Origin of the sequence: Actinoalloteichus sp. GBA129-24 (assembly GCF_001941645.1) — a bacterium.
GTDB classification, from domain to species: domain Bacteria; phylum Actinomycetota; class Actinomycetes; order Mycobacteriales; family Pseudonocardiaceae; genus Actinoalloteichus_A; species Actinoalloteichus_A fjordicus.
Window position 1 is genome coordinate 7,027,038 of the sequence record NZ_CP016077.1, and the last position, 57,671, is coordinate 7,084,708.

43 protein-coding genes and 1 pseudogene (2 of these 44 cut by a window edge) are annotated in these 57,671 nt (G+C 69.6%); 25 read left to right on the forward strand and 19 right to left on the reverse strand.

From position 1 onward, the window contains the following. The 6 genes from UA75_RS30255 to UA75_RS30280 form a co-directional block, all read right to left on the reverse strand. A protein-coding gene (locus UA75_RS30255; RefSeq protein WP_075743126.1) for an Hsp70 family protein crosses the window boundary here: on the reverse strand, positions 1-846 show its start. The gene continues 1,227 nt to the left of window position 1, outside the view; only the first 846 of its 2,073 coding nucleotides appear in the window; the start codon lies at positions 844-846; the stop codon falls past the left edge of the window. A gap of 523 nt (positions 847-1,369) precedes the next feature. Next, complete coding sequence (locus UA75_RS30260; RefSeq protein WP_157434516.1) at positions 1,370-2,062, reverse strand: hypothetical protein; 693 nt, start codon at positions 2,060-2,062, stop codon at positions 1,370-1,372. A 374-nt stretch (positions 2,063-2,436) separates the two neighbouring features. After that, a complete protein-coding gene (locus UA75_RS30265; protein ID WP_075743127.1) occupies positions 2,437-3,204 on the reverse strand; it encodes a hypothetical protein in 768 nt (255 codons plus the stop codon). Further along, positions 3,201-4,175 (reverse strand): ABC transporter ATP-binding protein, encoded by a 975-nt coding sequence (locus tag UA75_RS30270; RefSeq protein ID WP_075743128.1) that lies wholly within the window; start codon positions 4,173-4,175, stop codon positions 3,201-3,203. The genes UA75_RS30265 and UA75_RS30270 overlap by 4 nt, the downstream gene beginning before the upstream one ends. Positions 4,176-4,611: 436 nt before the next feature. Next, entirely contained in the window at positions 4,612-5,589 is a 978-nt protein-coding gene (locus UA75_RS30275) for an ABC transporter ATP-binding protein (protein ID WP_075743129.1), read from the reverse strand. Positions 5,590-5,923: 334 nt separating this feature from the next. Then, on the reverse strand, positions 5,924-7,096 hold the full coding sequence (locus UA75_RS30280; protein ID WP_083683820.1) for an FAD-binding oxidoreductase: 1,173 nt from the start codon (positions 7,094-7,096) through the stop codon (positions 5,924-5,926). Between the two features lie 172 nt (positions 7,097-7,268). On the opposite strand from UA75_RS30280, the gene UA75_RS32315 reads away from it, so the two are divergent. The 3 genes from UA75_RS32315 (at position 7,269) to UA75_RS30295 (ending at position 11,069) form a co-directional block, all read left to right on the forward strand. Then, positions 7,269-8,246, forward strand: a complete 978-nt coding sequence (locus UA75_RS32315) for a pyridoxamine 5'-phosphate oxidase family protein (RefSeq protein ID WP_083683822.1) — start codon at positions 7,269-7,271, stop codon at positions 8,244-8,246. Positions 8,247-8,310: 64 nt separating this feature from the next. Beyond that, positions 8,311-8,805: a MarR family winged helix-turn-helix transcriptional regulator gene (locus UA75_RS30290; protein WP_232237558.1), complete on the forward strand. Its 495-nt coding sequence runs from the start codon at positions 8,311-8,313 to the stop codon at positions 8,803-8,805. 791 nt (positions 8,806-9,596) lie between these two features. Then, positions 9,597-11,069, forward strand: a complete 1,473-nt coding sequence (locus UA75_RS30295; protein WP_083684192.1) for an MFS transporter — start codon at positions 9,597-9,599, stop codon at positions 11,067-11,069. Between the two features lie 287 nt (positions 11,070-11,356). Here the strand turns inward: UA75_RS30295 and UA75_RS30300 are convergent, their stop codons facing one another. Further along, complete coding sequence (locus UA75_RS30300; RefSeq protein WP_083683824.1) at positions 11,357-13,012, reverse strand: alanine/glycine:cation symporter family protein; 1,656 nt, start codon at positions 13,010-13,012, stop codon at positions 11,357-11,359. Positions 13,013-13,396: 384 nt separating this feature from the next. Between UA75_RS30300 and UA75_RS30305 the strand changes: the two genes are divergently transcribed. The 6 genes from UA75_RS30305 to pyrE all read left to right on the forward strand — a co-directional run bounded on the left by UA75_RS30305 (position 13,397) and on the right by pyrE (position 21,999). Then, the gene (locus UA75_RS30305) at positions 13,397-14,839 is read left to right on the forward strand and encodes an SLC13 family permease (protein WP_412459542.1); all 1,443 of its coding nucleotides are present in this window, start codon (positions 13,397-13,399) and stop codon (positions 14,837-14,839) included. An 843-nt stretch (positions 14,840-15,682) separates the two neighbouring features. After that, positions 15,683-18,280 (forward strand): ATP-dependent chaperone ClpB, encoded by a 2,598-nt coding sequence (gene clpB, locus UA75_RS30310; protein ID WP_075743132.1) that lies wholly within the window; start codon positions 15,683-15,685, stop codon positions 18,278-18,280. A gap of 472 nt (positions 18,281-18,752) precedes the next feature. Continuing rightward, positions 18,753-19,490, forward strand: a complete 738-nt coding sequence (locus tag UA75_RS30315) for a hypothetical protein (RefSeq protein ID WP_083683825.1) — start codon at positions 18,753-18,755, stop codon at positions 19,488-19,490. A gap of 233 nt (positions 19,491-19,723) precedes the next feature. Next, positions 19,724-20,497, forward strand: a complete 774-nt coding sequence (locus tag UA75_RS30320) for an SDR family NAD(P)-dependent oxidoreductase (protein WP_075743133.1) — start codon at positions 19,724-19,726, stop codon at positions 20,495-20,497. 31 nt (positions 20,498-20,528) lie between these two features. Then, a complete protein-coding gene (locus UA75_RS30325) occupies positions 20,529-21,212 on the forward strand; it encodes a hypothetical protein (RefSeq protein ID WP_075743134.1) in 684 nt (227 codons plus the stop codon). A gap of 217 nt (positions 21,213-21,429) precedes the next feature. Continuing rightward, complete coding sequence (gene pyrE / locus UA75_RS30330; RefSeq protein ID WP_075743135.1) at positions 21,430-21,999, forward strand: orotate phosphoribosyltransferase; 570 nt, start codon at positions 21,430-21,432, stop codon at positions 21,997-21,999. A gap of 652 nt (positions 22,000-22,651) precedes the next feature. Here pyrE and UA75_RS30335 read toward each other — a convergent pair. The 3 genes from UA75_RS30335 to UA75_RS30345 are packed head-to-tail and all read right to left on the reverse strand — an operon-like array spanning position 22,652 to position 23,450. Next, entirely contained in the window at positions 22,652-22,897 is a 246-nt protein-coding gene (locus tag UA75_RS30335; RefSeq protein ID WP_075743136.1) for a hypothetical protein, read from the reverse strand. Further along, complete coding sequence (locus UA75_RS30340) at positions 22,894-23,280, reverse strand: hypothetical protein (RefSeq protein WP_157434517.1); 387 nt, start codon at positions 23,278-23,280, stop codon at positions 22,894-22,896. Before UA75_RS30340 ends, UA75_RS30335 begins: the two co-directional genes overlap by 4 nt. Continuing rightward, on the reverse strand, positions 23,277-23,450 hold the full coding sequence (locus tag UA75_RS30345) for a hypothetical protein (protein ID WP_157434518.1): 174 nt from the start codon (positions 23,448-23,450) through the stop codon (positions 23,277-23,279). Before UA75_RS30345 ends, UA75_RS30340 begins: the two co-directional genes overlap by 4 nt. Before the next feature lie 344 nt (positions 23,451-23,794). On the opposite strand from UA75_RS30345, the pseudogene UA75_RS35270 reads away from it, so the two are divergent. The 12 genes and pseudogenes from UA75_RS35270 to UA75_RS34835 form a co-directional block, all read left to right on the forward strand. Beyond that, positions 23,795-24,001: pseudogene (locus UA75_RS35270) on the forward strand (helix-turn-helix domain-containing protein); the annotation flags it as partial. Positions 24,002-24,013: 12 nt separating this feature from the next. After that, positions 24,014-24,646 carry a DUF5753 domain-containing protein gene (locus tag UA75_RS30350; protein WP_232237560.1) on the forward strand — a complete coding sequence of 211 codons (633 nt, stop codon included), beginning with the start codon at positions 24,014-24,016 and terminating at the stop codon, positions 24,644-24,646. After that, positions 24,643-24,831, forward strand: coding sequence for a DUF397 domain-containing protein (locus UA75_RS30355; RefSeq protein ID WP_075743140.1), 189 nt, complete (start codon positions 24,643-24,645; stop codon positions 24,829-24,831). The genes UA75_RS30350 and UA75_RS30355 overlap by 4 nt, the downstream gene beginning before the upstream one ends. A gap of 92 nt (positions 24,832-24,923) precedes the next feature. Continuing rightward, on the forward strand, positions 24,924-25,511 hold the full coding sequence (locus UA75_RS33590) for a hypothetical protein (RefSeq protein ID WP_157434519.1): 588 nt from the start codon (positions 24,924-24,926) through the stop codon (positions 25,509-25,511). Positions 25,512-25,685: 174 nt separating this feature from the next. Continuing rightward, positions 25,686-26,027: a hypothetical protein gene (locus tag UA75_RS33595; protein WP_157434520.1), complete on the forward strand. Its 342-nt coding sequence runs from the start codon at positions 25,686-25,688 to the stop codon at positions 26,025-26,027. Positions 26,028-26,319: 292 nt separating this feature from the next. After that, positions 26,320-27,546, forward strand: coding sequence for a methyltransferase, FxLD system (gene fxlM, locus UA75_RS30370; RefSeq protein ID WP_075743142.1), 1,227 nt, complete (start codon positions 26,320-26,322; stop codon positions 27,544-27,546). An 805-nt stretch (positions 27,547-28,351) separates the two neighbouring features. Then, a complete protein-coding gene (locus tag UA75_RS30375; RefSeq protein WP_083690953.1) occupies positions 28,352-29,197 on the forward strand; it encodes a LemA family protein in 846 nt (281 codons plus the stop codon). Between the two features lie 86 nt (positions 29,198-29,283). Next, positions 29,284-29,883, forward strand: a complete 600-nt coding sequence (locus tag UA75_RS30380; protein WP_232237561.1) for a TrmH family RNA methyltransferase — start codon at positions 29,284-29,286, stop codon at positions 29,881-29,883. A gap of 238 nt (positions 29,884-30,121) precedes the next feature. Then, the gene (locus UA75_RS30385; protein WP_083690955.1) at positions 30,122-31,468 is read left to right on the forward strand and encodes a glycoside hydrolase family 76 protein; all 1,347 of its coding nucleotides are present in this window, start codon (positions 30,122-30,124) and stop codon (positions 31,466-31,468) included. A gap of 169 nt (positions 31,469-31,637) precedes the next feature. Then, positions 31,638-33,494 (forward strand): NHL domain-containing thioredoxin family protein, encoded by a 1,857-nt coding sequence (locus tag UA75_RS30390; RefSeq protein ID WP_075744395.1) that lies wholly within the window; start codon positions 31,638-31,640, stop codon positions 33,492-33,494. Between the two features lie 564 nt (positions 33,495-34,058). Further along, positions 34,059-34,352: a GroES family chaperonin gene (locus tag UA75_RS30395; protein ID WP_157434688.1), complete on the forward strand. Its 294-nt coding sequence runs from the start codon at positions 34,059-34,061 to the stop codon at positions 34,350-34,352. A gap of 218 nt (positions 34,353-34,570) precedes the next feature. After that, positions 34,571-37,759, forward strand: coding sequence for a VanW family protein (locus UA75_RS34835; RefSeq protein ID WP_232251138.1), 3,189 nt, complete (start codon positions 34,571-34,573; stop codon positions 37,757-37,759). Between the two features lie 520 nt (positions 37,760-38,279). Here the strand turns inward: UA75_RS34835 and UA75_RS30405 are convergent. From UA75_RS30405 to dnaK, 4 genes are all read right to left on the reverse strand, one after another. Continuing rightward, a complete protein-coding gene (locus UA75_RS30405; protein WP_075743145.1) occupies positions 38,280-38,708 on the reverse strand; it encodes a heat shock protein transcriptional repressor HspR in 429 nt (142 codons plus the stop codon). 448 nt (positions 38,709-39,156) lie between these two features. After that, the gene (gene dnaJ / locus UA75_RS30415; RefSeq protein ID WP_075743147.1) at positions 39,157-40,344 is read right to left on the reverse strand and encodes a molecular chaperone DnaJ; all 1,188 of its coding nucleotides are present in this window, start codon (positions 40,342-40,344) and stop codon (positions 39,157-39,159) included. A 23-nt stretch (positions 40,345-40,367) separates the two neighbouring features. Then, complete coding sequence (locus UA75_RS30420) at positions 40,368-41,243, reverse strand: nucleotide exchange factor GrpE (protein ID WP_075743148.1); 876 nt, start codon at positions 41,241-41,243, stop codon at positions 40,368-40,370. Next, complete coding sequence (gene dnaK, locus UA75_RS30425; RefSeq protein ID WP_075743149.1) at positions 41,240-43,114, reverse strand: molecular chaperone DnaK; 1,875 nt, start codon at positions 43,112-43,114, stop codon at positions 41,240-41,242. Before dnaK ends, UA75_RS30420 begins: the two co-directional genes overlap by 4 nt. 843 nt (positions 43,115-43,957) lie before the next feature. Here dnaK and UA75_RS30430 point away from each other — a divergent pair. Both UA75_RS30430 and UA75_RS30435 read left to right on the forward strand, forming a co-directional pair. Beyond that, positions 43,958-46,003, forward strand: coding sequence for a S1 family peptidase (locus UA75_RS30430; protein WP_157434521.1), 2,046 nt, complete (start codon positions 43,958-43,960; stop codon positions 46,001-46,003). 609 nt (positions 46,004-46,612) lie between these two features. After that, complete coding sequence (locus tag UA75_RS30435; protein ID WP_075744397.1) at positions 46,613-48,898, forward strand: (Fe-S)-binding protein; 2,286 nt, start codon at positions 46,613-46,615, stop codon at positions 48,896-48,898. A gap of 321 nt (positions 48,899-49,219) precedes the next feature. Here UA75_RS30435 and UA75_RS30440 read toward each other — a convergent pair whose 3' ends face one another. The 5 genes from UA75_RS30440 to UA75_RS30460 are packed head-to-tail and all read right to left on the reverse strand — an operon-like array spanning position 49,220 to position 53,837. Further along, the gene (locus tag UA75_RS30440; protein WP_232237563.1) at positions 49,220-50,098 is read right to left on the reverse strand and encodes a heme ABC transporter ATP-binding protein; all 879 of its coding nucleotides are present in this window, start codon (positions 50,096-50,098) and stop codon (positions 49,220-49,222) included. Next, positions 50,053-51,276, reverse strand: coding sequence for a FecCD family ABC transporter permease (locus UA75_RS30445; RefSeq protein ID WP_083683832.1), 1,224 nt, complete (start codon positions 51,274-51,276; stop codon positions 50,053-50,055). Before UA75_RS30445 ends, UA75_RS30440 begins: the two co-directional genes overlap by 46 nt. Continuing rightward, positions 51,273-52,289, reverse strand: coding sequence for a heme/hemin ABC transporter substrate-binding protein (locus UA75_RS30450; RefSeq protein WP_075744400.1), 1,017 nt, complete (start codon positions 52,287-52,289; stop codon positions 51,273-51,275). The genes UA75_RS30445 and UA75_RS30450 overlap by 4 nt, the downstream gene beginning before the upstream one ends. Continuing rightward, on the reverse strand, positions 52,276-53,133 hold the full coding sequence (locus UA75_RS30455; RefSeq protein ID WP_075743151.1) for a hypothetical protein: 858 nt from the start codon (positions 53,131-53,133) through the stop codon (positions 52,276-52,278). The genes UA75_RS30450 and UA75_RS30455 overlap by 14 nt, the downstream gene beginning before the upstream one ends. Beyond that, a complete protein-coding gene (locus tag UA75_RS30460) occupies positions 53,133-53,837 on the reverse strand; it encodes a heme oxygenase (biliverdin-producing) (protein WP_075743152.1) in 705 nt (234 codons plus the stop codon). Before UA75_RS30460 ends, UA75_RS30455 begins: the two co-directional genes overlap by 1 nt. Positions 53,838-54,368: 531 nt before the next feature. Here UA75_RS30460 and UA75_RS30465 point away from each other — a divergent pair. Next, a complete protein-coding gene (locus UA75_RS30465) occupies positions 54,369-56,360 on the forward strand; it encodes a neocarzinostatin apoprotein domain-containing protein (protein ID WP_157434522.1) in 1,992 nt (663 codons plus the stop codon). 624 nt (positions 56,361-56,984) lie between these two features. Next, a protein-coding gene (locus UA75_RS30470; RefSeq protein WP_075744401.1) for an SDR family oxidoreductase crosses the window boundary here: on the forward strand, positions 56,985-57,671 show its 5' portion. The gene runs 147 nt beyond the window's last position; 687 of the gene's 834 nt are visible here — the first part of the coding sequence; its start codon is at positions 56,985-56,987; its stop codon lies off the right edge, out of view.

Below are 57,671 nucleotides of genomic sequence, written 5' to 3' on the forward strand. Positions count from 1 at the left end.
CAGCTCCTCGCGGGTCACATGCGCGTCCGGGAGCGGGGCGGGCAGCGGGATGTCGGTCTGCGCGTAGCGGGACAGCGCCTCCTTGCCCTCTCGCACGTCGTCGATCATCGCGCGCGCCGATCGGCGGCTCGCGGCCGTCGTCGGGCGCAGCAGCTCCGGCCACTCCGGTCTGCCCTCGCCCACCGCCCGACGCACGTGTTCGAGGAGCGCCTGGTCGATGTCGGTGCCGCCGACATCGGACAGGCCCGCCTCCGCGAGGACCTGCCAGTCATCGCCTCCGGTGCGCAGCACGAGCGCGGCGTCCGTGGTGCCGCCGCCCATGTCGAAGACGGCCAGCGCATGTCCGGGCGCAAGCCTGCGCTGTTGATCCTCGAGACCGGCGAAGTGTGCAGCCGCTGCGGCAGGCTCGGCGAGCAGCCGCACCGAATCGGCCCAGCCCGCCGCCCGAGCGGCGGAGCGCAGGGTGTTGCACCGGATGCGATGCCAGTCGGCCGGATGGGTCAGCAGGACGAGGTCCGGGTTCGCGCCGAGCTGGCGGCGAGCCTCCTCCGCCACCCGACGCAGCACGGCCGCGATCAGGTCGACCACCGGAACGACCGTGTCGCCGAGCAGGACCTCGACGTCGTCGATCCGTCGCTTCGGGTTCGGCTCATACCTGCTGGGGTCGAGCCGTGCCTGCCGCTCGGCATCGCGCCCGACGACCAGGGTCCCGTCGGGGGACAGCCAGACAGCGGAGGGCAGTACCGGCCTGCCGTCGATGCCCAACAGCCGGGCCGGGGCTTCTGGGCCGGTACGGACGGCCGCGACGGTGTTCGAGGTGCCGAAGTCCACGGCGAGCTCTCGCACCCGATCTGCCTCCCTGGACTCCGGCCTGGACCACTTCGCCAGGCTCGTCCGGTGAGACGCGGCAGATCGTCGTTCGGCTCCGCCACCTGGCGCGGTGTCCGAGACTGCCCCAGGCCCCGAGGATCAGTCCAGTCGGGACGGTCGTTCGGCCGACGACCTCAGAGTCCGTCTGTGATCCCGCTGGAGTCGTGAACGGGGATCGGCGTGGCTGAGCTGCCAGGCGACAGGAGGGAGCCAGGACGGAGTCATGGGGACCGACGACAACGCCGCGGATCGCCGTGCCTGCCCCGCGCAACTCCGACAGCAGGGATCACAGACAGGCTCTCAGCCGGAACGCGGTCGATGCTCCGGCGGGCGACGACCTTGTCGAGCCGGGACCCGTGCGGCAAGATCAAGACGAGGAGGGGCGAATGCGCTCGCCCCCCGACGCGTTCGCGCCTCCGCCTCGGCAGGCGGGCGCGGCAGGGACCTGCCCACCGCGCCCGCCTGCCGAGACCATCGTCTTCTGCGATCCGGCCATGGCTCAGGCCACCCGCCAGCTTCCGATCTCGGTGAGCCGGTCACGCAGTTCGTCCACGCCCGCCAACCGGACCGGCGGGACCGGGGTGCTGCTCTGTGCGGGGAGCACGAGCACCAGACCAGGGTGATTCTCACTCAGGATGATCGTGGTCGGGTGCAGGGCGCGACCGTCGTCTGACGGCGTGTACTCCCAGTAGCAGCTGCGACCGTTGCCCGCCCAGGGCACGAAGACCCAGCCGGGACGCTCGACGAGGACGGCGTGCAGAGCGTCCTCGACCGCATAGCCTGCCGCGCGAGACGCCAGGACACCGTGGTGCACGGCGCGCAGCCACCATGGCGCGGCCGGGTCGGCGCCTGCGACGAGCGCCTGCCGGTAGAGGTCAAGGACGTCTTGTTCGGCGCCGAAGTGCACCCACGAGCTGCGGGCGTCCGACGGCGAGTCGGCGACGCTGGGTCCGCTGCCCTCCAGCGCCAGGGACCATTCGAGCTCGGGGAGGGGCTGCAACCAGGACAAGGAGTCTCCGGTGGATCTGGCCTGAGTGAGAGTCAGACGAGTCGACCCGTCGGCGGAGGGAAGTGGGATTCGGTCGGCCAGCCCGGTACCGGACAAGGTGCCTGCGGCCGTGGCGCGTTCAGCGGGGTTGAGGTCCGGCCGTTCGGATTCGCTCGGCTCGGGCCTGCTGCGGAGTGCTGGCATCCATGCCTCCTAGGGGTAGGTAGGACTATCAGCATCACCAACGTTAACGTCCGAGCCGGGACCCCTCTTTCCAATTAACAGTATTATTATGTAGTTGTGTTGGAGATCACGAGATTGGTTACGAACAGTGACCGATCCACCCGCACGTGGAGTGAAAAAGGTCCGGGCAGGCTCGCACCGAGCCTGCCCGGACCTCTCCCCCGACCCGATCGGACATGTCCCCGAAACATCTGCCGATCGGTCGTCATCTGGTGGTTCGCGGAATCCGCCTTTGCTCCCTCTGGAGTCGTGAGCGGGGATCGGCGTGGCTGAGCTGCCGCAGATCGCCTCGCCTGCCCCGCGCAACAGGAAGACCGGGATCGAAGACAGGCCCCTCAGGCGTCGCGCCGCTTCGTCACGATCACCGCCAGCACCAGCAGCACGGCCGAGATCGCCGCGAACCAGCCGAGGCCGCCCCACGGCCCGAAAGGCATGTCAGACCTGGTCAGCACCCCGGCCGCGTTCATGCTCACCGCCAAGTCATCCTGTCCGCCGAAGAGGAAGTGGTTGGCCGCGTAGAAGGGGAGCCACGGCTCCACGGCCGGCCCGACCCTCGGGATCAACGGGACCAGGGCCTCCACCGCGAGCGGCCACATGATCACGGCGGTGGTGGCTGCGGCGGGCTGCCGGACCAGCGTGGCGACGGCGAGGGCGAAGACGCCCGCGATCGCGTAGACCAGTCCCGTGCCCGCGACCGTGCGCCACTGCCCGGCCGTGGTGATGGCGAGCTGGGCCTCCGGGGAGAGCAGCACCGCGAGGCCCCACGAGCCGAAGGCTGTGACGAGGCCGGTGATTCCGGCCAGGAAGGCGATCACGACGCCCTTGGCCAACAGGACCGAGCCCCGGTCTGGCACGGCCTGAAAGGTCGCCCGGATCGTACCGAAGCGGTACTCGGTGGTGATGCTGAGGGCGGCCATCGCCATGACGAGGATCAAACCGAACTGGTTCGTCGTCTGAGTGAGCCCGATCGACAGCATCTCGGGGTCGGAGAAGCCCGCGATGAGACCCGCGAGTGCGACCGACACCAGGACACCGGCCGCGATGCACCACCAGGGTGATCGGATGGAGAGCAGCTTGATGCGCTCGACGGCGATCAGGGTCATCGGTTCTCCTCCTGTCGTGCGGCGGAGGCGGTGCCCACGCCGACGAGTTCGCCCTTGCGTTCGCTACGGGCCTGGTATTCGAGCGACTCGTTGGTGAGCGCGAGGAACGCCTCCTCCAGCGAGGCTCGTTGAGCCGTCAGCTCGTGGAGCACCACGCCCGCAGCCGCGGCGAGTTCGCCGATCTGCTCGCTGGTGCTGCCGCTGATGATCAGCTCGTTCGCGTCGGTGCTCGACACGGCCGCCGTGATCCCTTCGCCGCGTAGCGCGGACCGCAGCCGATCGCGTTGCGGACTGCGCACTCGGACCGTCGTGTCGCTGGCCTGATCGACGAACTCGGCGGTGCTGCACTGGGCGATCAGCCTGCCTCGGCCGATCACCACCAGCTCCTGTGCGGTGAGCGCCATCTCGGAGAGCAGGTGGCTGGAGACCAGGATCGTGCGTCCCTCGGCGGCCAGCCGCTGCATGAGCTGCCTGATCCAGAGGATGCCCTCGGGGTCGAGCCCGTTGACCGGCTCGTCGAAGAGCAGGATCTCCGGGTCGCCCAGCAGTGCGGCCGCGATGCCGAGCCGCTGGGCCATCCCGAGTGAGAAGCCGCCCGCCCGCCGCCGCGCGACGGCACTGAGTCCGACGATCTCCAGCACCTCGTCCGCTCGCCTCGCCGGGAGGCGGTTGGACTTGGCGAGCCAGCTCAGGTGGGCTCGCGCCGAACGGTTCGGGTGGGTCCACTTCGCATCGAGCATGGCCCCCACCTTGCTCAGGGGCTGCGCCAGGTCGCGGTAGTGCTTGCCGTCGATGCGGACGTCGCCCTCGGTCGGCCGGTCCAGCCCCAGGATCATCCGCATCGTCGTGGACTTGCCGGAGCCGTTGGGCCCGAGGAAGCCGGTGACCTTGCCGGGACGAATGCTGAAGCTGAGGTCGTCCACAGCAAGGGTCTTGTCGTATCGCTTGGTCAGGCCACTCGCTTCGATCATCGTCCCCTCCAGTTGTCTCGTACATCAGAAGACTAGCAAAGTGATATCAGTTATTCCTAGCGCGAGTCTCTGACGTGCGTTTTTCAGCCGAGAGGTGCGGCGTGGGCGTCGAAATTGCCCGACGAGCCGACGTCGTCCGGGGTGACTGCGATCGATGTCCTGCGGGCCGGGCGGCCGGGCGGCCGGGCCTCGGCAGTCGGGCGGTCGGATGCGGGCGGTCCGGCGAGCGGAACCCGATCGGGGTCGCCCGCCCGGCGAGCACGAGATAGGCGCTGAAGCTCGGGGGGTGCTCGGTCCACCACTGCTCGATGCCGGTCTCGACCTCGCGCCGCAGTTGCTCGACGAGGTCTCTCGCCGTCCCTCGAACGAGGTGGTCGATCAGGAAGAGCGCGGAGGACCGCTGCGAGCCGCTGAGACTCGGTCCGCCTGCCGCGCCTCAGCCACGCCCGCCGTCGGCGCGACGGTGCAGAACCGCGGCGTCTCCCGCGACGACCGCCGCCGGGTGCAGGTCGCTTCGGTGCAGCGCCCGGTCGGCGATCAGCGCGAAGGCCTGGTCCACCGAGGTGCGGTGGATCGACAACTCGTGCACCACGACGGCGAGTGCGGCCGCCAGCTCGCCGATCTCCTGGCTCGTCGAGCCGGTGATCAGCAGCGCCGCGTGTTCGCCGTCGAGATCCTCGTGGACGGTGATCCCCCGACGCCGCAGCTCGGCGGCGAACACCGCGCACTGTGGACTCCGCACCCGGATGGTCGCCTCGCCCGCGGTGTCGAGGAACTCCTCCGCGGGACACTGCGTGATCAGCTCGCCGCGACCGATGACCACCAGGTCGTCGGCGACGTCGGCCGTGGTGGACAGTCGATGTCCCGAGATCAGCACGGTGCGCCCCTCGGCCGCCAGTCGTCGTAACAGCGTGCGCAGCCAGCCGACGCAGTCGGAATCGAGGCCGACGGTCGGTTCGTCGAGCACGAGGATCTCCGGATCGCCGAGCAGTGCGCCTGCGAGCCCGAGCCTGCGGGTGTCGCGCGGCGACAACTGCCCGGCGCCGTGCGCCCGCATCTCGGCGAGTCCGACGAGGTCGAGCACCTCGTCGATCCGGCGGGCAGGCAGTCCGTTCCGGCTGGCCAGCCTGCCGAGCCGCGCTCGTGCGGATCGTCGGGATCGAATCCGACTCGTGTCGAGCAGGCCGCCGATCTTGCGCAACGGCCGGTCGAGCTCGCGGTAGGGCCTGCCGTCGACGAGCGCCCGGCCCGCCGTCGGTCGTTCCTTGCCGAGGATCATCCGCATGATCGTCGACTTGCCCGCACCACGCGGGCCGAGCAGACCGGTGACGCGTCCGGATCGGACGGTGAAGGAGAGGTCGTTCACCGCTAGGACGCGGCCGTAGCGCCGGGTGAGGCCGACGGACTCGATCATCGTCGTTCCTCGGTCGGCGCCGACACGAAGCGGGCTGCATCACGGTTGGCCTGGGGCGTACCAGATCGGCTCACCCCGACACGGTCCCGCACCAGCAGGCCCCGCTGATCCGTGATCGCCCTGAACCCGTCCCCGAGACGACCCTCGCGTTCCGGTGCCCCGCCTACGGGTCATCCCCGGACCGGATCGACACCGCGGTCGCGTGGCACAGGTGAGCGCAGCCGCGTGACGGTGTGGTCGGGCGCGCCATCCGGTGCGAGCTGCGGAGTCGGTGGTACGGCTCGCCGGCGGACCGCGACGGCCGCCGGACCAGGCGGCCGTCGCGGACGCAGGGTCAGTCGAGGGTGAAGGGGTCGTAGCGGATGCGTTCCAGCGGCGTGCCCGCCACCAGCATCCGCGAGACGGTCGCGCGGATCATCGAGGGCGAGCCGCAGACGAGGACCTCGCGCTCGGTCCAGGCTCCGTACCGGGTGACCACATCGGCCAGGGTGCCCTGCTCCATACCGGATCGGAGCGGCCCCGACTCCACCACCGGGACCACGGTCAACCACGGGTTGGTGATGCTCAGCCGATGCAGGTTGTCCAGGTCGTAAAGGTCGTCCAGGGTGCGACCGCCGACGAACAGGTGCACCCTCGGGTTCTCCCCGTACCTGGCCAGCTCGTCGAGGACGGCGCGCATCGGCGCGAGACCGGTCCCGCCCGCCACCATCAGGACGTCCCGGCCCTGCTCGCGATCCACCGACATCCGGCCCATGGGCGGGCCGATGCGCCAGTGGTCGCCGTACTGGGTGTGGCCGACGATCGAGCGGCTGACCCAGCCGCCGTCGACCGCCCGGACGTGGAACTCGATGGAACCGTCCGGACCGGGCGAGTTCGCGGGGGTCAGGTAGCGCCACAGCCGGGGGCGCTGCGGCACCTCGACGCTGACGTACTGCCCGGCGCGGTAGGGCACCGGATGCTGCGGCTGCACTCGCACCAGGGCGAGATCCCAGCTCAGCCGCTGGTGATCGATGACCTGGGCGTTCCACCAGGCGGGGTTCTCGTCGGCGTCGGCCGCCTGCTGCATGGTCGTGGCCATGATCGTGTAGGCCTCGGCCCAGGCCAGCTCGATCTTGGGGTTCCAGGCGTCACCGGCGAACTTCTTGATCGCGGAGAGCAGTGCGGTGCCGACGGCCTCGTAGTGCGAGACCACCACGCCGAACTTGCGGTGGTCGCGGCCGAGTTGTCGGAGGAAGGGCAGCAGGTCGTCGGGTCTGTCGACCATCTGGACGAAGTGCACCAGCGCACGGAGCAGCCTGCTTCGCTGCACCTCCATGTTGACCGGGAACAGTTCCCTGGTCTGAGGAGCGAGGCTGAAGAGCATCCCGTAGAAGAATCTGGCGACCTCGTCGGCGTGCGGCTCGATGAGCGCGTAGCTGTCTCGGATCAGGCGCACGGTGGCACTGATCCCCGGCGACGGCGCGCGTCGTGAGGGAGGCTCAGGGCTAAGCACGGCGTTGGCTGTCATGGTCCGGGTGCAGTCTTCTCCAAATAGTTCGCCGCGCCCGGTCAGACGCGCCGTTCCTGTTCACAGTCCCTGCCGAGAGGGACACTAACTCCTCATTGGACAGAATGGTTCCTTGATGCCACCTTTGGGCGTAGGCCAGTGACTCACCGTTGATGATGCCTGTGGCAGAAGGATGAAGGTAGAGGGACAGGCGTGGAACTTCGACGTGGGGCATGACACGGTGGGGCACGTGATCCACCAGACACTGGTACCGAGCGGCACTGCGGCAGCCGAGCTCCTCGAACTCGAACTCGCCGAACCGATCTCCAGTCCGGGCCCTCGCCGTGTCGAGCCCCTCGGACCGCCGCCTACCGGGTTCCGGCCGGCCCCTGCTCCCGCACCTGGCAGGCCGCCCACGCCGCCGCAGACCGCCCCAGGGCAGGTCCCTCCCGTCGCGCCGAATCCGCACGCGGCTCCCGGTTCGGCGGGCGAGCACCGGTTGCAGGCCGCCTTCGGCAGCGAGCAGCGTGCCCAGCGCTTCTATCGCGATCAGGTGCTGGACCGGCTCAACGACATGATGATCGAGTTCATCGGACGGATGGACATGGCGTTCGTCGCCTCGGCCGACTCCGGCGGCGAGTGCGACGCGTCGCTGCGCGCCGGGCCCGCAGGCTTCATCCGGGTGCTCGACCCGTACACGCTGGCCTACCCCGAGTACCGAGGCAACGGGGTGATGGCCAGTCTCGGCAACATCAGCGAGAACCCTCACGTCGGCATCCTCATGGTCGATTTCGTACAGGACCTCATCGGGCTGCACGTCAACGGTAAGGCCAAGGTCGTCCAGGATGCCGATCTGCGCGCCGAGCACGCGGGTCTGCCGACCGACTTCGATCGAGGCCGGACCCCGGAACGCTGGGTCGTGGTCTCCGTCGAGGAGGCCTACATCCACTGCCGCAAGCACATCCCTCGGTTGATGCCGATCGCCAGGGACCGACCTTGGGGCACGGACGACACCCGACGCAAGGGCGGGGACTACTTCGCCGCCAAGGGCATGCCTCGGCCGTGGAGCCCGCCGCAGAGCCCGCCCGCGCTCTCCGGCGGCCTGCCGATGCCGGGCAACGACAGCCGGCCCGTGCCGGGCAGCGACATGCCGTCGGACGGGAGTCGGTGACCGACGCCGAGAGTGCGACACTGGACTCCGGAGACCGTTATGAGAGTTTCGGGTAGGAGCTTCGGTGGGAGCGGAGTCGGGCGATGACTCGATCGCGGTGATCGACGCCTCGGACGGCGAGGAGCACCCTCGGCGGCGGGTGGCCGCCGAGGCGGTGGAACGCGAGCTCTCGATGCTGTTCCGGCGTGCCAGGCGGATCTCGCTGAGCCTGGCCGCCCAGATCGACCCTGCGCTGGAGCCCGCCGCCTACGGGACCCTCGCGCTGATCGCCGACGCCGGGCCGCTGCGCGGCACCGAACTGGTGGAGATGCTCGGCCTGGACAAGTCCACGATCAGCAGGCAGATCGCCCAGCTCGTCGAACTGGACCTCGTGGCGCGGGTCGCCGACCCCACCGACGGACGAGCCCGACTCGTACGGATCACCGAGGTTGGCGACCGCAGGCTGCGCGGACTGCGGGAGCGCCGACGACAACGGCTGCACGAGCACTTCAGCACCTGGTCGACGGACGACCTCGACGAACTGGCGCGGCTGCTGCCGCTGCTCAACGAGATGCTCTGATCCCCTCGGCGCGTCGGCGCGGGCCGGCAGCCCTGCGTTCGCCGATTCGTCTCGGCCGGGCCGGACCCGGTCGGGCCCGGCTGGGCGGCGGGAGGTTCGGCGGCGGCAGGCTCGGCACGGCCCCGCTCGGCATCGCTCGAGCAGGCAGGGCCGGAACTGGCGGGGCCCGCCCCGGGAGCCCGGCTGCGCCCGCCTGAGTCGCGTCCGACCGACCAGGGCTGACCACGACCGGACACGTTCGCGCTCGACCCGCGCAGGCCGGGCGTTCCGGCCGACGCCGACCCCGCGCAGGCCGGGCTCCCCGGCTCCCCGCAATTCGCCCTGCCGCCCCGGCGCGCGCGTCGGTACGCGGCCCACAGCGGCAGCGCGACCAGGGCGAGATCGCCGTCTCGGCGCGCAGGAAGTGTCTGTCCCGCCCGGCCCGATGCCGTCGCGCTCGGCTCAGGAGCCGATGGCCTGCTCCCCGCGAGATCCGCCCTCGGCCGGGCTCGGCAGACGACACGAACGGCCCGACGGCCGGGCGTCGCATCGCCCGGTGTGAGGGATGCCTCCCTGATTCCCGTGACGGGCGCCGCCCTGCGCCAGTAAAGTTGTGTTCGGCAACTAAATAACCAGGCCGGAGGAGTGATGTGATGCGGTCGCGGTCCGCGCTGCGCGACAGGACGGGTTCAACACCCGTTTCGACACCCGTCGGGCGGCATTCGACTTCCGGGGCGCCCGCTCCGTCGACCAAGGCCCCGCCACCGCCGCCCGCTTCGCCCGTGCCGCCCGTTCCGGTCGCCGATGACCAGATGACCCACCGACAGATCCTGGAGGCACTCTCGGGGCTGCTGCTGGCCCTGTTGGTCGCGATCCTCAGTTCGACCATCGTCACCAACGCGCTGCCGACCATCCTGGCCGAGCTGAACGGCACCCAGTCGCAGTACACCTGGGTGGTCACCGCGACCCTGCTGTCCGCCACCGCGACCACCCCGGTCTGGGGCAAGCTCGCCGACCTGTTCAGCAAGAAGGTGCTGATGCAGGCCTCGATCAGCCTCTTCGCCCTCGGCTCGATCCTGTGCGGGCTCGCCACGTCCGTCCCGATGCTGATCGGCTTCCGTGCCGTTCAGGGCCTCGGCCTCGGCGGGGTGCAGGCCCTGGCCGCCGTGATCATCGCCGCGATGGTCAGCCCGAGGGAACGCGGCCGGTACAGCGGCTACCTCGGCGCGGTCTTCGCGGTGGGGACCGTGAGCGGTCCGCTGGTCGGCGGGCTGATCGTCGACACCTCGTGGCTCGGCTGGCGGTGGTGCTTCTTCGTCGTCGTCCCGGTGGCGATCGCGGCCTTCATCGTCCTGGGCCGGACTTTGCGGCTGCCGCTGATCAAGCGGAAGGTCAGCATCGACTGGCTGGGCGCCACGCTGATCGTCGGCGGCGTCTGCCTGCTGCTGGTCTGGGTGTCGTTCGCGGGCAATGCCTTCGCTTGGACCTCGACGACCAGTCTGGTCCTGCTGGGCGCCGCGCTGCTCTGCCTCGCGGGGGCCGTTCTGGTGGAACGGCGGGTGTCGGAGCCGGTCGTGCCGTTGCGGCTGTTCCGCGACCGCACGTTCACCCTGGCCACCGTCGCGGGGATCGGGCTGGGCATCGCGATGTTCGGCGGCTCACTGTTCATCGGACAGTACTTCCAGCTCGGCAGGGGGCACTCCCCGACGGCGGCGGGCCTGCTGACCCTCCCGCTCGTGCTCTCGCTGTTCGTCACCTCGACCGCGTCCGGCTGGCTGATCTCGCGCTGGGGCCGTTGGAAGGGCTTCCTGACGGCAGGCAGCATCAGTCTGTTGCTCGGCCTCTGCCTGCTGGCGACGATCGACCACGACACCCAGCTGTGGCTGGTCGGCTGCTACCTCGCCCTGCTGGGCTCGGGAGTGGGCCTGAGCATGCAGAACCTCGTGCTGGCCGTGCAGAACAACACGCACGCCCGCGATCTGGGGGCCGCGACCGCGACCGTCACCTTCTTCCGCTCCCTCGGTGGCGCCACCGGGGTCTCGGTGCTGGGCGCGGTGCTCTCCGGGCAGGTGGCCGCTCGGGTCGCGGCGGCGACGGGCGGTGCGGCGGGCGAGGCGGGCGCCTCGCTGGACATCGCGACGCTGCCCAAGCCGCTGCAAGACGTGGTACACGCGGCCTACGGCGACGCGACCGGCCTGGTCTTCGGCATCTCCGCAGTCGCAGCAGTCGTCACACTGGTGGCGGTGCTGTTCATTCGAGAGGTGCCGCTGCGCACCACCGTGTGAACAACGTCTGACCGAATATGAGCCGAGCTCTAGAGCTCAGCTGGACGGTCCGGACGGGCAGGCGGTCCACACAGAGATCAACTAGACGGTCCACAGCCTGTGGATAACTTGAGCCCAGAACAAGGGCATCCCCGAGTTATCCACAGGCTGTGTGGACAACTCGGGGAGCAGGTGGGGATAACCGGTGGACTAGTTGCTCCGACCTCGGGACAGCTTGACCAGCACTGTGGACAGGACGGGGTGCCTGCCTACTCGGCGGTCCGCTGCCACTCGGTCTGCCCAGTGGCTCAGTCGTTCACCTTCGTCGGCTCCACCTCACCGGAGCCGGACCCGCCCGCACCGGTGTCACCGCCCTTACCGGTGATGCGCACGATCTCGCCCGAGCGCAGCCTGGCCAGGTAGTCCTTGACCTCGCGCTTCACGATCGGCGCCAGGAAGTACAGGCCGGCGATGTTGAAGAGGGCCGCGACGAAGAGTGTCGCGTCGGCGAAGTTCAGCACCGGTCCAAGGGTGAGCACGGTGCCGACGACGATGAAGAAGCAGTACACGGCCTTGTAGGCGATCTCGCTGCCCCGGCTCTTGCCGAACAGGAACGTCCAGGCCTTCTGACCGTAGTAGGCCCAGGTGATCATCGTGGAGACGGCGAACAGGATCACCGCAATCGTCAGCACGTAGGGGAACCACGGCAGCACCGTCTCGAAGGAGGACGAGGTCACCGTGACGCCGTCCGGGGCATCGCCGCCCGCCATCACGGCGGCCTGACCGTCCCGCCAGAACTGGGTGTTGGCGATGATGATGGTCAGCGCGGTCATGGTGCAGACGATCACCGTGTCGACGAAGGGCTCCAGCAGCGCGACGAAGCCCTCGGTGACCGGGTGCTTCGTCTTGACGGCGGCGTGTGCGATGGGAGAGGAGCCCACGCCCGCCTCGTTGGAGAACGCGGCACGCTGGAAGCCGACGATCAGGACGCCGACGACGCCGCCTGCGACGCCCTGCGGATTGAAGGCACCGGAGATGATGGCGTTCACCGCCCCTGGCACCTGATCGATGTTGACCAGGATGACGGTCAGACAGGCCAGCACGTACACGATCCCCATCGCGGGCACCAGCTTCTCGGTGACGCGGCCGATCGACTTGATGCCGCCGATGATCACCATCGCCACCACGCCCGCCAGCACCAGGCCGAAGATCAGCGCAGCACCGTCGCCGCCGAAGAGGCCCTCGTCACCGCCGGTAACCGACTGGACCTGCGCGAAGGTCTGGTTGGCCTGGAACATGTTGCCGCCCGCGAGGGCGAAGAACAGCAGGAAGACCGAGGCGCCCACCGCCATGACCTTGCCCGCCGCACGTCCGAAGCCGTTCGGGAACCGTTCCGCCATGCCCTTGCGCAGGTAGTACATCGGGCCGCCGGAGACGGTGCCGTCCGCATGGATCTCGCGGTACTTCACCCCGAGCGTGCACTCGACGAACTTCGTGCACATGCCGAGGATGCCCGCGATGATCATCCAGAAGGTCGCGCCTGCACCACCGATGACCATCGCGACGCCCACGCCCGCGATGTTGCCGAGACCCACTGTCCCGGACAGAGCCGAGGACAGCGCCTGGAAGTGGGTGATCTCACCGGGCTCGTCGTCCCGGGTGTACTGACCTCGCGCGATACGGATGGCGAGCCGGAACTTCCCGAACTGGATGAGGCCGAAGTACACGGTGAAGATCGCGGCGGCGATGACCAGCCAGCCGACGATCCAGGGGAAGGCGATGCCGAAGATGGTGATCTCGCCGAAGATCAGTCGGTCGGCGAACTCCTCCACGGGAGCGAAGCCGCTGTTGATGCCCTCCTCAATGCCGGAGAGCCCTCCCCCTTCCGCGGCGATCGGCGTTGACTGAGTGAAGCCGGCTGCCCACGGCACGTGATCCGGCGGCGCAAGTGTGTCCCAAGACATGACCCCGTAGTGGACGTGGTTCGCGCCGCTGAGACAAGGGCTGGCGCAAGGAAATGACCTGCCGTAGCCGAAAAGACATCTTTCACCACGCGATGAGGCAAGTTCGTGACAAGGCAACGACCCGTAGCCTGCCCGACAAGATCAAGAAAAACTTTCGTAGTAAGACGCGTCACCGATGAGATAGCTTCTGCTCCCCAGGGCCTGTCGACGTCGCCGATGCCCATCGGATGACCTCGGCGTTGGCACGGCCGGTGGCGTCCAGGGAGGGAAGCGGTGACTCAAGCCGACGAACAGCCGACGAACGGTGGCAAGGTGAGTTCGAACGATCAGCAGGCGTCCGCTGCCGGGGCGAAGGCAACGCCCTCCGGCGGATCACGTCGGTGGATCGGTCTGGTCGTCGGCCCGGTCGTCTTCCTCGCCGCGTTGTTCCTGCTCCCGGACTCCCTGCCCGTGGAGGGCAGGGCCACGGCGGCGATCGCACTGCTGATGGCGATCTGGTGGATGACCGAGGCCATCCCGATCCCGGCGACGGCGCTGCTGCCCCTGGTGCTGTTTCCGATCTTGAACGTCGCCCCGCTGGCCGACGTCGCACCGCCCTACGCCAACGACATCATCTTCCTGTTCATGGGCGGGTTCATGCTGGCCCTGGCCATGCAGCGGTGGAACCTGCATAAGCGCATCGCGCTGCGAACGGTCCTCGTCGTCGGGACCAGCCCGAAGATGCTGATCGCGGGCTTCATGATCGCCACCGGCTTCGTCAGCATGTGGGTGAGCAACACCGCGACGGCCGTCATGATGCTGCCCATCGGCCTCTCGGTGCTCGTCCTCACCAAGCAGCTCGGCGACGGCAAGGGTGATCCGAACTTCGGCACGGCGCTGATGCTGGGCATCGCTTACGCCGCGTCCATCGGCTCGCTCGGCACCATCATCGGCACCCCGCCGAACACCCTGCTGGTCGGCTACCTCGCGGACAACCACGACATCTCCATCGGCTTCGGTCAGTGGATGCTCTTCGGCGTCCCGATCGCGGTGGTGTTCCTCTTCCTGGCCTGGCTCGTCCTGACCCGCTTCATCTACCCGCCGAAGCTGCGCGAGCTGCCCGGCGGACGCGAGCTGATCCAGCAGCAGCTCGACGAGCTGGGCCCGTTGAGTCGGGGCGAGAAGTTGACGCTCGGGGTCTTCGTCTTCGCGGCGCTCTCCTGGATCGGCGTTCCGCTGCTGGCCGATGTGGAGTCGGTGGCCGCCACCCTGCCCTGGCTGGCCAACATCAGCGACGGGGTGATCGCGATGGTCGTCGCGATCCTGCTCTTCCTGCTGCCGGTCGAGCCGCGCACCGGGACGAACGTGCTCGACTGGGAGACTGCCAAGGAACTGCCCTGGGGCATCCTGCTGCTGTTCGGCGGCGGGCTGAGCCTGTCGGGCCAGTTCACCGCCACCGGCCTGAGCACCTGGATCGGCGAGCGAGTGACCGCGCTGGGCGTGCTCCCGCTGATCCTGCTGATCGCGCTGGTCGCGGTGCTGGTCCTGTTCCTGACCGAGTTGACGAGCAACACCGCGACCGCCGCGACCTTCCTGCCCATCCTCGGCGGGGTCGCGATCGGCCTCGGACTCGACCCGATGGTGCTCGCCATCCCCGTGGCGTTGGCAGCGACCAGTGCCTTCATGCTGCCGGTGGCCACGCCGCCGAACGCCATCGCCTACGGCTCCGGTTACGTCGCCATCGGGCAGATGGTGCGAGCGGGGATCTGGCTGAACATCATCGCGGTGGTCCTCATCACCGCAGCGATGTACGGCCTCGGTGGACTGGTCTTCAGCCTGACACTGTGATTGATCGACGGTGATGCCCCGGCCTCGGCCGGGCAGCCCGTCCCGCGCAGGCGAATCGGCGCGGGGCGGGCTTCCGCGCGCAAGGCCCGCCGACTGTTCGATCTCGCTCGGCAGGCCTGCGGTCGACCCCACTCCCGAGCATCCGGCAGGCCAGGCGGGAGAACCGATGATGGACGGCACTCGGCCGGCCCCGGCCCGGCTGCCCTCTGCTTCCGCCCAGGGCCGGAAGCGGTGTCTTCACGTCGATCCCGGTCTCGGAACGCCCGGCAGCTGAGGGTCGTACCTCGACCTGCCCCCTCGCGGTCGAGCAGGCACCGGACGCGGGCCGTTTCCGCGGTCGGCCGTCCCCGGCACGAAGACGGCGCGCGGCGGCGGCCCTGAGCCCGGCTGCCCCACGCCGAGCAGACCGTCGCCCGCGCACACCTGCATCGGCCGGTGCGTTGAGCCCGCGTCGACAGGCTCCGAGCGATCCGGCACTGTCGTGCGAAGTCTGCGATCGGCGGTGACCCGCGCTCACCCTTTGCCCCGCAGGCAGCCTGCGCAGCCGGCCGGACCGGGCCGCACGAAAAGAACCGTCGTCGAGTTCAGGCGCCCGGAGGACGACCCCGGTTCGCCCAGGTGGCCCGCCTGTCGAGGCTTCTCGCCCTCCCCTGCGGCGTCATTCGATCGGTGATACGGGTAACTTGAGTGGAACTGACTCAACTTTCCTGACGTTGTCTCCGAGAGGCACAGGCCTCCGATGCGCGCCGAGCGCGCCTGCGGAAGTCTGCGGAAGTCTGCGGAAGAGACGCCGGGACTCCCGATGCCGGGAACGACTGTGCGACGACTGCGATGAGGTGAGGGATGGACGCTTTCAACCCGACCACGAAGGTGCAACAGGCGATCTCGTCGGCGGCGCAGGCCGCCACCGTGGCGGGCAACCCGAACGTGGCCCCGGCCCACCTGCTCGGCGCCCTGCTGTCGCAGAGCGACGGGGTGGCCGTCCCGCTGCTGTCCGCCGTCGGCGCCGACTCGACCGCGCTGCGGACCGGACTCGACAAGCTGAGCGCCGTCCTGCCCTCTGCGGTGGGCGCCACGGTCAACGCCCCGCAGTTCGACGCCGAGGCCCTCAAGACCATGACGCACGCCCAGCGGCTGGCCACCGAGATGGGCGACGAGTACGTCTCCACCGAGCACCTGCTGGTGGGGCTGGCCGCCGAGGGCGGCCGGGTGGCCGATCTGCTGCGCGAGCAGGGCGCCACGCCCGAGACGCTCCGGGAGGCCTTCGCCCAGGTGCGCGGCTCGGCGCGGATCACCAGTCCCGATCCGGAGGGCAGCTTCAAGGCCCTGGAGAAGTACGGCGTCGACCTCACCGACCGAGCCCGGCGCGGCGAACTCGACCCGGTCATCGGCCGCGACGCCGAGATCCGCCGGGTCGTGCAGGTGCTGTCCCGGCGGACCAAGAACAACCCGGTCCTCATCGGCGAGCCGGGAGTCGGCAAGACCGCCATCGTCGAGGGCCTCGCGCAACGGATCGTCGCGGGCGACGTGCCGGAATCACTGCGCGGCAAGCGCGTCGTCGGTCTCGACCTCGGCTCGATGGTCGCTGGCGCCAAGTACCGAGGCGAGTTCGAGGAGCGGCTCAAGGCGGTGCTGAAGGAGATCACCGACTCGGCTGGCCAGGTCGTCACCTTCATCGACGAGCTGCACACCATCGTCGGGGCGGGCGCCACCGGCGAGGGCGCGATGGACGCGGGCAACATGATCAAGCCGATGCTCGCCAGGGGCGAACTGCGGATGGTCGGCGCGACCACGCTCGACGAGTACCGCAGTCACATCGAGTCCGATGCCGCCCTGGAACGGCGCTTCCAGCAGGTCCTGGTCGGCGAGCCGACCGAGGAGGACACCATCGCGATCCTCCGGGGCCTCAAGGAGCGCTACGAGGTCCATCACGGCGTGCGGATCACCGACGGCGCGCTGGTCGCCGCGGCGACGCTGTCCAGCCGGTACATCACCGCTCGCTTCCTGCCGGACAAGGCCATCGACCTGGTCGACGAGGCGGCGTCCCGGCTGCGGATGGAGATTGACTCGCGGCCGGTGGAGGTCGACGAGGTGGAGCGCGCGGTGCGTCGCCTGGAGATCGAGGAGATGGCGCTGGCCAAGGAGGAGGACGCCGCCTCGCTGGAGCGGCTGGCCGCCCTGCGCGCCGAACTCGCCGAACGGCGGGAACTGCTCGCCGGGCTCACCGCCCGCTGGCAGAACGAGAAGGGCTCCATCGACCGCACCCGCGAACTCAAGGAACAGCTCGAACAGCTTCGGGGCGAATCGGAGCGGGCGGAGCGGGACGGCGACCTCGGCCGGGCCGCCGAACTGCGCTACGGCCGGATACCCGCGTTGGAGAAGGAGCTGGCGGCGGCGGCCGAGGCGGGCGCGCAGTCACAGGTGATGCTCAAGGAGGAGGTCACTCCCGACGACGTCGCCGACGTGGTCGGCGCCTGGACGGGCATCCCGGCTGGCAGGCTGCTGGAGGGCGAGACGGCGAAGCTGCTGCGCATGGAGGAGATGCTGAGCAGTCGGGTCGTCGGGCAGCCCGAGGCCGTCCGGGCGGTGTCCGACGCCGTGCGCCGGGCCAGGGCGGGCGTCGCCGACCCGGACCGCCCCACCGGCTCCTTCCTGTTCCTCGGTCCCACCGGCGTCGGCAAGACCGAACTGGCCAAGGCGCTGGCCGAGTTCCTCTTCGACGACGAGCGGGCGATGATCCGCATCGACATGAGCGAGTACGGCGAGAAGCACTCGGTGGCGCGGCTCGTCGGTGCGCCGCCCGGATACGTCGGCTACGACCAGGGCGGTCAGCTCACCGAGTCGGTGCGCAGGCGTCCGTACTCGGTGGTGCTGCTCGACGAGGTGGAGAAGGCGCATCCCGACGTCTTCGACGTGCTGCTCCAGGTGCTCGACGACGGCAGGCTCACCGACGGCCAGGGGCGCACGGTCGACTTCCGCAATGCGATCCTCGTGCTGACCTCGAACCTCGGCTCGCAGGCCATCGCCGACCTCAACCTGAGCGAACGCGACCGGCGGGACGCGGTGCTCACGGAGGTGCGCAGGCGGTTCAAGCCGGAGTTCGTGAACCGACTCGACGACCTGGTGGTCTTCCACTCGCTGGCCACCGAGGAACTGACCGGGATCGTCGACATCCAGGTGGCCCGGCTGGCCCGCAGGCTGGCGCAGCGCAGGCTCGAACTGGAGATCAGCGAGGCCGCCAAGGAATGGCTGGCGATCAACGGCTTCGACCCGGTCTACGGCGCCCGGCCGCTGCGCAGGCTCATCCAGTCCGCGATCGGCGACCAGCTGGCCCGGCAGCTGCTCGCTGGCGAGATCCGCGACGGCGACCGAGCGGTCGTCGAACTGGCCGAGGACGCCGAGGGACTCCAGGTGCTGCGAGGTGAGCCCGTGAACGGCTGAGGCCCCGCCGCGCAGGCGGTCGCCGAGGGCAGGCGGCGCTCGGCGACCGCGCGCAGCGGTCGGCGGGCATCGGGCGGCGCGCGGCACCGGACAGCGCGCCGGTCCGAGACGCCGAAGGCGACACCGGCCGGGGGATCATCGATCGCATCCGTGCACCGACGCGAGACGGTCTCCGGTGGTCCCCGGCCGGCCTCGTCGCGTGGTCAGGCCGTGCGAGCCGGGACGCGGCCTGCGCAGGCGGGACGTCCGGTCTGCCGGCGGCTCGACGCCGGTCCGGCCCTGCCTCGCCCGAGCGCGGCCGGTTCGACGACCGCTGACAGCCCGACGAGTGATCACCGAACGTGATCGAATTTCGCGAACATCCCGCGTGACCACCGGACTCTAGGCCGAGCGGCGTCACTTTGCGTCAGATCTGGCTTTATCGGTACCGCGATCTTCGCCAATCGCCGATCACGTCGCTACCCTTCGCACTGTGAACGTGCCGACTTGGGTCTGGTTCACGGTGGCCGTGCTCTTCGCCGTGGGTGGTTTCGTCCTGTTGGCTGCCGATCGTGCCCAGCGCACGGCGCGCAACCGGGAGCGTCGCCGGTGGGCGGCACTGCGTGGTTGGCAGTTCGCCGAGGTCGATCAGGTTCTGCCGACCAGGTGGGAACACGGCGCGCTCGCTCCGCACGGCAGCGGGCTCGCCAAGGACGTGGTCGCCGGTTCCACCTTCACCGCCGACGGCAGGCGTCAGGTCTACGTCTTCGACCACGAGACCGGCGGCCGGATCAGCTCGGTGCTGATCGCCGTCCGCTGCCGCCGCAAGCATGACGTCGTGGTCGAGCTGTGGCTCCCCAGCGTCCCGGTTCCGCAGGAGTCGGGCCTCGACCTGCTCGGCCCCGTCGGCTCCCGCTACGCCTTCGTCACCAACCTGAACGCCGCCCGCGCCCTGATGACCCCGGACCTCGTCGAGGCCGCCGAGGAGATCGGCGATGACGTCGTCGTGGTGTGGCTGGAGAACGAGTGGGTGGTGGCCGCCGCGCCGCCGAGCGCCACGCCCGCCCGGCTGGAGCAGCTGCTGCGCGACGTCGGCGAGATCGCCGACCTGGTGGACCCCTTCGATCCCGACGCCGAGGACGTCGTCGAGGACGAGATCCCGGCGTTGGAGGCCGCGCCCTCCGCAGACAAGCGCGAACAGGACGAGGTCTACCGGCCGTCGTCGTCCTGATCCCGGTCTGCTCCTGACGGGGGTCTGCTCCTGCTCGGCGATGCCGTGCGGCGAGAAGCCGCAGGCAGGCACTGCGCGGCCCGCCGCCCTCGCAGGCCGCACCCGCCGGCCCGCCGGGCGCGGATCGCGGAGCCGTTCGGCCTGCGTCGCGCCCCCGCAGACCGGTTCGCCGCGCCGCCCCGGGTCGATGATTCCGGTGACAGGCCCTCGAGTCTGCCGATACCGTGCGGGTCATGACCACCGCTCTCATCACCGGGCCGACCGCAGGGATCGGCCGGGCGTTCGCCCGGAGGCTCGCGGCCGAGGGCCACGACCTGATCCTGGTCGCACGGAATCAGGACCGACTGACCGCGTTGGCGGCGGAACTGCGCGAGCGACACGGTATCGACGCCGAGGTGATCGCCGCCGACCTGTCGATCGACGCCGACCGAGGTCGAGTGGCCGATCGACTCCGTGACGAGGACCGGCCGGTGGATCTGCTGGTCAACAACGCCGGGTTCAGCTTCGTCGAGAAGTTCCTGGATCTGGACTTCGAGCAGTTGCGCGGCCAGCTCGACGTGAACGTCACCGCAGTGCTCCAGCTCAGCCACGCCGCGTTGGGACCGATGCTCGCAAGGAACGGCGGCGCGGTGATCAACGTGTCCAGCGTGGCGGGCTTCCTGCCCGGCCGAGGCTCGACCTATACGGCCAGCAAGGCATGGGTGACGATGTTCACCGAGGGGCTGGCAGCCATGACCGCAGGCAGCAAGGTGCGTGTTCTGGCGCTCTGCCCCGGCTTCACCAAGACCGAGTTTCACCTGCGCGCGGGCATCGACATGACCAGATTCCCCGACAGGCTTCAGCTCGACGCCGATCGCGTCGTGCACGAGTGCCTCCGCGATCTGCGCCGCGATCGCGTGCTGTCGATCCCCGCAGTGCAGTACAAGGCCATCACCGCGTTGGCCGGACTGCTGCCGAGGGCATTGGTACGTCGACTCACCTCGCGCGTCAACGCGCGGGCGAACTAGCAGCAGGCACGGCCGAGAAGGAGCGAGCCCGATGGACGCGCTAGGGGTTCTGACGATCCTGGCCTTCGGGCTGCTGATCCTTGGCATCTTCCTCCTCGGCCGATACTTACAGCGTCGGAAACGCGCGGAGTTCCAGGCCTGGGCGGACGCCCACGGCTGGTCGTATCGGCCCCGTGACGATCGGTGGGCCGGTCACTTCCGGGCGCCGCTGTTCCACCGAGGCCATCGGCGGGGCGCGCACCACGTCGTGGAAGGTAGTCATCGCGGCAGGCGGCTCGTGGTCTTCGAGTACTTCTACGTGGAACGGCAGGGGTCGGGAAAGAACCGCCGCAACGTCACCTACCGATTCGCCGTGGCCTCGGTGTTCACCCCAGCACCGCGACCGACGCTGGAAGTGAGCCGGGAACACGTCGGACACCGGTTGTTGGGCGTCTTCGGCGTCAAGGACCTTCAACTGGAGAGCGAGGAGTTCAACCGCGCCTTCCGCATCCAGACCGAGGACGACCGGTTCGCCTACGACATCCTGCACCCGAGGACCATGGAATGGATGCTCGGCGACGAGCGATTCAAGGCCCTGCCGTTCCGCATCGACAACGGTGACCTGATGAGCTGGCGACAGGGCAGGCTGCGCCCGGCGGACATCGCGCCGCTGGCGACGTTCGTGGTCGACATCCTGGAACGAGTGCCCGACTACGTCTGGCAGAACCGCACCTGAGCAGGCTCGCGGGGTGACCGCGCCACGAGACGGGCCGCCCAGTCTCACGCAGGCCGCCCGCTCCGATTCCCGTGCAACAGGCACCCCGCGTCGCCCGTCGGCGCGACGCCGGCCCCCGGGGGATCTGATCGATTCGAGGGCGGGGCCGAGGCGTCTCGCGGCGCTCGGGACGGATGTGCCAGTCTGGGGCCTTGTGCGAGGCGAATCGAACTCTCAGGTGACCCCGGCGCTGCCCTCGGTCGACGACGCGGCCCGGCGTGAGCTGGCCGCGCTGGTCTCGAAGCTGGCCGTGGTGCGCGGCCGGGTGGTGCTCTCCTCCGGCGCCGAGGCGGACTACTACATCGACCTGCGGCGGGTGACCCTGCATCACGCGGCGGCGCCGCTGCTGGGCAGGCTGCTGCGGCAGCTGACCGCCGACTGGGACTACGCGGCCGTGGGCGGACTGACCCTCGGTGCCGACCCCCTGGCGATGTCGGTGTTGCACGACGCCGCGCGGGACGAGGTGGCGCTGGACGCCTTCGTGGTGCGCAAGGCAACCAAGCAGCACGGGATGCAGCGTCGGATCGAGGGACCGGACGTCACGGGCCGCCGGGTGCTGGCCGTGGAGGACACCTCCACCACCGGCGGCAGCGTGCTCACTGCCGTCGAGGCACTGCGCGAGGCGGGCGCCGAGGTGGTCGGCGTGGCGACCGTCGTCGACCGGGATACGGGAGCCCGCGAGCGCGTGGAGGCCGAGGGACTGTCTTATCGCTACCTGCTCGGCCTGCCGGACCTCGGGCTGAACTGATCGAGCAGGCCGGGGACTCCCGGCACGCTCAACGTCTGCCCGGCCGACCGATCTGCGCAAACCCCCATGCCGCGCCGATAACGAGCGCAGCAGACAGCGGACGCACGGAGCACCGTCACCGGGCGCCAGGGTGTCCAGCTCGTCGCCCCCGCGAAACTGCTGCCCGCACAAGGCGGTCAGGACGGCGGGCGGCTCGGTCCCGGCGCCGGGTTCGCGGATCTCGACGACGTGCACCGGCACCGTGCCCGCTCGTCGCACGAGCAACCGGACGGCGGGCTCGGTGTCCGAGGCCTCAGCCGGTGCGGTGTCGGTGACGACCGCCTGACAGTCCGCGCAGTCGGCGGCGGGTGCGGCGGGGATGCCGGGCAGCATCTCGGCGGGCGGCGGGCCGATGGTCACCGTCGCACCGCAGAGTGCGGCGACCTGGTCACCATCGACGGGGATCGCGTCGCCGAGGTCGAGGAACACCAGATGGCGGTCGGGGATCAGGCCTGCCGCTGGCGGGGTGTCCTGCTCGATGAGCAGCGGCTCGGCGGCGATCTCGCGCTCGCCGGTCATCGTCGACTCCCGGTGATCGCCAGGATGTACGGGCGGATTCGGGCGGCGCGCAGGCGGTGTACGACCGAGATGGTCTTCTGCGCGGTGAGAGTTCTCATCGGACGAGTGCCAGGTGTCGTGGCCGGTAGGGCGCTCGGGTGTGGGCGGCGGCGAGGCAGCCGGGACAGCGGTGGTCGTCGTAGTAGGGCACGGCGACGGGTTCGCGGTTGAGCGCGGTGAACAGCGTCGTCGGGTCGCAGATCGGGCGGATCTGGGCGCGGCCGTCGGCGGTCCAGTGCTCGGTGCGGGCGCGGTGGGTGTCGCCGTCGCCGACGGTGCGGACGAACCACGGGCCGATCATCGCCGGGCTCCGGTGCTGCGAACGGCATCCAGTGCGCGGCGGAGGGCGTGGGCGAGTTCGGGGACGCGGTCGGCATAGACGAACCAGCGGCCGAGCACGCAGGTGCGGGTACGCAGGGAGATCTCCACGCCGTCGGGCCGGTGACGCAGCAGGAGCCGCCGCAGCTCGGTGCGATCGTCGACGGCGGGCAGGTCGATCGCGCTTCCGGCGCGCAGCGCGTCGAGGACGTCGACGGCATCGGTGGCACTGATGGCGGCGCGAACAGGATCGGCGCCGGGTCGGGCGCCTTCGACGAGCACGCCGTGCCCGCCGCTGGTGACGAACATGCTGCTACTCCGAGAACAAGAGTCGGGGACGAGGAACAACGCATCCAGACCGCTCATCGGCCCACCGCCACGGCCAGCCGCTCCTCGGCCAACCGAGCCAGAATCGACGACAGGGCCACCGTGCGAACGTGGCTTCGGCGCCGGGGCGGCGGCGGGCGATAACCCCAGATCGTCAGCGGAAGACCACTCGCGACCAGCACCAACCCGACCGGCAGGAACGGGCTCACGACACGCCGCCGGGGCGCTGCGGGGCGACGGGCTGCGCTGGTCGTGCACAGCTCGCGCTGCGGGTTCCATTCCACGAGATACTCGGCGTACCGATGCCGCCTCGTAGGTCGCGGTCGGGCCAGATTGCCCAGATCGTCGCGAGGAACGCGACCATGCCGATCAGGCCGATTGTCAAGATTGCATGAGGCACGAACAGCCTCCCGTCCGCTCCATCTTCAACAATGGAGCACATTGGAGCACTTCGGAGCATATTGGCGCACCCAAGTAGGACAGATGCTCCGACAGGCGTCAATGCCCCAGTCGGGTGCTCCACGGGCCTGATCAGAGCCGGTACCGTCTGCGCATGTCCACGTCACGTCGTAGCCCGATCGCCGTCGCTGTCGGAGAGTCGCTGCGACTTATTCGCGAACGTGCCGGCCTGTCAGTGCGCGAAGTCTCCCGACGCATGGAGACGCATCACACCGCCGTGACGCGCACGGAAGAGGGCCGTCGTCGACTGAGCACCGACGACATCGCGGCATGGCTGGCACACCTTGGTGCCACGGCCGACGAGCGTGCCGCAGTGCTGGCACTGGTACGGGACGTCGGCCGGTCTGCATGGTCGGCAGTCGGACATGCCGTCCCGGCTCAGCTGTCCACTCTGGTCCGCTACGAGCGTGAAGCGGTAGCGATCACCGAGGTCAACGCGGTGTTGATCCCCGGCCTGTTGCAGACGGAGAACTACGTTCGTGCGGTCATGTCGACTGGCGACATCCCTGACGACGGAATCGAAGATCGCGTGATCTACCGCATGGGACGCCAATCGGTGTTGCGGCGTCGTGCCGGAGCGATGACGGCGATCATCGACGAAGGGGCGCTCACGCGGCAGATCGGTGGTCACGCCGTGATGGCTGAGCAGATGACGGCGCTACTCGACTGGAGCAATACCGGCCATGTCGAGGTACTGATCATCCCGACGAGCATCGGCGCACACCGAGGGATGGCAGGCGGATTCATGATCTTGGACATGCCGGACGGCGTCGTCGTTCACCTCGAACACCTTGACAGCGGGGTCTTCCTGCATGAGCCAGCCGACACAAGATCCTTTGTCGAGGCGGCCAGTAGCCTGCAAGACGTCGCGATGAGTCCAGTTGATTCGGCCCGCCTCATCGCGACGTACGCAGACAGCCACGCGAGGAACGAGGCATCACCATGACCGCACCGGACGGCTGGCGGAAATCCCGTCGATCACAGACAGCGACAGCTTGTGTCGAGATCGGCCGTTCCCCCGGCTTAGTCGGCATCCGGGACACCAAGAACCGCGACGGCGGAACACTCACCGTCGGCCACGCCGACTTCGACAGCTTCCTCAAGGCGATCAAGACCCACAGACTCGACTGACCCCACACACCCGCGTTCCGGTCACCCCGCGTGACCGGGGCGCGGCACCGTCCGGCATCCTCAGATGATCACTGAACGTGAGGAGTCCAGCGGTGTCCGTCATGGAAGTGGTCGCGCGGTTGCAGCGAGCCCACGCCCTCATCAAAGACGCCCGACGGGCGGCGGCGGTCGCCGACGAAGCGATCACCGACGGCGCACACCTCTTCGCCGCCGCCACCGCCGGATCAGGACAGCCCTGTGTCGAGGCGGCACGACACCACACGACTGCCGCCGGAACAGAAGTCCGCACCGCCCACGCACTCTTCGAACAAGCCCAGACCCTCATCGACGTCTACTGCCACGCCGTCGCCGGACACGGCATCGCAGGCGGCGCAGCGCCATCGGTCGCGTCGCGCTCCGAGGAGCCAACCGCGCCCCTGCCCACATCGACCAGTCACCCCACAGAGAATCCCGAGGTCTGTTACGCCGCGCAGATCACTGAACTGCTGAGGGCGGGCAAAAAGATCACCCCGTCGGAGGTCATTCGGGTCGGCCGACATCGCGAGGACATCCTGTCTGGCTCGAAGAGGGGATATGGAACCGTTCGGGCAAGGCACATATATTCCGACCCGAACGGGAGGACAGCTTCGAAAATATGGGAGTGTCTCCGGACCACGTCATCGACCTCATCTTCGATTTGATCGAGAATCACGTTCCAGTCGGCCAGAGCGGCAAAGACGGAGCAGTATACGAGACCGAGGTGAATGGCGAGGTCAGACCAATATGTGTAGTCGTCGGCAGCAATGGTTACATTGTAACCGCCTATCCAATAGGCCGGAAAGCAAAGTTCAAACGGTATCGCGAGCGAGGATGACATGAAAATCTCGATGCTAGCCGGATTCACGCAGGGTCCGTTTTATTACGATGCAGGCGACGCACATACATGGGGAACAAATCACGTTATCGAAGACGCAGGAGAATTTCTCGGACCTAGCATGAGCCTCATCAACGATCTTACAGATTGGGATAATGAGTTCCAGAGTATCTACAATTCCGACGACCCCCGCGAGTCGAATTTCCCATCCACCGAGGCCGAGGTCAACTGGATCGAGAAAGGAAAGGAGCTGGCAGTGCGGATCAAGCGCGAGTCGCCACTGGTGACCAGTGTCGACTACCAGGCCGACGGCAGCATCCCCAAAGGCACGTGCATCGCGTAAGAGGGGAAATAATCCCACCCAACCTCAAATGCGAAAACGGCAATCCGATGGACGTCGATCTAGTCAGCCTCGAGATTCTTGCCGGATATCGTCAGCCGCCCTACTTCTTTAACGGCGGAGAGCGAGAAATACTTAACCACACGCTCGAATAGGTCGGCAGCTCATTCAGTCCAGCGACGACGTGATTCAGGAGCTTGATCGATGGGACTAAGAATATCAGGACACACTGGACATGAACGTCTCGCAAGACTCCGGCTTCACCTCAGAGGTGCTTAACCGCTGAAAGGAAACTATGACCGGCACCGATACCAATACCGCCGACCCGAACGAACTACGCGCAGCCATGATCGCGACAGTGCAGGATATGGGGTGGGCGCGGCGTCCCGAGGTGGAGCGCGTTCTTCGGGATACGCCCCGGCATGCGTTCGTGCCGGAGGCCACCCTGGAAACTGCCTACGACCCGTATAACGCGGTGATCACGCACCGGTTCTCCGACGGGTCGTCCTTGTCCTGCGCGTCCGCGCCGTTCGTGGTCGCGATGATGCTGGATCAGCTCGACGTGCAGTCCGGCGACCGGGTGTTGGAGATCGGCGCGGGAACCGGGTACAACGCCGCCCTACTCGCTGGACTGACGGGTCCCACGGGCGTTGTGACCACGGTCGACATCGACCCCGACGTGACCGAGCAAGCGTCCCGCGCACTCGCCGCCGCTGGATATCACGGCGTGCGGGTGGTCACAGGGGACGGCGCGCGCGGGGTGCCCGAGCATGCCCCGTATGACCGGTTGATCGCCGCCGTGTCGCCGTGGGACATTCCCGACGCCTGGTGGGACCAGCTCGTTCCCGGCGCCCGCGTGGTCGCGCCGCTGCGCTGGCGCGGGCAGGCCCGCAGCGTCGCGTTTACCTACACCGGCGGGCGGCTCGTGGCCGACTCCATCGAGTTGTGCGGGTTCGTGCATCTCGTCGGCGAGGATGACGGCGAACTGTCGGACTCGATCACCGCCGATGACACGATCCGGCTGCACTGGGACCACGACCAGCGCATCGACCCCGCGGCACTGGGCGGGGTGTTCGACCAACCACGTGTCACCGCGTGGTCTGACGTGACCATCGCCGGAGACGAACCACACGACGGGATATGGCTACGGCTGACCATCACCGAACCGCAGGTGTGCCGAATCAACTCCGCTGCCGATATCCCGGCCGAGGTGTGCGATCCGGTGCAGGCGTTTCGTTCACCGGCCGTCGTCGACGGCGAGTCGCTGGCCTACCTCGCCTCCCGCCGTCGCGAAATCGGCGAGGCGACCCGCTGGGAGCTTGGCGCGCACGGCCACGGACCCGAGGCCGAGAAGCTCGCCGAACGGCTGTGCAGTGAGGTTCGTGCCTGGTCTGTCGAACGCGACCGGCGGAAGCCGCAGCTGACGGCTTACCGCGCGGACACCTCGGGCATCGACCTGTCCGGCACCGTTATCGACAAGTCTCACAGCCGTTTCGTTCTCGGCTACGGCGACGACGTCTGAGACGACGCAGTCTGCTCGGGCGGGGCGCCCTGCCCGAACAGGCGACGCCTCAAATCAGAGTGCACTTACGGGAACGATCCGATTGAGGACTTGCGCAAGAACGTTAGTTAAGATTTACAACACGCTGACGAGACGCAAGGATTCCGATGATCTCCGACTGCCTTCAGAATGGTACACAAACCGGCACGGTCAGTGACGAAGAAGTCTACAAAGTCGAATGCAAAGACGACAGAAAGAGGCCCCACCACCATCGCGGTCGCCAGCAGCAGTTACATTGCCACATTCTATCCGACGAAGAGAAAGATAATCATGACATGAACACTCCCAGACAATCTTGTCGGATATCGACAGCGGCCGTACTCGTTGACAACAGGGAGCGAGAAAACTCAATCACACACCAGGATAGGTAGGCAGGTTATTTCACCGCAGCGGCGACCCGATTCGGGCACTTGATCGATGGGGCTAAGAGTATTCGGACACGCTGTACATGAACGCCCCGCAAGACTCCGACTTCATCTCAGAGAGAGCACCGAGAATGGATAGAAGCTGGAGGTGAACTTGCCGCCGCGCGAATCAAGAAGAGTTACCGAATTCCGGCCGAGTCGGCTACCAGGACGATGGCTATTTCGAAAGGGGAGAATGCGTGTTCTGACCTCGGCCTGCTCAGGTGGTCAGAGGTCTGGCCCGCAGCCTGGCCGACTGGGCATCTCATCAGCGCCGCCAGCCGTCAGCCGCTCCCGGCGTGATCGGCGGCGGGTTCCTGCGGGCCAGTGACCCCGGCGTGTACAGCCGGTAGCCTCCAAGAGTGGACCCCGTGCTGTTGATCCTGCTGCTCGTACTGGCCGTGGTCGTACTCCTCGGAGTCGGTTACATCGTCAGTTACAACAGGTTCGTCGCGCAGCGCAACACCGTCGAGGAGTCCTGGCGACAGGTCGACGTCGAGTTGCAGCGGCGCTACGACCTGATCCCGAACCTGGTGGAGACGGTGCGCGCCTCCGCCCAGTTCGAGCAGAGCACCCTGCAGCAGGTGATCTCGGCGCGATCACACGCGATGCAGGCCAGGCAGGCGCACGCGAGCGTGCACGACCAGAGCCGCGCGGAGCAGCAGCTCACCGGCGCCCTGCACGGCTTCCTCGGCCTGGCCGAGAGCTACCCGCAACTCCAGTCCAACCAGAACTTCCTGCATCTGCAGAAGCAGCTCGCCGACACCGAGGACCGCATCGCCGCAGGCCGCCGGTTCTACAACGGCAACGTGCGCGCGCTGAACACCCGCGTGCAGTCGATCCCGTCCAGCATCGTGGCGAGCATCGCGAAGATCACCCAGGCCGAGTACTTCGAGGTCGACGACCCGTATGTGCGGGCATCGCCGACGCTGTCCGGCGCGTTCGACTCGCTCCACCAGCCGGGGCAGTACCAGCAGGCGTGGCAGGGACAGCCGGGGATGCCCACTGGCCCCGGCCAGACTCCGCAGCCAGGGCAGGTTCCGCACGCCGGGCTGCCGCAGGCGGGCCCCGGCCAGCAGACCTTCGGGCAGCAGGCATTCGGCCAGCAGGGCTTCGGCCAGCAGGCCCCGCAGGGCTGGCAGCCGCAGGGACAGCCCGCACCGGGCGGTCACCCCGCAGGCCCCCCGCAGCCGCCGAGCCAGTCCTGAGCACCGACCGGCCGAGGCCCGCCGAGGAGCCGCAGCCCGCCGAGGAGCCGGGTCCGACCGAGTGGGTCTTCGGCGAGCCGGTGGGGGTGGGGCCGTGGCAGGGCCCGCCGCCATCGGACGATCGCTACGACCCGACGCTGCTGGCCGAGGGCGACCGACGCAACGTCATGGACGCCTACCGCTACTGGCGGCGCGAGGCCGTGGTGGCCGACCTGGACGAGCGTCGACACGACTTCCACGTGGCCATCGAGAACTTCCAGCATGACCACAACATCGGCACGGTGGTGCGCACCGCCAATGCCTTCGCCGCCAAGGCCGTGCACATCGTCGGGCGGCGGCGCTGGAATCGGCGCGGCGCGATGGTGACCGATCGCTACCAGCACGTCCTGCATCAGCCCGATGTCGCCGCGCTGCTGGCCTTCGCCGCCGAACAGGACCTGAGCGTCGTCGCAGTGGACAACACGGCGGGCTCGGTCCGGCTGGAGGAGACCGCGCTCCCCCGGCGCTGCGTGCTCGTGTTCGGCCATGAGGGCGCGGGCGTCTCGCCTGCGGCACGCGAGGGCGCCGACCTGCTGGTCTCCATCGCGCAGTTCGGCTCCACCCGCTCGATCAACGCCGGAGTCGCGGCGGGCATCGTCATGCACGACTGGGTCAGCCGACACGCGGACCTCTCGACCGCCTGGTGACGGCCGCGCCCTCCCCCGCCGGTTCCGCCAGGCCCGCTTCTCGCCGGGCCGGCTCGACCTGCGTGACGCAGGCGTCGACTCGGCCCTGCCGACGGCTGCGCAGGGGTCGCCTTCCTCGCCTGCCGAGCAGCAGACTCGGCACTACGTCCTCGAAACAGGCCGCAGCCGGGGACCTCCCGACGCGAGAACTCCACACCTCCGGCTGCGGACACCGGCCGGTAACCAGCACCATGGCGGGATGACGCGGGACTCCCAGAGCGACGGACGCAGTTCCGACCAGCCGGGCGCGGGCCACGACACCGCAGGCAGGCACGCCGCCGAGCGGACCGCCGCGGTCTGGGCGGATCGGGCGGGCGCCGCCGAGCACGCGGTACGCACCCGGCATCTGCGGCCGGTCTGGGGGCTGCCCGGCGCGCGGCTCGGGCGGATGCACTGGCCGCCGAGCCGACTGGAACGACTCGGCGTCGGCTCATGGGGCTACTGGTGGCAGGCGCACCTGCTGGACTGCGCGATCGACGCCTGGCTGCGCAGCCCGTCGCCGCGCCGCCGCGCGGTGATCCACGACGTCGTCCGGGCCGTCCCCCTGCGCAACGCGGGCTGGACGAATCACTACTTCGACGACATGGCCTGGCTGGGGCTGGCGCTGCAACGGGCGGAGGACTCGGTCCAGATCGCCCGCCCGAGGGCGATGCGGCTGCTCCTCACCGAGCTGCGCGGCGCGTGGACCGACCACGCGGGCGGCGGAATCTGGTGGCGGCGGCCCGAACGTCACCGCGACGACTTCAAGAACGTGCCGTCCAACGGACCGGCCGCGATCCTGCTGGCCAGGAACGCGCGGGCGGGCGGGCCCGGCTCGGACCTGGCACGGGCCGTCGACACCGCGGAGTGGATGGACCGCCTGCTCGTCGATCCGGACACCGGACTGGCCTGGGACGGCCTGCGCGTCACCGACGCGCCGGGCGCGCAGCCGAGCGCCGAGCCGTCCGGCCCGCCGGTCGCGCCGGGAGTCCGACTGATCGTGAAGCGGATCTACACCTACTGCCAGGGCGTGCTGCTGGGCTCCTTCCTCGAACTCGGGAGCGACACCGACGAGGAGCGGTGGTGGGAGCGGGCGAGGCGCACGATCGAGGCCGTCGACACGCACCTCGCCGACGGCGACGGGGTGCTACCTGGCCACGGCGGCGGGGACGGCGGGCTGTTCGGCGGCATCCTCGCCCGTTACCTGGCGCTCGCCGTCACGACGCTGCCCACGCACCACGCCGACGCGGCTGGCACCGCCCGACGGCTGGTGCTCGCCTCGGCCGAGGCCGCCTGGCGCAACCGGGCGGCGGCCGACGGCGGCCCGCTGTTCGGTCCGGACTGGTCGACGAAGGCGGTGGTCCCGGCGGGCCCGAGCGTTCCGAGGGCCTCCGTGGTCTCGGGCACCACCGGCTCGGCACGCGATCGAGACGGAGCCCGGCGGCCGGAGCGGGATCTCTCGGTGCAGCTGAGTGCCTGGATGCTGTTGGAGGCCGCTTCGACGGTGTCCCGGCACGACCTCCGCACGCAGCAGCCGGGCCGCCGAGACCGGCCCGACGAGACCTGACGAGGCCTGACGACCGGGCAGGCTCGGCGGCGGCCTTTCGACATCGGGCGGATCGAGGAGTAGCCACGGTCGACCGCGTCTTCCCGCCGTCGACACCGCAGGCCCGCCCCCGGTCCACATGCTGGACACGGCCGGGAACAAGCTGGTCAGCGGGTATGTTCAGGACATTATGGCCGTATCGAATCTGCGCCGTTCCCGAGTCCGGGCTCCCGAGCTGGCGGGCCGTGGCTGGCTGAACACCGGTGGCGAGTCCTACTCGATCAAGGACTTCCGGGGACGCATCGTCCTCCTGGACTTCTGGACCTTCTGCTGCATCAACTGCCTGCACGTCCTGGATGAGCTGCGGCCGTTGGAGGAGGAGTTCTCCGACGTGCTGGTCACCATCGGGGTGCACTCGCCGAAGTTCGTGCATGAGGCCGACCCGGCCGCACTCGCGGCGGCCGTGGAACGGTACGAGGTCACTCATCCGGTGTTGGACGACCCGGAGCTGATCACCTGGCAGGCGCACGCCGTCCGGGCCTGGCCGACGCTGGTCGTCATCGACCCGGAGGGCTACGTCGTGCACGTCGCGGCGGGCGAAGGCCACGTCGAGGCGCTGCGCGCGGTCATCGTCGAGCTGATCGCCGAGCACGAGTCGAAGGGGACGCTGCACCGAGGCGAGGGCCCGTACGTCGCGCCGGAGCCCGCCGAGACCACGCTGCGCTTCCCGAGCAAGGCCATCGCGACGGCGGCCGGAACCTTGCTGGTGGCCGACACGAGGCACCATCGCGTGGTCGAACTGGACGCCGACGGCGAGACGGTGCTCCGTCGGATCGGCCGGGGAACGCGAGGCGACCGGGACGGCGACTCGGCGACCGCCGAGTTCTCCGAGCCGTCGGGCCTGGCGCTGCTGCCCGAGGACGTCGCGGCCGAGGTCGGCTATCACCTGGTGGTCGCCGACACGGTCAACCACACGCTGCGCGGGGTGAACCTGACCACCGGCCGGGTACAGACGGTGGCGGGCACCGGGGAGCAGTGGCGCTCCGGTGTCGACGCCGGACCCGCGACCGAGGTCCCGCTGACCAGCCCGACGGACGTCGCCTGGTGGGGTCGGGCGGACGCCGTGATCGTCGCGATGGCGGGCAATCACACCCTCGGTCTCTTCGATCCTCGGCGCGGCACGGTGTCCCGGTTCGCGGGCACGACCGTCGAGGGCCTGTCGGACGGCCCGGCCGAGGAGGCCTTCCTCGCCCAGCCCGCAGGCCTCGCGGCCACCGAGGATCGGCTCTGGTTCGTCGACTCGGAGACCTCGGCGCTGCGCTGGGTGGGTCTGGAGGCAGGCCGGTTCACCGTGCGCACCGCCGTGGGGACCGGGCTCTTCGACTTCGGCCACCGCGACGGCCCGGCGGCCCAGGCCCTGTTCCAGCATCCGCTCGGCGTGACGGCGCTGGCCGACGGCAGCCTCGCAGTCGCCGACACCTACAACGGTGCCCTCCGCCGCTACGACCCGGCGGCCGACTCGGTGTCGACGCTGGTCGACGGGCTCGCCGAACCCTCCGGCGCAGCGCTGCTCGACGACGAACTGGTGGTGGTCAGCTCGGCGGCACATCGCGTCGACCGGCCGATCCCGCCGGGAATCGCGGCCACGCTGGTCGCGGGGCAGGCCCATCAGGTGCGGCGTCCGCCGAGCGAGCTGGCTCCCGGCCCCGTGGAGCTGGCCGTGGTGTTCACGCCGCCGCCCGGTCAGAAGCTCGACGAGCGCTACGGCCCGTCGACCAGGGTCGAGATCACCTCGTCGCCGCCGGAGCTGCTCGTGTCCGGTGCCGGGACCGACACGGCGCTGACGCGGCAGCTCGTCATCGCCGACGACGTCGAGGGCGGCGTGCTGCACGTGGTGGCCCAGGCAGCGGCCTGCGACGACGATCCCGCCGTGGAGCACCCGGCATGCAGGCTCGCGCGTCAGGACTGGGGCATCCCGATCCGCGTCGTGCCCTCCGGTGCCACTCGCCTCCCGCTGATGATGGGCGGCCTGGATCACGAGAGCTGAATCGCCGACCGAGCCCGGCCGACCGGCCGTCAGAGGCAAGGCACAGCGGGCTCGACCTCGCCGGGGTCTATAGAGCCTGTCTTTGATCCCCACTTTCCTGTTGCGCGGGGCCAGCGCGGCGATCTGCGGCGTTGTCGTCAGTCAACATAACTCCGTTATGCCTCCTTCCTCCGCCTGGCAGCTCAGCCACGCTGATCCCCGCTCACGACGAAGGAGGATCAAAGACAGGCTCTGACGGCCTGTCTCGGCGCGGTCGTCCGGGAGGTCGCGCGGTCGGGGACCGGGACGTCCGACGCCTGCGGATGAGCGGCACTGCACAGGACGATCCACATCGCCGCAGGTCCGCCTCATCAGGGCGCCCGAGGAGCCCCGATCGCCTATGCGCGCTCAGCATCCGAACGACTACCCCTAGTGCCGAGTGGGCTGGATCACCCGGTGTAACGTTGGGCTCGCACCCAGCCGGGTAGCCGAGCTCCTCGGCGTTCAGCCACCCGTGACGGTGACGTCAGCAGGTGAGGGACAAGTAGACTCCAGCGAGTGTCAGTAGCGAAGCTCGAAATCCAGATGCTGCACGACCGGGTCATGGTCCGTGTCACATCGGAGGACGGGGAACGCCGAAGCAGTGGCGGGATCGTGATTCCGGCCACCGCCCAGGTCGCGAAGCGTCTGATCTGGGGCGAGGTCGTCGGAGTCGGGAACAACGTCCGCGCGGTCAAGGCAGGCGACCGCGTCTTGTTCAGTCCTGACGAGCAGTTCGAGGTCGAGATCCAGGGCCAGGCTCACCTGGTGATGCGGGAACGTGACCTGCATGCGGTCGCCCATGAGCAGGCCGAGCACGGGACCGGACTCTATCTGTGATCGTGACCCCGATGTGACGATGGGCAGGTAGGCACTCTCTGCAAGCCCCACACGATCGAGCACGAAAGATTGGGGGAGCGGTGTCGGAGCGCACTGGCCCGTCTGAACCGCGGAACACTCGGCACGGGGAGTCAGAGCACACCACCTTCCTCACCTCGAGGGAGACGAACTCGCCGACGGCGGCGGCAACCTCGCCGCAGGCTGCGGCGTCTAACGACGTGTCAGACGTACCAGCACACCCACGGCCCGAGCGGAACGACGGCGACGCCGCCCGCGAGGCCGCGCAGGCACATCCCGCGCAGCAGGCGGGTCCGCCGGTAGACGCAGACACCGCTCCCTTCCGGCCGGTGCGGCCGAGCCAGGAATCGGACGGCTCCGCCGCCGCTCCCGCCGGGTCTGCGAGCACCTCGCAACCGCAGCAGGGCCCGCCGAATCACGGTCCGAATCAGAGCAGGACCGACCCTTCGCCGACGCCACAACGGCAGACCGGGCAGGCCCCGGCGGGCCAGGAACGCACCTCGCTGTTCCGTCCCGTCCAGCCGACCGAGGCGGGGCCGTCGTCGGGACAGGAGCCGGGCAGGCAGCAGGCAGGTCAGGAGAGCACCTCCCTGTTCCAGCCGATCCAGCAGCCGCCCGCCGCCGGGCAGCCGCACGGTGCTCAGTCACACGGTGGACAGTCACCGGGCGGACAGCCACAACAGCAGGGCGGCCAGCCGAGCGGGGCAGGCGGGCAGGAGCGCACCTCGCTCTTCCAGCCGTTCCAACAGCAGCCGGGACAACAGCAGCCGAACCCGCACCAGGGGGGTCAGCAGCAGCCGGGCCAGCCGGGTCAGCAGCAGCCGCTGAACCAGAATCAGCAGACCCAGCGTCAGCATCAGCCCGGGGAGACCGGGCCTGGGCAGAACAGACCGGACCGCCCGGCCGATCAGGGCACCGCCGGGCTCTCCGGATCGCTCACCGGCTCGCTGAGCGGCAGCGCTCCGGAACACGGCTCGCAGCCGGGCGACCGGACCGGACCGCAGGGCACTCGCCCGCAGCAGGGCGACGGCTCCGCCCTGAGCGGCTCGCTGTCCGGTGGGCTCTCCGGCTCACTCTCGCCTGACGCACCCGGAACGCGACCGCCCGCCGCCGAGGCCGAGCCGGAACGCACCACCACGTTCTCCCCGATCCGAGACGCCGAGACCACTCGCTTCGAGGGCACCGGCAGTCCCGCCCCGTCGTCCCAGTCCTCGCTGACGGGCAGGCTCGGCGACGAGTCGGCGACCACCCACGTCGCAGCGGGCTCACTCCAGAACCGCGACGGATACGCCGCGCAGACCGAGGCCATCTCCACCACGGCGCTGCCGCAGAACGCGCAGCAGGCCACGACGAACCTGAACGCGTCCCGGCCCACCGAGAACTTCACGGCAGGCGATCAGGGCCGCAACGGCGATCCGGCGTTCCAAGGCGCGCTGCTCGGCTCGGTGACGCTGCCGCCGCCCGGCAGCCCCGGCGCGGACGAGCCGCAGACGGTGGTGATCCCCCGGATCGCCGCAGGCCCTGCGATGCAGATCGAGGAGCCGCAGGGCGGCCTGACCGCGCTCTTCGACGGCAGCGAGGCGGCGGCGGAGCACGCCCGGCAGGAATCCGCTCGCCGTGAAGCCGGCGCCGAGCCGGACTCTCATTATCCGATGAGCGACGCCGAGTACGCCCGCAGGCTCGACAAGGTCAAGCGTGGCGGTCTGATCGCTGCGGCCGCCGTCGGGGTGCTCGGGCTGCTGTACGGCGCCGACCTCATGCTCACCTCCAACCACATCCCTCGGGGCGTCACCGTCGCGGGGGTCGAGATCGGCGGCATGGAGCGAGACGCCGCCGAGGATCGGCTGCGCACCGAGATCGGCCCGCGACTGGACGACCCGGTCGCCGTGCAGGCGGGCGACGTCGAGACCGAGATCGACCCGGAGTCGGCGGGGCTCACCCTGGACTGGGACCGGACGCTCACCCAGGTTCAGGATCAGCCGCTGAACCCCTTCGTCCGGCTCTCGTCCTTCTTCACGAGCCGGGACGTCGACGTCGTCACGGCCACCGACCGCGCCGCGCTCACCAGCACCGTGGAGGCACTGGCACCCGAGGTCAACCGGGAGCCCGCCGAGGGCACCATCACCTTCGAGGGCGCCACGCCCGTCGCGGTCGAGCCGGTCAACGGCCAGAATCTCGACGTCGGTCGCTCGGTCGACGTCCTGTACTCGGGCTGGGCCGACGGGCGGCGCCTCGACCTGCCGGTCAACGTCGTCGAGGTGAGCACGACCAGCGAGGGCGTCCAGCAGGCGATCACCGACTACGCGGCACCGGCCGTGGCCTCGCCCGTCACCATCACCGGCGACGGGAAGAACGCCATGCTGGAGCCGGGCGCCATCGCCTCGGCACTCACCTTCACCCCGGACGACGAGGGCGGTCTTACTCCGGAGCTGGACATGGGCAAGGTGACCGAGTCGCTCGCGCCGCAGCTCGCCGACACCGAGGAAGAGGGCCAGGACGCCGAGATCCTCTTCACCGGCGGATCGCCGACGATCGAGCCGTCCGTGGATGGCCGAGGCATCAACTGGGAGACGACGCTGGAGACGCTGCCCGACGTGCTGCGCTCCGCCGACGCCGCCGAGCGCACCCTCCCGGCGGAGTACGAGGAACAGCCCGCCGAGATCACCACCGAACAGGTCGAAGGCCTCGGCATCAACGAGGTGATCAGCAGCTTCACCACCGGCGGGTTCGCGCCCGACTCCGGCATCAACATCCGGCAGGCCGCTCAGGAGGTCAACGGCGCGATCGTCCCGCCCGGCGAGACGTTCACCCTGAACAACCACACCGGGCCGCGTGGCGCGGCCGAGGGCTACGTGGACGCGGGCATCATCCAGGACGGTGCGCCCGGCCGAGCGGTCGGCGGCGGCATCTCCCAGTTCGCCACCACGCTCTACAACGCCTACTACTTCGCGGGGCTCCAGGACAACGGCCACCAGGAGCACAGCTACTACATCAGCCGCTATCCCGAGGGCCGCGAGGCGACCGTCTTCCAGAACCCGGACGGCAGCAGCGTCATCGACGTCGGCTTCGTCAACGACAGCGACACCGGCGTGGCGATCCAGACGAACTGGACGCCCAGCGAGGTCACCGTCACGATCTGGGGAACCAAGCGCTATGAGGTCGAGTCCGTGACCGGCCCGCGCACCAACCCCACCGAGCCGCAGACCAAGGAGATCCCCGAGGGCGAGCCGTGCAGCCCCAGCAACGGCGGCGGGGGCTTCACCGTCACCGACACGCGGATCCTCCGCGATCTCTCCGGCAACGAGGTCCGGCGCGACGGCCCCCGCTCGGTCACCTACAACCCGCAGCCCCGCATCGTTTGCGGTGGCGGCGACGACAGCGACGAGTGACGTCCGAATAGCGTCATCGAGCGCAGGCGGCCGGGTCGGGAGACAGCTCCGACCCGGCCGTTCTCGTTCTCGCCTGCGGCAGGCGGGCGGTGCGGCGGCGGGTTTGTTCACCACTCGGATGGCGGGTTCTGGAGGGGCCGTCCTCGGCGGGCAGGCTCGGCTATGGATCGCGCACTGCGTGCTTTCCCGTTCCCGCTCGCCCGCCGATGGCTGGGTGGAGCCCGATCCGACAACGGAACGAGGTCAGGCGACCGATCAGCGTCGCTGGTCGGGAGCCGTCGTTGCTCGGCAGGCGGATGTCAGGCCTCCGCGCGCGGCACGGATGGCAGGCACGGTCGGAGCGTGCAGGCCGGGCGGCTCGACCGGCCTTGGCCGGGTCCACGTCACGGTGATCCTGAACCGGCGGGTTCGCAGGCCTGACCGGTGCCTGCCCCGGCACCGCCACCCCTGACGGAGTTCCAGCCTGCGCCCAGAGCCGAGTCGCGACGAGCGAGCCGTCGTCCGGCCGAGCCGAGCGCGGTCAGCGGGACTGCGGACGCCAGACGACCAGCGCGGTCTCCCGACGTACCGGCACCAGGTCTCGCCGGTAGGAGGTGTGCACGGCGGCGGCGGCCTGCTCGGCGGCGACGTGCGCCGCAGCGACCTCATGCGCCAATTCGAGCACCTGCGCGCGCAGATCCTCGACCTCGTTCTCCAGCTCGATGATGCGCTTGACCCCGGCGAGGTTGACACCCTCGTCCTGCGAGAGTCGCTGCACCTCGCGTAGCAGGCCGATGTCTCGCGCCGAGTATCGACGTCCGCCGCCTGCCGTGCGTCCCGGCGAGACCAGCCCGAGCCGGTCGTAGGTACGCAGCGTCTGGGCGTGCAGGCCGGAGAGCTGGGCGGCCACCGAGATGACGAACACCGGAGTGTCCTCGTCGACTCCTGGCGGAAACGGAATTCCGGTCATGTCGTCTCCTCCGCTTCAGGTCTGACGCTGTCAGGACTCGGCTGATCAGGTCTCGGCTGTCACGACGTCGTCGCCGCGACCGCGTCGAGCGGGCTCGGCGATCACGGCACGGCGATCGAACTGCGGTCGCCGTGGGTCCTCCTGGCGAGCGCCGTGCCGCGCGACCCCGCCACGAACGGGGCCCCGGAGCAGGCCGCGACCATGAGCAGGCCGACGCCCCGAGTCGCCCGGCGTCCGAGGAACTCCCCGGATCGGGCGGGCGCGCACCTCGGACACGCCTGTCGAGGACACGCACGCCACCGGGGCGAGAACGCACCTCACCCGCGACGCCGCCGGGACGATCGCATCGACGGTATCGGCTGCGAAGTACCCAGGGAGGGACGTCGCCACGCTCCCGGGCAGCCCTGCCCTCACCGTCGCGACCTCCGCAGTGGGGAACACGTCGGCGTCACCCCCGGTGTCCGTCGTCCAACAGTCTGGTCAGCTCGGCACGGGGATCGTGCTCCTCGGTGGCCTCCGCGTAGGCACGCAGGGCCTCCTCGGCCTTGCCCTCCAGCCGGGACGGGACGGTGACCTGGAGAGTCACGAGCAGATCGCCCGTGGAACCGTCCCGTTTGCCGATGCCCCGGCCACGGACACGCAGCACGCGGCCGCTGGTCGTACCGGGCGCCACCTTCACCGACACCCGCCCGTCCAGGGTCGGCACACTCAGTGTGGCGCCCAGGGTCAGCTCGGGAAAGGTCACCGGGAGCGCCAGGGTCAGATCGTCACCCTCTCGGCCGAACACCGGGTGCGGGGTGACGTGCACTCGGACGTAGAGATCGCCTGCGGCCGCGCCGCGCCTGCCCGGCTCGCCCTGTCCGGAGAGTCGAATGCGCTGTCCGTCGGTGACGCCGCTGGGGATGCGCACCGTCAGCGTCCTGGTCTGAGTGCTGACGCCGTCACCGCCGCATTCCGGGCAGGGATCGTCGATCAGCTTTCCGGTGCCCCGGCAGTCACGGCACGGCTCGCTGAACGCGAAGGCCCCCTGGCTGCGGGTGACCAGACCCGCGCCGGAACACGTCGGACACGTCCTCGGCGAGGTGCCGGGGCGGGCACCGGAGCCGTGACAGGTGGTGCAGGCCGCCGGGCTGGACAGCCGCAGCGGAACGGTGGCGCCCCGGATCGCCTCGACGAAGTCGAGACGGATCTCGGTCTCCACGTCCGCGCCGCGCTGCGGTCGGGCACCGCCCTGTTGGGCGCCCCGCTGCTTGCCGAAGAGACCGCCGAGGATGTCGCCGATCCCGCCCGCACCGCCTGCCGCACCGCCACCCCGGTTGGCGAACATGTCGCTGAAGTCGAAGGTGCTGTTGCCGAAGCCCTCGAAGTTGTTGGGACGGAAGCCGCCACCGCCCGAGCCGCCGAAGAGTCTGCGCGCCTCGTCGTACTGCTTGCGCTTCTCCGAGTCAGAGAGCACGCCATAGGCCTCGGACACCGCCTTGAAGCGGGACTCGGCCTTGGTGTCGCCCGGGTTCGCGTCCGGATGCAGTTCCCTGGCGAGCTTGCGGTAGGACCGCTTCACCTCGTCAGAGGACGCGTCAGGAGGGACGCCCAACTCCGCGTAGAAGTCCTTCTCGATCCAGTCTCTCGCGCTCATTCGGACGTCCCCCCTTCTGACGATCAGTCTTCCTTGGCAGCCGACTCGCCGACAGCGTCGGTCGACGAGCCTGCCTGCTGATCACTCGACGGCGTCTCGTCCGCCGCGGCCGCCGAGGAGGCGGGCGCGGCGGCCTCGTAGTCGGTGACCGCGACCAGAGCCGGGCGCAGGATCCGGTCGCCGAACCGGTAACCGCGCCGGAGCACCATCGTCACGGTCGGCCCGGACACGTCGGGAGACGTGTCGTGCTGCACCGCTTCGTGCGCCGTCGGGTCGAACGGCTCGTTCGCCTCACCGTAGGGCTCGAGGCCCGACTTGGTGAGTGCCCCGACCAGCTTGTCCGCCACCGACCGGAAGGCACCGGTCAGATCACCGTGGGCCTCGGCCCGCTCCAGGTCGTCCAGGACGACGAGGAGCTCGGCGGCGAGCTGAGACCGACCCGCCACCGCGACGGCCTCCCGATCACGGTCGACCCGCTTGCGGTAGTTCGCGTACTCGGCGTTCAACCGCTTCAGATCGGCCGTGCGGTCGGCGAGCTGCCGGGTGAGGTCCTCCCACTCGGCCTGGACCGGGTCGGCCGCCCCCGACGGGGGGGACGCGGCTGCCGCCTCGGCCGCCGCCGTCAGGTCGGCGACGTCGTCCTCGGTCGGGAAGACCGGCTGATCGGCGGCCGAGTCCACCGTCTCCTCGGCTTCGATCACCGCGTCCGGTCCGGCGGCAGCAGTGTCCGCGGAGTTCTCGGACGGGGCGGCCTGCTTCTCGGACGTCGCATCGGCGGGCTCGGACACACGCACCTCTCCGGTCTGCGGGTCGATGCGGCGGCGGTCGTGGAACGCGAACCGCGGCTGCTCCGTCCCGCTCTCGTTCTCCCCGTTCTCCGCTCGGTCCGAGGAACTCACTTCTTGTCCTTGTCGTCCTCGTCGACGATCTCGGCGTCCACGACGTCGTCCTTCTGCGCACCGGCACCAGCACCGGCACCTGCCCCGCCGGGTGCCTCGGCGCCCTCGGCACCGGGGGCGCCCGCAGCTCCCGCGTCGGCGTAGAGCGCCTGGCCCAGGGTCTGCGACTCGGTGGCCAGCTTCTCCACTGCGGTGCGGATCGCCGCGACGTCGGTGCCCTTGAGGGCTTCCTTGGCCTCGGTGACGGCCGTCGTCACCTTCTCCTTGGCCTCGGCGGGCAGCTTCTCGTCGTTGTCCTTGATGAACTTCTCGGTCTGGTAGACGAGGGTCTCCGCCTGGTTGCGGACCTCCGCCTCCTCACGACGCTGCTTGTCGTCCTCGGCGTGCGCCTCGGCTTCCTGCATCATCCGGTCGATCTCGTCCTTGGGCAGGGCCGAGCCGCCGGTGATGGTCATCGACTGCTCGTTGCCGGTGCCCAGGTCCTTCGCGGACACGTGCACGATGCCGTTCGCGTCGATGTCGAAGGTGACCTCGATCTGCGGCAGGCCGCGCGGCGACGGCGGCAGCCCGATCAGCTCGAACATGCCGAGCTTCTTGTTGTAGGCGGCGATCTCGCGCTCACCCTGGAAGACCTGGATCTGCACCGAGGGCTGGTTGTCGTCGGCGGTGGTGAAGATCTCCGAGCGCTTGGTCGGGATCGTCGTGTTGCGCTCGATGAGCTTGGTCATGACGCCGCCCTTGGTCTCGATGCCCAGGGACAGCGGGGTGACGTCGAGCAGCAGGACGTCCTTGACCTCGCCCTTGAGGACGCCCGCCTGCAACGAGGCGCCGACCGCGACGACCTCGTCGGGGTTCACGCCCTTGTTGGGCTCGCGTCCGCCGGTCAGCTCGGTGATCAGCTCGCCGACGGCGGGCATCCGGGTGGAGCCGCCGACCAGGACGACGTGGTCGATGGCCGAGATCGAGACGCCCGCGTCCTTGATGACGTTGGCGAACGGCGCGCGGCAGCGGTCGAGCAGGTCCGAGGTGATGCGCTGGAACTCGGCGCGGGAGAGCGTCTCGTCCAGGAACAGCGGGTTCTTCTCGGAGTCGACCGTGATGTACGGCAGGTTGATCGCGGCCGTCGACGAGGAGGACAGCTCGATCTTGGCCTTCTCGGCGGCCTCACGCAGCCGCTGCATGGCCATCTTGTCCTTGGTCAGGTCGATGCCCTGCGAGGACTTGAACTTCTCGACCAGCCAGTCCACGACCCGCTGGTCCCAGTCGTCACCGCCGAGGAGGTTGTCACCCGAGGTGGCGCGGACCTCGACGACGCCGTCGCCGATCTCCAGCAGGGACACGTCGAACGTGCCGCCGCCGAGGTCGAAGACGAGGATCGTCTGTTCCTTCTCGCCCTTGTCCAGGCCGTAGGCCAGCGCGGCCGCCGTCGGCTCGTTGACGATGCGGAGCACGTTGAGCCCCGCGATCGTCCCGGCCTCCTTGGTGGCCTGCCGCTGGGCGTCCTCGAAGTAGGCGGGCACGGTGATCACAGCGTCGGTGATCTCCTCGCCGAGGTAGGCCTCGGCGTCCCGCTTCAGCTTCTGCAGGGTCCTGGCGCTGATCTCCTGCGAGGTGTACTTCTTGCCGTCGATCTCCACGGTCCAGTCGGTACCCATGTACCGCTTGACCGAGCGGATCGTCCGGTCGACGTTGGTGACCGCCTGGTTCTTGGCCGACTGGCCGACCAGCACCTCGCCGTTCTTCGCGAACGCGACGACCGACGGCGTCGTCCGCGAACCCTCGGAGTTCGCGATGACCGTCGGTTCACCACCCTCCAACACGGCGACAACCGAGTTGGTCGTACCGAGGTCGATACCGACCGCACGCGACATCGAGGAACCTCCAGCTAAAAGACGTGTGTGTCAGAGCCTGAGCGGCTCACGCTCAAGTCTGGCAGACCTACAGGCCCACGACGGCGACTTGAGCGAGTTCCACTCAACCTTCCTGCCTGTGAACGCAGGATATCGGGGAGAAGTTCCCGAGTCCGCCCTCGCCTGACCCGACGAGACGCGGATCACGATCCAACCCCAACGCCAGGCGAGGCGGGGGTCGCCCGGCACCGGCCGGCCGGTCACGCCACCGGAGGGGTCGGGCTCGGCCTGCCGCTATCGCCCCGTATCGCCCCGCAGACTCTCGCGCCGAGAAGTCGCTCCGAGCCCGCCCGAGTCGCCGACGCCCGCGGATCGGGGACGCCCGCCCGCCGAGCGAGTGCGCAGGCCGCTCGCACCGTCCCACCAGGTGGATCGACAGGCCGCCGAAGGGGCGATCGGCGTCACCCTCGGCAGCCGATCACGGATCGATCACTCGAAGATCGACCGCGACGCTCTTCGGACCCCTGGCGCACCAGGGAAATCGCTCTGCCTCGTCGCGCTCGCGTGCCCCAGCCGCCCCATTGCCACGCACGAATCTCACCTGAAGTGACAATGCGATCACTCCATGGAGCTAAGCGGGGCAGCTGACTGGCGGCTTCGCAGGGTACACGCACATTTCGGACGCATCACCCAAAGCCAGACGCACGGTCAACGAACCCGCACGCTGCGTATATAACGAACAGGTCAACTTCGTGCCTATTTTCACGAGCACCACCCGTGCCAACCTTCCGTGAGGTTACGGTCCCCTCGTCACCTGAACGTGTGATCCCAACCGGGGGGCTGGGGCACTGGGGAAGGAGCTAAATGAGCAAGGCAAGTCCCAGTCGGGGGCTGCTCGCCGCGGCGTTGTCCGCCGGTGTTGTCACTCTGGGGGCCTTCGGGGGCGTCGCAAGCGCCCAGACCGAGGATGCGTCCCCGCTGAGCAGCGCCGACGTGAACGTCGAGTCGATCCCCTCCGAGATGCAGGTCGCCATCGAGCGTGACCTCGGCATCAGCGCCGAGGCATACGCAGAGCAGGCCACGGCGGCAGGCAACGCGTCGATCACCAGCACCCGGCTCGCCGGTGAACTGGGCGACAGCTTCGGCGGCTCGTGGTTCAACTCGGACACGAACTCGCTCCACGTCAAGGTCACCGACAACGCGGCGGCGCAGGTCGCCGTCGATCTCGGTGCCGAGGTCGAGGTCGGTGGACCCAGCCTCAGCCAGCTCGACGCCGCGAGCGCAGAACTCGCCTCGTGGGCGTCCGGCCAGGGCGGCCTCGTCGCAGGCGTCTCGGTCGACGTCCAGAGCAGCTCGGTCGTCGTGACCCTCGCCAATGGCGAAGAGGCCGCAGGCCTCGCAGGCCAGGTCCCGAACGTCGGTGTCGACGTCACGACCCAGCAGGAGACCGCCGAGCGCAGGCTCGTCGAGATCAACGCGGGCGACGGCTACTTCACCGGCAACCAGGCCGAGGACCAGCTCCTCGGCATCTGCTCCTTCGGCTTCCCGGCGTACAACGCCGCAGGCAGCCCCCTGTACCTGACCGCCGGGCACTGCTACGGCGACGAGGACTACAGCGTCGCCTACCGGGAGACCCCCGGCCAGGAGCCGACGCTGCCGCTGGAGCGCCTCGGCGACTTCGACGTCGTGTCCTTCGGTGAGAACAACACCGACTTCGCGACCATCAACGTCACCGGCGACACCATCGCCCCGGCCGTCAACACCTGGGACGGCTCCACGACCACCCTCACCGGGGTCGTCGCGCCGATCGAGGGCATGGAGGTCTGCAAGTCGGGCCGCACCACCCAGTACACCTGTGGCGAGATCACACACGCCGCGACCACCTGGGAGGGCGTGAACGACGGCAACGGAAACCTCGTCGACATCGACGGCTTCGAGCACAGCGCCTGCACCGAGGGCGGTGACAGTGGCGGTGCCATCGTCGCGGGCTCCCTCGCCGTCGGCATCACCTCCGCTGCCGCGGGCAACGCCGACGGCGGCTGCGAGATCACGGACGGTCAGGGCAACCCGATCGACCCGATCTCGCTCGGCGTCTCGCTGACCTCCGACGTGCTGCCCCACCTGGACGGCGTCGCCGTTCTCACCGAGGTCAACGCGCCGGTCATCGAGTCCCCCGAGGACGGCCAGCGCGTCGGCGAGGACGAGCAGGTCATCAGCGGTACCGCGAACCCGTTCGCCACGCTCTCCGTGCAGATCAACGACCAGACCGCCGAGGTTCAGGCCGACGCTGACGGTGCCTGGGAGCTTCGTCCCAACGACGCGCTGCCGGTCGGCGAATACTCGGTCACCGCGACGCAGTCGCTGACGGTGGGCGGCGAGAGCTGGACCTCCGAGGAGACCAGCCTCACCTTCTTCGTCGCCCCGGCCGCTCCGGCCATCCTGGAGCCCGCCGACGGCGCCGAGAGCGACAACGCCACGCCGACCGTCAGCGGTACCGCTGAGGCCGGTGCGATCGTCACCGTCTCGGTCGACGACAAGGAGATCGGCAGCTCCGACGCCGACGCCGATGGCAACTGGTCCGTCAACGTCGTCGACGCGCTGCCCGCGGGCTCGCACACCATCACCGCCGTGCAGGTCATCGACGGTGTCGACTCCGCGACCGCCAGCGTGACCTACATCGTGCTGGACGAAGACGGCGAGGTCCCGCCCCCCACCACGCCGCCCGGCGACGGTGACGGGGAAGGCCCGGGTGCCGGTGCTCCGGACGAGGACGAGGACGACCTGGCTGACACCGGTGCGAACTTCATCCTCCCGCTGATCATCATCGGCGGCGTGGCACTCGCAGGCGGAACCTTCATGGCGCTCAAGTTCCGGCGTCGCAACGCCGCGGGCACCGACGGCATCGCCTGATACCCGGTGATACCGGTTCGATGAACCGCTGAACGACCGAGAGGGCGGCCACTCCAGATCGGAGTGGCCGCCCTCTCTCGCGTCCGGGCCGTCCGGGCCGATGTCGACGCACGACTACCCGTCACGTCTTCTTCGCACGAGGGACGGGCCGAGAACGGCGACCCCGGCCTGCTCCACGCCGAGCCGGGCGCGGCGGTTCGCCGCCGGCGGTCCACACTGGACCGGGCTCACGGGCAGCTCCGGCACGGCTCGGGACTTCGGACCGACCGACACGCGCGGGCCGTCACCCTAGTCCGCTCGCTCGGCTGCCTGCTCGAATCCGGCCTGGGCAAGGCACCGCCGCCTGCTCGCCGCCTCCCACGACAGGCTCGCCGACGACGAAGACTGCAAGGCCCGAAGCCGCCGCAGGCGCACCAGAACGGCGGGACCGGCGGACGTCCCTGGGAACACGGACACGATCGCGCGGTGATCCTGTCGAACGTCAACGCGCTCGAAGTCGCGTGGTCCGGGCAGGGGACACTCGTCGTACCGCCGACACCACGGTGGTTACCGACCGGTAACTTGACGTACGCTGCCCACACTCGAAAGTTCGGACTGGAGGCTTCGGGGATGGACGTCCTGCACCTGGCCCTGGCGGCGATCAGCTATGCGGTGACCGCGGTCGCGCTCGTCCTGTTGATCAAGGCGGCAGTGAGCATCGTGCGCACCGTCCGGCTGGGTCAGCCGGACCCGACCCGCAACGGCCCGCTCCCGCGCAGGCTGAAGACGATGCTGGTCGAGATCGTCGGCCACACCCGGATGCTCAAATGGGGCATCGTCGGGGTCGCGCACTGGTTCGTGATGGTCGGCTTCATCACGCTGATCCTGACCCTCGTCGAGGCCTACGGCGAGACCTGGAATCCGTTCTTCAGCCTGCCGATCCTGGGTTCCTGGAGCCTGTGGGGCCTGTTCGTCGAGATCATGGCGACCACCACGGTGCTGGGCATCCTGGTCCTGATCGTCATCCGGCAGCGCAGTCACCCCCGCCGCGCCGACCTCCAGTCCCGCTTCGCGGGCTCGAACTTCTGGCAGGCCTACTTCGTCGAGGCCGTCATCCTCGGTGTCGGTGTCTGCATCCTGCTCATCAGGGGCTTCAAGGCGGCCACCGATCACCTGGCCTACCCGGTGTGGGCGGCGCCGATCTCGCACGCGCTGGGTGCGATCCTCCCCGCCTCCGCCCTCGGCATCTCGATCGTCGCGACGGTGAAGGTCCTGATCTCGATGACCTGGGCGATCGTCATCGCCAGGAACCTCACCATGGGCGTCGCCTGGCACCGCTTCAGCGCCTTCTTCAACATCTACTTCAAGCGCGAGGCCGACGGCGCCGTCGCGCTGGGCGCCGTGAAGCCGATGATGAGCGGCGGCAAGCCGCTGGACTTCGAGGAGGCCGACCCCGACAAGGACGTCTTCGGTGCGGGCAAGATCGAGGACTTCAGCTGGAAGGGCTGGCTGGACTTCTCCACCTGCACCGAGTGCGGCCGTTGCCAGTCGCAGTGCCCCGCGTGGAACACCGCCAAGCCGCTGTCGCCGAAGCTGCTGATCACCTCGCTGCGTGATCACGCCTACGCGAAGGCCCCGTACCTGCTCGCGGGCGGCAGCAAGGACATGGCGGGCGACGAGGTCGGCATCACCGGCGACGACGCGGAGGCGAGGATCGCGGCGATCCACCGCGACGTGCTCGCCGAGGCGGAACGTCCGCTGGTCGGCGGGCTCGACGAACTCGGCGTCATCGACCCCGAGGTCCTGTGGTCGTGCACCACCTGCGGCGCCTGCGTCGAGCAGTGCCCGGTGGACATCGAGCACGTCGACCACATCATCGACATGCGGCGCTACCAGGTGCTCATCGAGTCGAACTTCCCCAGCGAACTCGGCGGGATGTTCAAGAACCTGGAGAACAAGGGCAACCCCTGGGGCCAGAACGCCAAGGACCGGCTGGCCTGGACCCAGGAGCTGGACTTCGAGGTCCCCGTCTTCGACGGCGAGCTGGCCGAGGACGTCGAGTACCTGTACTGGGTCGGCTGTGCGGGCGCCTTCGAGGATCGAGCCCGCAAGACCACCCAGGCCGTCGCCGAGCTGCTCCACCTGGCCGACGTCAAGTACACGGTGCTGGGCCCGGACGAGACCTGCACCGGCGACCCGGCCCGACGCGCGGGCAACGAGTTCCTGTTCCAGATGCTGGCCCAGCAGAACGTGGAGACGCTCAACGCCGTCTTCGAGGGCAGGGAGAAGCACAAGCGCAAGATCGTGGCGACCTGCGCGCACTGCTTCAACAGCCTGGCCAACGAGTACTCCCAGCTCGGCGGGGAGTACGAGGTCGTCCACCACACCCAACTGCTGAATCGGCTCGTCCGCGAGCGGCGGCTGGTCCCGGTGGCCGCCGTCGCCGAGGACGTCACGTATCACGACCCCTGCTACCTCGGCAGGCACAACCAGGTCTACAGCCCGCCGCGCGAGCTGATCGGCGCCTCCGGCGCGGCCATGCGGGAGATGCCCCGGCACGGGGACCGCTCGATGTGCTGCGGCGCGGGCGGTGCACGGATGTGGATGGAGGAGCGGGTCGGCAAGCGGATCAACGTCGAACGGGTCGACGAGGCGCTCGGGACCGCGCCGACGAAGATCGCCACCGGCTGTCCGTTCTGCCGCGTGATGCTCACCGACGGCGTGACCGCGAAGCAGAGTGAGGGCCAGGGCGAGAACGTGGAGGTCGTGGACGTCGCCCAGCTGCTGCTCAGTGCGGTCCGACGCGGCCAGACGCAGGCGGTCGGCGCGGTCGGATCGGATGCCCGTGCCGATGTCCCCACCGACGAGACCGCCACCGGGACGCCGTTGCCCGACGCGCAGGGCTCGACCCGCTAGCGTCTGTCCCGGCTGTTCGAACGCCCTTCGCCGGCCTCGGCGGGGGGCGTTCGTCGTCATGGCCGCCGCGCGCGGGTGGCTGCCGACCACGATGTCGCCCGGCGGCGAGCATCGCGGGTCCGGCTCCTCGGACTCGTCGTCGCCGTCGGAATCGGCCTCGCAGGCGCACTGATCGAGCCTGCTCCCGCCCAGGATGCGCCGGGCCCGATGCCCTCTCCTGCGGCGGAGACACCGCAGACGGAGCCTGCCCCGACATCACCTGGGACTCGAACGCCGCGTGGCCGCCCCGACCTCGGCCGCACAGGACCTGAGCGCGGCGGGTCAGTCTCGACGCGGCAGGATCAGCGGGGCACCGGTGCGAGGATGTGGCAGGACTTCGACGTCATGCCGGTAGACCTCGGACAACAGTCGCGAGGTCAACACCTCCAACGGCGGACCCGCCGCGATCAGCCGCCCGCAGGCGAGGACGGCGACGCGATCGGCGTAGGCGGCGGCGAGCCCGAGATCGTGCAGGACCACCACCACCGCGTCTCCGGCGGCGGCCCGATCCACCGCGACGCGCAGGACGGACTCCTGGTGCCGGAGGTCGAGTGCGGCCGTCGGCTCGTCGAGCAGCAGCAGTCCCGTGCGCTGCGCGAGCACCCTGGCCAGGGCGACCCGCGCCCGTTCCCCGCCGGAGAGCGAGAAGAACGGACGAGCGGCGAACTCCGTCACCTGGGCCGCCGCCATCGCCTCGTGCACAGCCGATTCGTCGTCCACATCGGACTCCACGCCCTGCCAGGGTGCGCGGCCCATGCGCACGACGTCGAGCACGCTGAACGGAAAGGACAGGGTGACCCGCTGCGGCAGCACGGCCCGCCGCAGCGCCAGCTCGCGCACCGAGAACTCGGTCAGCGACCGGGAGTCCAGCAGCACTCTGCCCTCGTCGGGACGTCGGTCGCCCGCGAGCACCGCCAACAACGTCGACTTTCCCGCGCCGTTGGGCCCGACGAGCGCGGTCACCCGGCCCGCCGTCGTGGTCAGATCGACACCGTCGAGCACCGTGCTGCCGCCGAGACGCACGCCGACGCCCTCGGCTCGCAGCGCGGACGTCCCAGGGATGCGCGCCGAGGGAGCGGCGGGCACCCGGAATCGGCTCCAGCGCGGTCCTCGGCTCATGCCCAACCCCCCGGCCTGGAGCGCGTCCGCCTGATCAGCCACAGGAAGAACGGTCCGCCGACCAGCGCGGTCAGCACGCCGAGCGGAAGTTCCTGATGCTCGATCAGGTTGCGGGCCAACAGATCCGCCGCGACCACGACCAGCGCCCCGCCCAACGCGCTCGCGGGCAGCAGAAGCCGATGACCAGGGCCCGCGATCAGCCGGATCACGTGCGGCACCACCAGACCGACGAAGCCGATGACCCCGGTGAACGCGACGCCCGCCGCCGTGAGCAGGGCCGCCGTGATCACGAGCCGCAGCCGCAGCCGTTCCACGTCCACACCGAGGTGCCGCGCGGACCGCTCGCCGAGCGCGAGCAGATCCAGGCGCCGCGCATGACGGAACGACACCGAGAGCCCCAGCGCCACGCAGCAGGCCACCACCCACACCGCAGGCCACAGCGCCCGGTTGAGGCTGCCGAGATTCCAGAAGGCCATCGCGGTGCGGACGTCGTCGTCGGCGAGGAAGGTGAAGAAGCCGATCACCGCGCCTGCCAGGGCGTTCACCGAGATGCCGGTGAGGATCATCGTGACGACGTCGGTGCGCCCTTCGGTACGGGAGAGGCTGTAGACGAGGAGCGTGGTGAGCAGTCCCCCGATGAACGCCGCCACGGCCATGGTCGCGTTGCCGAACGTGGTCAGACCGAACACGATCACGGTGAACGCACCCACCGCCGCGCCGGAGGACACGCCGATGACACTGGGCTCGGCGAGCGGATTGCCGAAGACGCCCTGCATCACGGCGCCCGCGCAGCCGAGCGCGGCGCCGACCAGCACGCCGAGCAGCACCCGGGGGAATCGCACGTTCCACAAGGCACTCTGGCCCTGCGGGTGAGCGGGCAGCGGACCGAGTTCGATCCCGAGCCAGTGCAGCAGCGAGCCGAGCACCTCGGCAGGCGGCACGCGGACCTGACCGACGCCTGCCGCCACCACGCACACCGCGAGCAGGCCGCCGGAGAGCAGCACGAGCAGCCCGCCACGGACCAGCCTGCGACGACCGGTGTGCCGGGGCACCTCGGCCGAGGCGGCGGACGACGTCGTCACGGGCCCGGCGGCCTGCTGGCTCGCCGAGGCATCGGCCGAGCTCGGCACCTCCGAGTCCGGCGTCTCCGACGTGCTCGGCGTCTCCGAGGTGCCCGGCGAGCCGCCCTCGGCCGAGGAGTCACGCGTCGTGCTGGTCATTCCGCGCGCTCGATCCTGGCCGCCAGGTCGAGGACGATCTGCCCGGTGCGTGGTCCGAAGCTGAGCAGGGTGCCGTCCTCGACGTCCACCACACATCGGTCCCGACCTGCGGGCGTCTGCGCGACGCCCGGCACGTCGACCAGCCCGTCGATGCCGCCGACCGACTCCAGACCGCCGGACATCATCAGGATGACGTCGGGCGCCGCGTTGATCAGCGCCTCGCTGGTGATCGGCCGGAAGCGCTCGATGCCGATGTCACTGCCCGCGTCGACGCCGCCGATCGCCTCGATCATCGAGTCAGCGCCGGAGCCCTCGCCCGCCATCAGATACACCCCGGCGGTGCCGCGCATATAGAGGAACGCGATGCGCGGACTCGGCCCGTCGGACCGCACCCGGTCCAGCGCCTCGGTCAGTTCCGCCTCGGTGCGCTCGACGAGACGGTCCCCGGCCTCGGCCACCCCGAGCGCGCCGGCCACCGCCTCGATGCGCGGGGCGATCTCCTCGATCGACCAGGACTCCTCGAAGGAGACCACCGGCACGCCGGACTCCCGGAGCTGGGTGATCACCTCGGGCGGGCCGATGCTGGTATCGATCAGCACCAGGCTCGGGTCCAGATCGAGCACGCCCTCGGCCGACAAGTCGTGTGCCTGCGTGACCACCGGCAGCTGCTCGGCCTGCGCGAAGGTGGTCGAGACGTCGCGGCCGACCACGTTGTCCCCGAGCCCGAGACTGAAGACGATCTCGGCGAGTGAGCCGTTCAGATTCACCGCCACGATCCGACTCACGTCGGTGACCGTCACCTCGGCGCCGTCCGACGAGGTGACCGTCACCGGCAGTTCCGGGCTCGGCGACCGGAGCGGATCGACGACGACCGCACCCGCCGAGTCGGGCGCGGGCAGACAGGTGAACGTGCCGCCTGCCTCGGCCTCGGAGTCGACGGGCAGGCCGCAGGCCGTGAGGCAGCCGATCCCGAGGACCGCGAGGGTCAGGCGACCCCGATCAGCGAGACGCATCGCCTGCGGGCCCTCCATCCGTGGGAGTCGTGCCCGTGGCGGTCTTGTTCGCAGCAGCGGGGTTCGTGGCAGTCGGGTTCGTGGCAGCTCGGCGGCGGATCATCACGAGCACGACGGCGAGCAGCACCACCACGGCCGCCGCCACTCCGCCGACGACGAGGCCGGTCGACGGGCCCTCGGGCTCGGCTGCGGGCTGGGCGGCATCGGTGACCGGATCGTCGCCCTCGCCCGCAGCGGCCGCGTCAGCCGAGGCGTCCGCCGGGTCGCCCCCCGACGACTCGGCGAAGCTGACCGGAATAAGCACGTCCTGGCTTCGGTCGCCCGTGCGCAGGTGGTCGGCGCGGGTGACGACTCCGCACGGCGTGTCCAGGCAGTCGGTGAACTGGTCCTGCGCCTGCACGCTCAGCTCGACCGTGAACGAGCCGTCGTCCGCATAGGGCGTGGCCAGTCCCTCCCCGTACGGCGGCGGAGTGGAGGAGATCCAGCTCGACGCGCCGCTCTCCCCCTCCATGTCGACGCCGCCGAGACAGGGACCCGGCTGCCCGCCCGGCTCGGGCAGGACGCACAGCGCGACGTAGATCCCCTTGTTCTCGTCGAATCCCCGACCGACGACGGTGACCTGTTCGCCCGCCGGATCGAGCCCGTCGGCGCGGGAGAGGATCAGTGTCTGCCCTGCCTCGCCCGTAGCCTCGACCGACTCGGCCTGCGCGGATTCGGCGTGCGCGACGGGACCGGCCAGGCCCGGCAGCGAGAGCCCCGGCACCGACAACGCCAGCATCGACAGGACCGTCAACGCGAAGAACCGCAGCGGCGGCTTCCCGGTGCCCTCAGCGGCATCGCGCATCAGGCGACGTCCTCGGTCTCGATCGAATACGCGGCGGGGCGGGGGATGTGCGGCAGATGCACCGAGGCCAGATCGGCGAGCATCTCGGTGTTCAGCCGGTAGGCCAGGAGGGATTCCTCGATCACCCGGTCCTGCTCGGCCGCGTCCCACTCCGTGCCGTCGAGCAGCGCCCGATAGGCCGCCTTGAACCTGGGCGGCCGGGGGATCGCGTCGAAGGCGTAGAAGCGGGCGCCGTCGCCGTCGAAGCCGTAGATCTCGTGGAGCCGACGAGCGACGATGCGACCGCCGGAGAGATCGCCCAGGTAGCGGGTGTAGTGATGTGCGACGAATCCGCCCGGCCAGTCGAAGCAGACCTCGTCGACCCGATCGAGATAGCGCACGGTCGCGGACGTCGGCTCGATGCGGTCGCGCCACTGTGGACCGTGCAGGTGGCGGAGGTCGGCCTCGAGCGCGGTGGTACGCGACAGCTCGTCGAAGACGAAACGGCCCGCGACCGGATGGGGGCGCATCGCCTCCGCCGCCGCCTCCAGCCGTCGGTACAGCAGGAAGTGCTGACCGACGAGCCCCGCATAGCTCTCTCGAGACAGCCCGCCCGCGAGCAACGCATCCAGATACGCGGTGTGCCGAGCGGCCTCATGCCAGTCCCGACCACGATCTCTCAACCGCTCCGCGAAGCCCACCTCGCGGGCACTCTTCGTGTCCATCGCACCCCTGCCTGATGTCTTCGTGAGTCGCTGTTCGACGCACTCGGGTGAAGCGGCGTCCTCCGGGTGAAGCGGCCTGCGGTTCGAGCGATCGGGGACGTGCAGCCCGTGGCGCCTGAGAAGTCTCGACAACACGAGCAGCGGCCGATCAACATCGCACCTGGTCAAGGCCGCAGCACCCGACGAGCACTCGGCTCGAAGGGCCTTGTTGACCTCCGCAAGAGTAGGTTAGGCTGCCCAAAATTGACACAGGCAAGGCTAACCAAACTTGTCACGAAAGGGTTACGCGCCAGCCGGACTGGTCCGATGCGCCGCTACCCAGGGCGACATCTCGATCCACCCGACCGACGCCGATCGTCCGCAATGGCTAGTAATAGCCAGCAGTACTAGCGGACCGCCCGAGCAGGCCGAGAACCGTCGCCGTCGACACCGACGACGCGTTCTCCTCCTGTTCCCACGAGCAGTTCCCGAGCCCACCACTCGTCGCCGGACACCCGATCAACCATGCGACCTTCAGGAGTGACGCAGCAGATGAGGACGAGTGGAAGACGATTCGCGCACCGCCTGAGATGGCCGGTCGCCGCCGCCGTGGCGGCGACCATGGCCCTCGGCGCCGCCGTCCCGGCACTGGCGACCTCGGAGTCGGACCCCGGTCCGGAGGGGCAGCAGATCACCGTCAGCAAGAACGTCGATCTCGACCCCGCAGGCGAGACGATCACGGTCAGCGGAACCGGCTTCGACATCGCGAAGGGCATCTACCTGGCCTTCTGCGTGGACAACGGACCCGGCGTCACGCCGAGCCCGTGCATCGGCGGGGTGGACATGACCGGCGAGAGCGGCGGCTCGGTCTGGATCTCCTCGAATCCGCCGCCGTACGGCGCCGACCTGGCCAAGCCCTATGTGGACGAGGGCGACGGACGCGGCGGCTTCGAGTTCGACCTGCGCATCGCGGCCGCCGACGAGTACACCGACTGTCTGGCCGAGGGCACGGTCTGTTCGGTGATCACCCGCGCCGACCACACCAGGGCGGGCGACCGCTCGCAGGACGTCCGGGTTCCGGTGACCTTCGCCGAGCCGCGCCCCGTCGCCGACCCGGTGGTGACGGTCTCCAAGACCGCCGACCTCGACCCGGCAGGCGAGACCGTGACCGTCTCGGGCGAGGGGTTCCACCCGCCCGCCGGGGTATCCGGCATCTACGCGGTCTTCGGCCCGCGCACCGACGCCTACTGGACGGACGCGAGCGTCTATCACTCGGCGACGTTCATCCCGGCAGGCGATCTCGCCACGGGCACCTTCGAGGCGGACCTCGACGTGATCGCCGAATATGAGACCGGTGCGGGCCCGGTCGACTGCGTCGCCGACGGCTGCGAGGTGCTCACCTTCGCCGCGCACGGCGCCACCGACCGCAGCCTGGACACCTTCACCCCGCTGTCCTTCGCCGCGGCGGAGGCGATCCCGACGCTGACCGTCTCCAAGACGGAGTCATTGGCGGCGGACGGCGAGGCGGTCGAGGTCGTCGGCCGGGGCTTCGCGCCCGGTCGGGGGATCTACCTCGCGCAGACCATAGAACTCGGCGAAGCCGGGTATCCGCAGACCTACACCTCGGCGAGCTGGCTCCAGGCCGTCGACGACTCGGGCGAGTTCACCGAGACGATCGAACTGCTGCCCACCTTCGAGTCCGAGGGACAGACGGTGGACTGCGCGGCACAGACGTGCTTCGTCGCGGCCTTCAACGACCACACCGCGATCGACGACCGCTCTCAGGACGTCTGGGTGCCCGTCACCTTCGCCGAGCAGGCGCGACAGGAGCCGGGCGGCACCGGCTCGGCGACCGGCCCGGAAGGCCAGCAGGTCGAGGCCACGCCCGTGAACGACCTCGACCCCGAGGGCGCCGACATCCGGGTCACCGGCAGCGGCTTCGACACCGACAAGAACATCTACGTCGCGCTGTGCGTGGACAACGGACCCGGCGCGCAGCCCACCCCGTGTGTCGGCGGCGTGGACATGAGCGGCGAGGCAGGCTCGTCGAAGTGGATCGGCACCGACCCGTACGGCTCCGGGCTGACGACTCCGTGGGGCTCGGGCGGCTCGTTCGACGTCACCCTCAACGTGACGGCGGCGGACGAGTTCGTCGACTGCCGTGAGACCGCATGCTCGGTGATCACCCGACGGGACCACCAGGCGGGCGGCGACCGCTCGCAGGACACCAGGATTCCGGTGACCTGGGCCGACGGTTCCGGCCCCGGCGGTTCCGGTCCGGACGGCAGCGGCCCGGACGGTTCGGGGCCGGACGGCTCTGGCCCCGACGGCGCAGGCCCGGACGGCAACGGCCCCGACGGTGCTCCCGGCCCGAACGGGGGATCGCAGAATCCGGGCGGTGCGGGCCCGAACGCAGCGGGCGTGCGCAACCTGGCCTCGACCGGTGCCGACGGCATCCTGCCGATCTCGTTGGGCGCGGCGCTCCTCGTCGGCGCGGGCGGCCTGACGCTGTTCCTCTCGCGACGTCGACGCGCGATCAGCTGACCGTGGTCCGTTGTCGGCGGTGGGTTCCCCTGCGAACCCACCGCCGACAACGGTATTAGCCGAGCGCGAGCCGGAAGCCCGCTGCTCGGACAGGTCACACGCCTGCCTACGAGGTTATCGGCAGGCGTATTCCGTTGCCACGATTCAGCAGTGCGACGGAACACGGAACTGGTTGGAGACCGGTCCAGGACGTGAGGGCGCGCAGCACGCCCTAGACCGGAGCTTCATCGAAGCGTTCCCGGTCGAAACTGGGAGCGCTCCCAATATTGAAAGGGTAACGGGAGGGAAACACGCTGTAAACCCCCGGCGTGCGGCTGTCTCGGAAGGCAGGACCGACGGCACCCGTCCGCAGGCGACGGTCGACGCCCGTCCGGCGGTGCCCGACGGGCGTTCGGCGGGGTCGAAAGCGGCAGGCGGCCGTGCGACCGCCATCGAGCGGCTTCGATGTCCCGCTAGCCACGGGAGCGCTCCCAAAGACGACTGACCTCACGAGGTGACAACGGCTTTCTTGCCTGTTCAGAGCCCTGATCCCGGCGCAGCCCTGTAGAGAGGCCACCCGACGCGAGAGGCGCCGGCGAACGGAATCGAGTGGACTTCCGGGGCGCAGCGGATCAACATCGGCTGATGAGCGATTCCCCGCTGGGGCCGAGGTCCGATCCGCCAGGCCGCGATCCACATCCCCTGCGCGGTCGCCGAGCCCTGATCACTGGCGTCAGCAGGCGACAGGGCATCGGGTACGCCGTGGCCCGCAGGCTCGCCGCTTACGGGGCCGACATCGTCTTCCACCACCACGTTCCCCACGACGCCGCACAGGCCTGGGGCGCCGACCCGGCAGGCATCGAGGCGATTGCGGCAGGCATCCAGGAGGCGGGGCCGACAGTCGAGGTCTCGAACCTCGCGGCGGACCTGGCCGACCCCACCGCACCCGCCGCGCTGGTCGAGGCGGTCGCCGCCGCAGGCAGGCTCGACATCCTGGTGTGCAATCACGCCCGCTCCGAGCCGGACGGCGATCTGGGGGCGATGACCGCCGAGATCCTGGACGGCCACTGGGCAGTGGACACCAGGTCGAGCATCCTGCTGGCCCGCGAGTTCGCCGCCCGGCACGACGGAGGCGACGGCGGACGCATCGTGTTCATGACCTCAGGGCAGGACCAGGGCCCGATGCCCGGCGAGGTCGCCTACGCGGCCGCCAAGGGAGCGTTGGCCGCGATCACCCTCACCATCGCGGACCAGCTCGCGGACCGGGGCATCACGGTGAACGCGGTGAATCCGGGACCGGTGGACACCGGATATGCCAGCCCCGAGGCGCGC

Bases quoted from the DNA above. Each gene is read 5' to 3' on its own strand.
- UA75_RS30335 (WP_075743136.1), bottom strand. From the start codon at position 22,897: ATGATCGGCCCGTGGTTCGTCCGCACCGTCGGCGACGGCGACACCCAC.
- fxlM (WP_075743142.1), top strand. From the start codon at position 26,320: ATGACCGGCACCGATACCAATACCGCCGACCCGAACGAACTACGCGCA.
- UA75_RS30395 (WP_157434688.1), top strand. From the start codon at position 34,059: ATGCTGCACGACCGGGTCATGGTCCGTGTCACATCGGAGGACGGGGAA.
- UA75_RS30260 (WP_157434516.1), bottom strand. From the start codon at position 2,062: ATGCCAGCACTCCGCAGCAGGCCCGAGCCGAGCGAATCCGAACGGCCG.
- UA75_RS30325 (WP_075743134.1), top strand. From the start codon at position 20,529: ATGGACGCGCTAGGGGTTCTGACGATCCTGGCCTTCGGGCTGCTGATC.
- UA75_RS30280 (WP_083683820.1), bottom strand. From the start codon at position 7,096: ATGACAGCCAACGCCGTGCTTAGCCCTGAGCCTCCCTCACGACGCGCG.
- UA75_RS30465 (WP_157434522.1), top strand. From the start codon at position 54,369: ATGAGGACGAGTGGAAGACGATTCGCGCACCGCCTGAGATGGCCGGTC.
- UA75_RS30435 (WP_075744397.1), top strand. From the start codon at position 46,613: ATGGACGTCCTGCACCTGGCCCTGGCGGCGATCAGCTATGCGGTGACC.
- UA75_RS30455 (WP_075743151.1), bottom strand. From the start codon at position 53,133: ATGCGCGATGCCGCTGAGGGCACCGGGAAGCCGCCGCTGCGGTTCTTC.
- UA75_RS30445 (WP_083683832.1), bottom strand. From the start codon at position 51,276: ATGACCAGCACGACGCGTGACTCCTCGGCCGAGGGCGGCTCGCCGGGC.
- UA75_RS30385 (WP_083690955.1), top strand. From the start codon at position 30,122: ATGACGCGGGACTCCCAGAGCGACGGACGCAGTTCCGACCAGCCGGGC.
- UA75_RS30275 (WP_075743129.1), bottom strand. From the start codon at position 5,589: ATGATCGAGTCCGTCGGCCTCACCCGGCGCTACGGCCGCGTCCTAGCG.
- UA75_RS30320 (WP_075743133.1), top strand. From the start codon at position 19,724: ATGACCACCGCTCTCATCACCGGGCCGACCGCAGGGATCGGCCGGGCG.
- UA75_RS30430 (WP_157434521.1), top strand. From the start codon at position 43,958: ATGAGCAAGGCAAGTCCCAGTCGGGGGCTGCTCGCCGCGGCGTTGTCC.
- UA75_RS30450 (WP_075744400.1), bottom strand. From the start codon at position 52,289: ATGCGTCTCGCTGATCGGGGTCGCCTGACCCTCGCGGTCCTCGGGATC.
- UA75_RS30265 (WP_075743127.1), bottom strand. From the start codon at position 3,204: ATGACCCTGATCGCCGTCGAGCGCATCAAGCTGCTCTCCATCCGATCA.
- UA75_RS30405 (WP_075743145.1), bottom strand. From the start codon at position 38,708: ATGACCGGAATTCCGTTTCCGCCAGGAGTCGACGAGGACACTCCGGTG.
- UA75_RS32315 (WP_083683822.1), top strand. From the start codon at position 7,269: ATGAAGGTAGAGGGACAGGCGTGGAACTTCGACGTGGGGCATGACACG.
- UA75_RS30390 (WP_075744395.1), top strand. From the start codon at position 31,638: ATGGCCGTATCGAATCTGCGCCGTTCCCGAGTCCGGGCTCCCGAGCTG.
- UA75_RS30295 (WP_083684192.1), top strand. From the start codon at position 9,597: ATGACCCACCGACAGATCCTGGAGGCACTCTCGGGGCTGCTGCTGGCC.
- UA75_RS30300 (WP_083683824.1), bottom strand. From the start codon at position 13,012: ATGTCTTGGGACACACTTGCGCCGCCGGATCACGTGCCGTGGGCAGCC.
- UA75_RS30340 (WP_157434517.1), bottom strand. From the start codon at position 23,280: ATGAGCGGTCTGGATGCGTTGTTCCTCGTCCCCGACTCTTGTTCTCGG.
- UA75_RS30270 (WP_075743128.1), bottom strand. From the start codon at position 4,175: ATGATCGAAGCGAGTGGCCTGACCAAGCGATACGACAAGACCCTTGCT.
- UA75_RS33595 (WP_157434520.1), top strand. From the start codon at position 25,686: ATGAAAATCTCGATGCTAGCCGGATTCACGCAGGGTCCGTTTTATTAC.
- UA75_RS30460 (WP_075743152.1), bottom strand. From the start codon at position 53,837: ATGGACACGAAGAGTGCCCGCGAGGTGGGCTTCGCGGAGCGGTTGAGA.
- UA75_RS30355 (WP_075743140.1), top strand. From the start codon at position 24,643: ATGACCGCACCGGACGGCTGGCGGAAATCCCGTCGATCACAGACAGCG.
- dnaK (WP_075743149.1), bottom strand. From the start codon at position 43,114: ATGTCGCGTGCGGTCGGTATCGACCTCGGTACGACCAACTCGGTTGTC.
- clpB (WP_075743132.1), top strand. From the start codon at position 15,683: ATGGACGCTTTCAACCCGACCACGAAGGTGCAACAGGCGATCTCGTCG.
- dnaJ (WP_075743147.1), bottom strand. From the start codon at position 40,344: ATGAGCGCGAGAGACTGGATCGAGAAGGACTTCTACGCGGAGTTGGGC.